Here is a 57,671-nt window from a genome sequence, read left to right as displayed (position 1 = left end):
AGTTTAAAAGCAATTAAATGAGAGGGGGAAGAGAAGTTTTTATAGGAGCATAAGTTCCTAATAAAGACTTTCTCATTTATATGGACAAGGAATTCAATTTAATTCAATATTTAACTACACAAAGGAGCAAAGGAGTTATAATTTGGCTTTGTAATATAGGTGCTGAAAAGTATTGGAGTAATATTAGCACAGGAGTTGTTGACAGAAGTGAGGATGTTATAGTAAATAGAATCGAAGAAATGAACCTTCTTATTTGTAGAGAACAGGATGTAATTATTTTAAGAAAAAGTCCGGATAAAGAATATTTGGATATGCTCAAAAAAATGGGATATTCAATACCAAGGATACTAACACCTAAGAATGCTGATTTACTAACTCCAATTTCAGAACTTGTACGGAATGATATAGAACTTATTGAAGAACTTAAGAATATAGCTTCTCAAACGGAGGACGTATTTTTTTCACCATATGCTGTAACATATATGGAGGAAAAGATAGCTGAAATGGCCGGATTGAAGATGCTTGGTGCCCGTTCACAAATTGGAGCAAAGGTTAATGATAAGATTTTTAACAGAAAAATATCTGAAGAACTAGGTTTTAAAGTATGCCAAGGTAAAGTGTGCTGTTCTATTGATGAAATTCGTGAAGAATACGAAAAATTAACAAATAGCCCGCCATATTTCAAAAAAGTTATCATAAAAGAGCCTAATGGAGCATCGGGCAAAGGTTTGTATGTAATATCTGATAAAGATAAGCTTGAATCCAATTTGCGTGTAATTGCACGTTTTGCACGGAAGAGAGCCGATGCTAAATGGCTTGTTGAAGGTTGGTACGACAAAAAAGCTGATTTGAATTATCAGATTTATATATCACCAAATGGAACAGTGGATGTATTTTCAATTAAACAACAGCTATTAAATGATACAGTATATATAGGTTCAAAAATACCGCCCGATTTAGATGAGGAGATTTTGAATTCTTACAAACAGTATGGTGAAAAAATAGGTAAATATCTATTTGGAATAGGATATACAGGGGTTGCTGGAATTGATTCAATTATTACCACCGACGATGTGATTATACCAATTATAGAGATAAATGGAAGGTTTACGCTGTCTACATATATTTCATTCCTTAATAATCAGATAAAGGATGTAAAAATATTATCAAGGTATTTTAGATTGATTTCCGAAAAACCTGTGAGCCATGTAGATTTAATTAAAGAAATAGATAAAAAAGGGATTTTGTTAGAACCAGGGGGAAGAGAAGGCGCTTTTGTATATACTTCGGGAACGTTACCTACAGTATTGCCAGAAGGCCAAGATAAGTATATTGGCAGGGTTTTTGCTTTTATTGCCTCTGATAGCTGGGACAGAATTGAAGAATATAGTTCAATATTAGATGATATTATTCAAAGTGTAACATAGATGAATACACTTTCTTTCCTAAATTTCAGGAGTTTATGAGATAACTCACATTTATCTCTAAGAACAGTGTTTATAAATTTAAAATGTATTAAGAATTAGTAGTGGCCATATGGGAGGGTTATATATGGATATAAGCAAGGACAAAATAGTAGAAATTTTTTCTAAAACAGTGGGTGCTGATATATCAGAATTTGCTGATTTAAAAGTTACAGATGACCTCAGAGACTGGGGGCTTGATTCTTTAAAAAGCATAGATGTTATTGTTGCTATAGAAGAGGAATATGATATTGCTATTGAAGACTATGATTTGTTGTTAGATAACTTTAATACAGTAGAAAAAATGATTAAGTTAATTGAAAAGTATGTGCAATAAGCAGTTTTGAGAGAAAAATTGTAAAATTTCTATTATAGATTACTTATAACAAGTTTACATACTGCAAAAGATACTTACTAATCAGATTAATAATGCGCTAGAATTTATTTGCTCAGTTGAAGTTGGCTATAATTGTATTGACTTCTTTATATATTGACTTCAACAAAGCAAATGTATAGCATTAATACATAAGGCATAGGATTTTTGGAGGAACAATGAGAAAGCAAAGGAATAGATATTTTACTTTAGTATTAGCCTTAAGTGTAATGCTGCTGCTGATATATTTTTTTGCGGTTTATTTTGCAAACGGAATTGATAAACAGAATAGTAGAGCAGATATATCTCAATCAAATACAAGCAATAGTTTAGAGACTAGTTTGCCAATAGGGAAAAGTACATTGCCAGATATTGAAGAACCAGCGAACGATAGTAGTTCATTTGATTCGAATAACTCTATTGCAGAGCAAGTAAAAAATTTGAGCTTAGATGAGAAGATTGGCCAATTAGTTATTGTTGGCGTTGATGGATATTTTAATAATGAAAATTCTAGGCAGCTAATAGAAAAGTATCATGTAGGAGGATTTATTTTTTTTAAAAGGAATATACAGAATTCTGATCAAATGTTATCTCTCTTGAATTCTTTAAAAGAAACTAATGCAGTAAATAAGCTTCCGTTATTTTTATCTATTGATGAAGAGGGCGGGCGCATTTCCAGAATGCCAGATGAATTTCTAAAACTTCCATCAAACCAGAAAATTGGAGAGCACGATAATGAATTCATTTCGTATCAGATTGGAACCATACTTGGAGAACAACTAAAAATGTATGGATTTAATATGGATTTTGCGCCAGTGCTTGATATTAACAGCAACCCTAAAAATCCTGTAATAGGTGACAGGTCATTTGGCAGCGAACCCAATATTGTCACTAAGCTTGGTATACAAACAATGATGGGGCTGCAAGAACAGAACATAATTTCGGTTGTTAAACATTTTCCTGGACATGGAGATACTTCAGAAGATTCGCACAAAAGCCTGCCTGTGGTAAATAGTGATTTAAATAGACTAAATAGCTTTGAATTAATTCCATTTAATGCTGCTATAGAAAACAATGCAGAGGTAATAATGGTTGCTCATATTCTGCTTCCAAAGATAGATGCTGAAAATCCGGCATCTTTATCAGAGACAATAATTACTGAACTTTTACGTAAAAACATGAATTTTAATGGTGTGGTTATAACCGATGATTTTACTATGGGAGCTATTGAAAAAAATTATGAAATAGGCAAAGCAGCAGTAAAGTCCATTCAAGCAGGCTGCGATATAGTTTTGGTTTGTCATGATTTTCACAAGCAGGAAACAGTTATTAAAGCTATAAAGGATGCCGTTTTAAATGGTCAAATATCAATAGAAAGAATTAATCAAAGTATAGAAAGAATAATTAGATTAAAGCATAAATATAGGATTTCTGATATGCCTGTTAAAACAGTTGACCCTCAAAGTATTAATAAAAAAATTATGCAAGTATTACAATGATGGTTTATAAATGCTGCATTAATGGACTATTCACCAATATGCTCTAGCCCTTGGGCAATAATAGTTACTACATGTGAGTCTGCTAGAGAATAAAACATTGTTTTACCTTCACGCCTATATTTTACCAGCTTAGCCTGCTTTAATACACGTAATTGATGGGAAATAGCTGATTGTCCCATATTAAGAAGCTGAGCAATGTCACAAACACACATTTCTGATTGAAACAAGACATATAGTATTTTTATTCTTGTGGAATCACCAAAAACCTTAAACAATTCCGCTAAGTCGTATAACTGAGTATCGTCAGGCATACGGCTTAATACTTGCTCTACTATGTCTTTGTGAATGCATAGAAAATCACATTTTTCAATTTCTTTCCCATCTTTCTTCATATATTATCTACATTCCTTTCGCTGTGCTAAATAGCACAAGAGTTATAGAATAATTAAACAACCTCTTTAAAATAACAACCAAGCATCCCATTTATCTAAGCTGTACTCGTGCGCTATGATAAGCCATAAGTAGTTTATTTGTGAACTTAAGTTCAAAATAAATTGGTTCAACTAGTTAAATTACCTAACTGTAATAATTGTCATTCATAATAATTACTATTCATAATAATGGTTATTTAATTAAATAGTATAATCAAATTATACATGAACAAATATTCACGTGTATAGTATACCCATAAAATTGTCTTTGTCAATAAATTACTTAATTTTCTTATTTAAACAGAGCAAATCGGTCTTTTTAAGCTAAATATATTATATTAATAAATTAGATAGGTTTCATATTATTACAATAAAATAACAAATTTACTATAAATAATAAAACAATTCCCAAATGAAATTTGGTTGCATATTATGCACTATAAAGGTGATTTTGGAGTGATTTTTGTGACCAAATTTAACGTTGGAGATATTGTAATTAGAAAGTCTTACGGTGGTGACCTTCTCTTTAAGGTAGTAAACATAAAATATGACTGTAATGGTTCTGACTGTTATGTGTTAAGAGGACTATCATCACGAATTGAAGCAGACTCAACTGCTGATGACTTAGTGAGGCAGGATTCTAGAGCTGCTTATTCAAAAGCATATGATGAACTTAGAATGGCTAAAATAGCAATTGAAGGTACTGTACCTGTATTTAGAAATTTTATAAGAAGAATAAGAAAAAGACCGGGAAAGATTTTGCATATTGACTCAGCTGAGGACTTTATGGTTCAATGTATGGATTTCTATAGGCAAAGTGGTATAAAATGCTATGGAAAATTAGTAAGTGAAAGCAAGCAACCTTCCTTTGTAAGACAATTTTTATATGCATATAGACCGGATATATTGGTTATTACTGGACATGACGGCTTGAAGAAAGGAGCAAAAAATATTTATCAATTAGATAGTTACGCTAACTCATCGTACTTTATTGAAGCTGTTAAAATAGCAAGAGCATATCAGCCTAATCCAGATAAGCTATGTATTTTTGCGGGGGCATGTCAATCTTATTATGAAGCAATAATGGACGCAGGTGCAAATTTTGCAAGTTCTCCGAAAAGGGTGCTCATAAACGCATTAGATCCTGCAATTGTTGCACAAAAAATATCTACAACTGATAGTTCAAGGATACTACCACCGAAATCTGTAATTTCTTTAACTATAACAGGAAGTAATGGAATAGGCGGTAGAGAGACAAGAGGTCAAATGAAGTAATACAAAGACATTCTTTAATGAATTTGTAAAAAAGTAACGAAAATACATTTTAAATGTGGTGTTCTAATTATAAGTAACACTGATCTATTTTTTGATGACAAGATGAGTATAACTCCGCTAATCAAACTTAAACAAAATTGATTGTATTATAAGTTATTATGACACACTGCTACTTATGATAAATAAAAAATGCTCGGCATACAGCCGAGCATTTTTAGGGGGTTAAAATGTATTTTGTGGGGTCAGTTATAGTTTTAACTTATTTGTTCTGGCTTATACATTTTTTATAAATAATAAAATTTTATTAAGTTATAGATATTCACGAAAACAAAAAAATGGATATTTAAATGAGGCTTATGAGCATAATAATATTGGTGCAGCAATTGCCAGATGGATCTATGTATGAATAGCTAGTTTATAGTAAATTTTATGTAATATATATTAATTTACAAGTACAAATTGTTTTGTTTACAGATCAATAATAAATTATTAATAATAAATTAATAATTGTTATATAATTTTAACACAATTTATAGGAAATAGTGGTATACTATAATAGTAAAGCCATTACGCTTTTTCATTTTGTTCCTCCTTTAAACATATTTAATTTGATTTTATTTTTGATTGAGCACCTAATTATCAGGAATTATTATATTTTATATACTGAGGTGCTTTTTTTCTGTCTAAAGGCAATTAGAATAAAAATGGAAGAATGGTTAAAAATAACATCGTAATTAGTATTGATATGCAATTTGTTTTAGGTTATAATGTGTAAGTACTTTAGATATTTAATGTTTTTTACGCCAATTTTTGGTCGTACTAGACGGGGAGGTAGCGGTGCCCTGTACCTGCAATCCGCTATAGCAGGGTTGAATTCCTGTTTTAGGTTTAAATATGTGGTGTTTGCCCTTTACAAGTGGCAATGAAAATTGGGTCTTGCGCAACAGAAATCTGTGAACCCCGTCAGGTCCGGAAGGAAGCAGCGGTAAGCGGTAATTTCTGTGTGCCGCTAGAATGCCTGGTTAGAGTTAACTATAAAGGTAACGGCTATATATTTATATCGACAATGGGTGTACGGCCATTAAAATATTAATATAATACAAGCCTGTTCATATGAACAGGCTTGTATTATATTAATATTTTAGGAATATGCAGATTATAGTTTAAGTGTAAGGTTGTAGGATAATTTAACTTAACAATTAGAGATTTAAATATCGGATTCTTATGATTACTCAATGGTTGAATTTTGAGAATATATAGATTGGACATTGATATCTGGAATTTTCCTATGAGAAGATTATATTTATTATGATTAAAATTTATTAGAATTAAAATTTATTATGGTTATAATTATTAAAAGGAAGGGATGGAGATATGTCTTATACCGCACTGTACAGAAAATGGAGACCTCTTGTATTTGAAGATGTAGTTGAGCAGGAGCATGTGGTAAAAACAATTAAAAATACTGTTATGTCAGGACGTATTGGACATGCATACCTTTTTTGCGGAACAAGGGGTACTGGAAAAACAACTATGGCAAAAATATTTGCTCGTGCAATAAATTGTTTGAACCCAAAGGATGGGAACCCTTGTAATGAATGTGAGATATGCAAAGGCATACTTAGCGATTCTATTTTGGACGTAGTTGAAATAGATGCTGCTTCAAATAATAGCGTTGATAATGTTAGAGAAATTAGGGATGAGGTTGTTTATGCACCATCACAGGCAAAATATAAAGTATACATAATAGATGAGGTTCATATGCTTTCATCTGGTGCCTTCAATGCTCTTCTAAAAACCTTAGAAGAACCACCGGAACATGTGAAATTTATATTGGCAACTACTGACCCACACAAACTTCCTGCTACAATATTATCTAGATGCCAAAGGTTTGACTTTAAAAAGATTACACCAAGCAGCATAGCTCAGAGAGTTAAAATGGTTGCTAATGCCACAGATATACAGATTGAAGAGGAAGCAGCATTATTGATAGCCAGATTAGCTGATGGGGCTTTAAGAGATGCTTTAAGTATATTAGATCAGTGCATTGCTGTTGGAGATAAAATAATAACCCATCAAAAGGTGCTTGATGCTGTAGGGATTGTAAGTGATGACTTTATTGCAGAAATAGTAGATAGCATAAAGGATAGAAATACCGAGGGCTTAGTTAATGGTGTAGAGAGGCTTTCTTCAAGTGGCCGAGATATTTTAAGGTTTGCATCTGATTTGGTAATGTACTTTAGAAATCTTCTAATGTGCAAACTGAGTAATAAACCTAACGACATACTGGATGTTAGTAAGCAGTATCTTGATAGAATGATGCTGCAAGCTGAGGCATTTTCAAAAGACCAGATAATAGGAATAATTAAGGAACTTTCTTCATTCGAACCACAGCTGAAGTATGCCTTAAATCAAAGGGTGTTCCTTGAAGTAATGTTAATTTCAATTAGCATCGGAAATTATGGTCAAAGTGCTGATAACAGCGACTTGGTGGACAGGATATCAGACTTGGAAAACAAAATAAGAAATGGTGCTTTTTTATCAAATAGCGTTAGTTCCGCAAATACAGAGCAGCAAAAAGGCTATGGAGGAAATTCTTTTGATACTGTGAAGCCAAATCAAAAAGGCAATTCAGCATTACATGCGGAAGGAACTAGCACTAAAAGTAAAAGCGCAGATTATTCTCAGTTAGAGGTTTGGGGAGAGGTACTTTTAGAATTGAAATCCAGAGGAAGAATGAGGCTTTTGACTTATCTTGCAGAAACAAAAGCAGTTGCTGCTGATGAATCAACTGTTATGGTGGTATTCCCGGAAAATGTGTGTTCGCTCAAAAGCTGTGTAACAAAACCAGAAGATATTCAAATTTTAGAAGAGCTACTTAGCGAAAAGCTATCACAACAGATTAGAGTGAAGGTTGTTGACGAAGAGACGCTGGAAAGTTTACTCCCATTTAAGGCTTCTACAAAGAAGGACACACAGAAAGATGAGTTGATAGAGTTTTCTGGCAGTAAGTTGAATGAACACCTTGATATAATAGACGAATAAGATATAATATTATAAGATACGTTTAGAGGTAAGAATCTCTTTGAACCTAATTTAATAAAATAGAAAATAGAATATAAAATATTTTTAGAATAATAGGAGGAAGAAAACATGGCAAGAGGTGGATTTCCAGGAGGCGGTTTTGGAGGAGGCTTCGGTGGTGGAAACCTAAATAATTTGATGAAGCAAGCTCAAAAGATGCAAAAGGATATGGAAAGAGCTCAACAGGAGTTGGAAAACAAAACTGTTGAGGTTTCTGTTGGAGGCGGAGCAGTAAATATTATTGCAACTGGCAAAAAGGAAATAAAGGAAATAACAATTAAACCTGAGGTTGTTGACCCAGATGATGTTGAAATGCTTCAGGATTTAATATTGAGCGCTGTAAATGAAGCCCTTAGAAAAGCTGATGAGTTAAAGGAATCAGAGATGGGGAAAATAACTGGCGGATTAGGTGGAATGTCAGGATTATTTTAAGTAGTAAAATAGATTCTAAAGAGTATTTTAAAAGCTTAGGGAAAGTTGAGTTATTAAAATGGATTATTATGCAGTTCCTATTGCAAAGCTGGTGGAGGAGTTTCAGAAACTACCCGGTATTGGTCATAAGTCAGCTCAAAGGCTGGCTTTCCATATTATTAATTTGCCTAACGAGAAGGTACAAGGGCTGGCAAATTCAATATTAGAAGCAAAGCAAAAAACAAAGTATTGTTCGGTATGCAGCAATCTTACGGATGTTGATCCCTGTTCTCTTTGCAGCAGTACCTCGAGGGATAAATCTTTAATCTGTGTTGTACAAGATGCCAGAGATGTAGTTGCAATGGAGCGCACTCGGGAATTCAAAGGCTTGTATCATGTTTTGCAAGGGGCTATTTCACCTATGCAGGGTATTGGCCCCGGTGATATACGTATAAAGGAATTATTAAAAAGGCTTGGAGACGGAGAGGTTAAAGAAGTCATTCTTGCAACAAACCCAAATGTTGAAGGTGAAGCCACTGCAATGTATATTTCCAAGCTAATAAAGCCACTAGGTATCAAAGCAACCAGAATTGCTCATGGTATTCCTGTAGGTGGTGATTTGGAATATGCAGATGAGGTTACACTGGCTAAAGCAATTGAGGGAAGACGGGAGATATAGGGATATACAGCGACTTGTATTACCAAAATAAACATATATCATTTTTCAAATTAAGCATTAAAGTTGTATCAAAGTACATGGTTTTAAGGAGGCGAAAGCCTTTCTTTCTACCATGTTTTTTATTGAAAAGATCTAATGGAAAACAATCATTTATAAGGCGAAAGCCTTTAAAGATCAATGGATGGAAAGACTAAATGGAAAAGAAAAATGGATAAGAAATACTATTAATCCTTGATTCATAATCCTTAATTCTGATAAAACTTTATTTACATTTCAGTAGGATTAATGCCTAAGATTTAAGAGAAAAGTGAATAGAATTGAGAATGGATGATAAAATGGATAGAAATATGGAGTGGCTTAATTAGGGGCTTGTGGGGAGAATTATGATAAATGTTTATTTGTATGCTGAAAAAGGTTTATTTGGGGAATACACGACTTTCTTACGATAATAAAGTTTTACCACATGCAAAAAAGTTTAGATAGCAGAAAAAAAGTTTAATCAGGAGCCAAAGGGAAATTGCAAAGTAAAAATTCATGGATATTTACTTATGAAATATGCAATTGAACTATGGCTTTTTGTTATATTACCTAGATGTCTCGCATAATGAACTTGTTAAAGAGTAATATGCTATTTTTTCTTTTCATTCTGTCTAACAAAATACAAGATGAAAACTATTGCACCAACTCTTGTAACCATTGTAACGGCTATCAAAAGCAATATATAAAATATCCATTTACCTATCTTAATTAAGAATTTCAATACCAACTGTAATCAAATAAAAACTCCACTTTTCATTTGGAATAAAATAATATTTGTATTATATCAAAATAATTTTTGACTATAAAGTACACGAATCAAAGAATAAGAAAGATTTGTTACTGATGTAAATTTATTCTATATTAGAATCATAGATTACATGGCAGTGCAGATGCTGAACCTGTTGGAATGACCCCAAATACATTTCCACCTTACATGCTCCCTTTTGATTAATAATTTCTTCTGAAGCAATTCTAATGGCAGACAAGATTTCTAACTTAAGTTGGCTATCGGAATCAGATAAATCAAATATTGTAGGTATGTGCTTTTTGGAAATTATTATAATATGAACCTCAGCATATGGCTTGGTGGCATGAAATGCTAAAACATTATCAGATTCATAGACTATTTTCAACATATCTCTTTCATAAGACATATTGGACACTAATTTACAGAAAGGACATTCTTGTTCATTCATTATCTAATTCCTCCATTTAATAAATATTTCAGTTATACAAAAAAATATGAACTCTATTTAGTTTCAGTTTTATAGTATCAATACTTTTACGTATAATCAAATAAAAATATAAACCTAAAAAGATACAAAAATTCGGTATACAGGTGTATTATAACAGATTTAAGATAAGCGGAATATTGGGAGTATATTTGAGTGATAAATTGCATGCAGCATAAGGATGATAATTGTCCTACACGCAGTTGATGATACCCTGATGAGTAATTCCGCTGGGATTTTATATTTAAGAGGATTCAAACGGCTAAGGATTTTATTACGATATAAGTTGTTGTTTTCAAACATAATTCACCTTATATATGAGTGGTTAATCAAATGAGTTTACTTAAATAAATAAGTTAAACTAAGACCATTATGTTTTGAATATTTAAAATAAGGGGAAAAGTACTATGATAAAGAGAGTTGACATTTTAAGTATTGATAAGAATCAAATTGTGAAGCTAAATGAAAAGGGCCCAGATGTATATAGCTTTTATGTTAATTTATCCGTAAATCCAAGTCCAGAATGGAAGAATTGTTTTAGAAATGAGTGGGAAAAACAACAGAATAACTTGATGATTCCTGAAGTGCTTTCAACTTCTGCAAGAATACAGATTTTGTTTAAGCTTGGAGAGAAACTTCAAACATATATAAATGAATTGATAATAGTGGTTGATAAATGCAATGATTTTGTTTGGCAATGTGACGTCGAAAAAGCAAAAAGGATAGCTGAAATGAAAAAAAAGGAAGCTGATAAACTTAAGAATATTGAAGACTTAAAAAAAGAATTACAGGCGGTTACACTTAATTAAAAGGATAAAAGAGATTTTTAGGATATAATCCAATTGGAAATATATTGACTGTATTATTGGTATATGATAATTTAAGAATATAGCAAATTTATTTGCAAAAGATTTAAACTGACAATATGAAAAAATAAAAACTGAAAAAATTAAAGTATATAGCCCCTAGAAAATTTAATAGAAATATTTAAGGGCTAGAACTTGAATAATAATTGCTTTTTAGAAAGGAAGGCTTTGATGTCGGTAAGTGTTGTAATGGTGATTTTCAACTAAATATAGTTGGAGAGAACATAATTAGTAAAATAAGTAAATGCTGTTTACTATTGACATAAGCAATTTTGACATGCAAAATTGTCTTATTTGTGTTCTCAAAAAGACATTACCTTACAAACTGCTTGAAAACCTTTCGGATTATATTGCTTAAATACCGGAACTATTAGTGTATGGCGCGGCATGTTTGATGTCGGGCTTTTTTGTTTAGCAAAAGGCAATTTTTATATCTGATAAACCCGCAGGAGCATTCTGCCTTTATAGGTAAGGGATGTCTTATCCTGCGGGTTTTTTGCGTTAGCTATGCATGTTTAGCAATACCTAGTAAGTAACCAATAGTTATACACTATAAAATTCAATAGGAGGTGAAAGTCCATGTTAAGTGTATATTTATTTACAGTAAGTAAGACATGGACGAAAATATGAAGAATATTAAGAGGATGTACGAAAATTTAGAATTTGATAAGGTACTTGAAATACTTGAGGAACAGGCTTTGTCAGATGAAACTAAAATTAGGATAAAAAAGCTAGAACCCTATCTTTCTGAAGCTGAAGTTTTGAGACATTTGTCTGAGACGACAGAGGCAAAGCTAATAATAGAGCATTATGGGAATCCGCCACTGTCAGCTATGAAGGATTTGAAGAAATCATTGTCTCTAATTGGAAAAGGAACGTTTCTTATGCCGGAGCAACTAGAAGGTATCGCACAGTTCCTTATAGCATGCAGAAGATTAAAGGCATACTTAAAAAATGCAGAAGGTTCTTTTGCAGCAGTAGCTCTATATGGGAACTCAATATATACTATGACAGAGGTTGAAGAAGAAATAAGTCAAGCAGTACGAGGGTCTCAACTAGATGACAAAGCTTCACCATTACTATCAAGTATAAGAAGGAGAATTGAAAACTCTGAAATGCAGATAAAGTCAAAATTAGACTCTCTTCTGAGAAACAATAAAAATTGGTTTTCCGAAGGCTTTGTAGCTGTTCGCAACGGACATTACACTTTGCCTGTTAAAAGAGAATATAAAAACAATATCTCAGGGACGGTAATTGATATTTCTCAAAGTGGAAGTACATGCTTTATTGAACCGTCAGCTGTAAGAAAGCTGCAGGAGGAGATGTCATTATTACACATTGAAGAGGAAAATGAGGTAAGGCGTATACTATTTGCATTAACAGCCCTTGTAGAAGAAAATTTGCCATTTATAAATATTAATATTGAAACTATGGAGAGTCTAGATTTTGTATTTGCTAAAGCTAAGCTAAGTTTAGCCATGAAAGCAGCTAGTATTCCAGTTTCATCCCAAAGAAAAATTAAGATAAAATCGGGAAGGCATCCTCTGCTAAAGGCTGATAAAGTTGTACCTCTTGACTTTTATATTGGAGGTGATATACAGGGGGTAGTTATTACTGGACCAAATACTGGAGGGAAAACAGTTGCACTTAAAACCATTGGACTATTGTCATTGATGGCACAAAGCGGGCTGCATGTACCAGCAGAAGATGGTTATTTTACAATGAATAATTATGTGCTTTGTGATATTGGAGATGGACAAAGTATTACAGAGAATTTGTCAACCTTTTCATCTCACATTACAAATATAATTGAGATACTGAAAGTAGCAAATGAAGAATCTTTAGTTTTATTAGATGAACTAGGCTCAGGTACAGATCCGGCAGAAGGAATGGGGTTGGCAATTGCTATATTAGAAGAACTTACTAATAAAAAATGCCTTTTTGTAACAACAACACATTACCCTGAGATAAAGGATTATGCGAAATCAGTGGATGGGTTGATTAATGCAAGAATGGCTTTTGACCGTCAGAATTTGATGCCGCTATACAAACTTGAAGTAGGGGAAGCAGGAGAAAGCTGTGCACTATATATAGCTAAACGATTGGGGTTGCCTCAAAGAATGATTGATAGAGCCAGTCTTGCTGCGTATGGTAATAAATCAAGAAAAGGCTGTAATAATACTTCAGGCTATTCTGAATCAGTACCCAATTTTGATATAGAGTACAGTTCAGCAGCTATACAAAAAATAAAGAAGCAGGAAACAAAGAAAGTTTCTGAAATGCCTCGCAGTATGAAATTTAATATTGGAGATAGTGTTATTGTCTATCCTCAGAAAACAATAGGCATTGTGTATAAAAAAGCTAATGAGAAGGGAGAGATTGGTGTACAGATTAAAAAACAGAAGTTATTAATTAACCACAAAAGACTGAAGCTGCATATACCTGCAAGGGAGCTATATCCTGAGGATTATGATTTTTCCATTATATTTGATACTGTTGCAAACAGAAAAGCAAGGCATAAAATGGAATCTAGACATAACCCCAATTTAGTTATTGAATCAAAAAGTAATGAATAGCGCAGACTAAAGGGGCTGTCGTGAAACAACATTTTCTGTATGCCGATGTCTTATTGAAATAAATAGTAGCAGCCGTGCTTGTTTTGCAATAGCCCCCTATATATAAATTATCTCAAATGCTTGAACTGTAATTGACTTTTATTGCAGACAAGTTGGTATTGTTGTAATATAATACTATTATTAATTCAAATTTTGCACCTTAGAAAGCACCTGTACACGGTGTTAGCAAATTTTCTGCTAAATGTGGTATGTATTTGAGAGATGACTGCTTGTTTTGTTAGAAGAGTTTGAATGAAATAATAATTTCAAAAATGCTTGATATTGAACTTTTTTAATCAAGTATATTAAACTGAAAGGTTTTAGTTGATAATACACAAAAGCACATATGGAGGCATTACTGTGAATGAACTAATTTACATTACAGGTCATAAGAACCCAGATACAGATTCTATTTGTTCTGCTATTGCATATGCAGAGTTAAAAAAGCGACATTCAATAAATGCAGTTCCAATTAGAATCGGAGATATAAATAAAGAAACTGAATTTGTTTTGAAATATTTTGGGGTTGAAGTGCCTGAGTATAAGGAAACAGTTAGGACTCAAGTATCGGACTTAAATATGGACATAATTAATCCTATATCAGAGGATATTTCGGTAAAAGCAGCTTGGAGTATAATGCAAAAGAACAACATAAAGGTATTGCCAGTAGCAGACATAAATGGGAAGCTATTAGGTATAATTACTTTGACGGATATTACCACCAGTTACTTAGATGCTATGGATAATAGAATTTTAGCTGCCAGTAATACTCCTTTAGGGAATATTATTGATACTCTCAATGCAAGACTTATTTGCGGTGATGAAGATAAGTTTAAAGCAAATGGAAAAGTGGTAGTAGCAGCTATGACAGCAAATGAAATGGAACCTTTTGTGGAGAAGGGCGACATTGTTATTCTAGGTAATAGAAAGGATAATCAGATAAAGGCTATTGAAATAGGAGTAAGCTGCATAATATTGACCTGCGGATGCCAGATAGACGATGATGTTGTTAAGCTTGCAAATGAAAATGAATGTATTGTTTTAGAAACAGCTTATGATACCCTGATGGCTGCTAGGTTTATAAACCAAAGCATACCTGTTAGCCATATAATGACTAAAAAACAGTTGGTTTGCTTCAATTTACACGATTTTACTGAGAACATTAAGGACACAATGTTAAAGACCAGATATCGAAGCTATCCTGTTGTTGATGATGATGGGGTTGTAAAAGGTTTTGTTTCAAGATATCATTTAATTTCTCAAAGAAAGAAAAAGGTTATTCTTTTAGATCACAACGAAAAATCACAGACAATAGATGGAATAGAACAAGCAGATATTTTGGAGATAATAGATCATCACAGAATAGGGGATATTCAGACTAACTATCCTATTTATTTCAAGAATGATGCTGTTGGAAGTACAGCCACATTAATAGCTAATATGTATTTTGAAAATGGTCTAAATCCATCAAAGAGTATTGCAGGTATTTTGTGCGCAGCCATTATTTCAGATACCTTGCATTTCAAGTCGCCAACAAGTACTTATGCTGACGAGTTAGCAGCAAATAAGCTTGCCAAAATAGCGGATATACATTTGGAGGAATTTGCAACAGCCTTATATAAAGCAAGTGCATCCTTAGAGGGAATGAGCCCTCAGACAATACTTGAGTATGATTTCAAGGACTTTGTATTTAACAAATATAAAATAGGTATAGGCCAAATAAATTCAAGTGATTCAGAAGCCTTTAAGAAGGTTAAGGACAGCCTTCTTGAACATATGAAGGTTGTGAAGGAAAACAAGGGTTATAGATTGGTACTCTTAATGGTAACGGATATTATTAACGAAGGTTCTGAAATATTGTTTGTTGGCGATGACGGGGCACTTATAGAAAAGGCTTTTAACATTAAGGGAAGTGAAGGGTGTGCATTCCTAAAGGGTGTTGTATCTAGAAAGAAACAGATTATACCAATACTATCAAGTATCATTCAAAGAGAAATGCTATAATTTCGGCTTGTTAAACAATTTTAGATTGAGAAGTAATTTTTGATAGCCCAATGCTTTATAATACAGATTATATTCCTGTTTTTCAGCTGAAATAATTACAGGTGTAGGAGAACTTATCAAATGGTTAAATACTTGCTTAAATAAGCTAGCTTGCTATAAAACAAACCATTGATAATTCTGCTACACCGATAGAATTCTATGTGAAAATATTCAAGTTTTAATGAACAGCTAAATATCCTATGATATCAGCCTATAAAGCTTTTCAGCATAGTTTTTTTAAACACTTTTTTAGATTATCAAGTATAATTCAAATTTTATTTGAAGATACCTCGAGCAGGAAGTTTAATACAATCCATAAGTTTCGTTTACATCAATAATAAACAGTATTCCATTACCAGGGTCATCAAGTTTTAGTTCTGACCTTATTGATGTAGTAATTGGCTCAACCTTACTGGTTTCTGCAACAATTAGCACAATTTCCCTTTCGGGTTCGATCTCCATAGAAAAAAGACGACTTGTCTCATGAATTCCAGAACCTCTTGAATTAATGATAGTTCCACCTCTAGAGCCTGCTTTTATAGCAGCATCAATAACAGACTCAGCCTTGCCTTTATCTACAATTACAAAAATAGCCTTATGCATGGTATTTTTAACACCTCTATTCTCCATATTGTTATAATAGCTGCAGTTTCTTGTTCCAAAAAGTCCACTAACAGGGACGCTAAATGCTATACCGTGATGGGGTTTATCAAAACGGAATTCTTTATCTAGCGCAATGAGAGCATTATTAGCTACTGTCTTTTCACCTATCATTAGTGCAATTTCTTTTTTTATATCGGATAAATCTAAAAGCTTTAACAAGTGATTTCTAGAAGTTCCTTTTCCTAAAAAAACTGTACCTCCGGAAACTCCTTTTTGTTTTGCGCTTTTAACGACTTTACTGCCCATACCGTCGTTTACTATCAAAAATAATAATTCAAGCTCATTAGATTTATTATCAGGAATGTTTTCCACTATTTTCAATACCTCCTTTTACAGACTTTACTTTGTAGATAAGTCCCAACGCTTGTAAAGCAATCAACGGAGTAAGTGCTACCATTGCTATTACACCAAATCCATCAACTAATACATTTGCTCCTTCGATTCTGTCAGCGGCACCTTGTGCAAATGCCAATATAAAGGTTGCTGTCATAGGTCCAGAAGCAACTCCCCCTGAGTCAAAAGCAATACCTACAAATAATTTTGGTGCAAAATATGTCAGTGCTATAGATATTATATAACCGGGAAGGAGATAATGCCATAGTTGAATTTCAGGAATTATTATTCTTATCATTGAAAGTGCTACTGCAAAGCCAACGCCAATTGAAAGTGCAATCAATACAAGCTTTTTATTAACATAGCCGCTGGTTACTTCTTCAATCTGATTTGTTAAAACGTGGACAGCAGGTTCTGCCAATATAGTTAATAAACCTAATATAAAGCCAACAATAATAACAATTGACTTGTTTTCAAAGGAAGCCAGCTTATAACCTATGATACTGCCAACATCCATAAAACCAGCATTTACACCTACTAAAAACAGCACTAATCCAATAAAAGTATACACAAGTCCCTTTAGAATCTTCATAAATGCTTTTTTACTTAATTTAAAGGATAATTTTTGAAAAATTAAAAATAATATAAGCATAGGAAGGAGTGCTATAAATATCTCTTTTGATGTAGAAGGTATTTCTTTAATGAAATTTGCTATAATTGAGTCTGATTCAGGCAGTTTAAAATCAAGAGTTCCAGTCATTTTATCTGTTTTTGACAGAATATTCATTATCATAACTGCTATTATAGCACCGGTAGATGTAATAGCAACCAAACCAAAACTATCTTTTTCTGAAGCCTTACTATCTTTTTTCAAAGCTGAGGTACCAATTGCTAATGCCAAAATAAAGGGAACTGTTAAAGCTCCAGTGGTTGCGCCAGATGCGTCAAAAGAAATTGCCAAAAATTCTGGGGAAGTAAATAGTGCTAAAACAAGTATTATTAAATATAAAATGGTTAACATTTTATATAAAGGGAAATTATACACTATTCTAACTAATCCTAATGCAAGTAAAAGAGCGATTCCGATAGAAACAACTACTACGATGCTGAGTTTAGATATTAAACCTGATGTCACAAAATCTACTTGTTCTGCTAGAATGTGTAAATCGGGCTCAGCAATAGAAATTAAAAATCCAAGGAATATTCCTGTAACAACTACAATCCAAACTTTGTTGGTTTTGGTAAGATTTGAACCCATTAGGTTACCAATAGGAGTAATGCCTATATCTACACCGAATAAAAATATAGATAAGCCTAAAACTATTAAAAATGCTCCCAAAATAAATCTAATTAGAATTGGGGTTTCAAGGGGTGTTGCAATGAAATGCAGTATTAAAACAATGACTGTGATTGGAAGTACTGATGACAGAACTTCTTTTACCTTTTCAACTAATACATTCAAATACGATCCACTTCCTTTCTCCTTATTAATGATTATATATTAAGTAGTACAAAGCTTTGACAATTTCAAGAAAGTTTAACTAAATACAATTATTGTATGTGTTTTCGCTTGCTAGAATATAGGAGCAATTTTATATTTTTAAGATTATTCAAAATAGCCTCAGCCCTTTATAAATGAGGATAAAGGCAAATCAATTGTCCTTAGTTCTAAAAATGTAAATATGTGTAGTTGTAAAATGTGCAAGCTCAGCTGCTAGATATTTTGTCGATTAAAGCGGATGTTTGAGTTCAAACTAGTATTAATTTATTATTACCTAAGGTTAAAATAATAATTTTTTCACATAAACTGGATTAAGACAAAACTTTTACTTTAATGGTGTTGATTGCGCTTGCTGAGCAAAAAGTCTATAAAATTGCTTACCTCGTCTATTTCCTTCTCATTAAGGAATTGTATTTTATAAAGCTTTAGAGGTAACCCTGAAACGTTTTCTGCATCATCGGTATAGCCTGCAGTTCTCATTAGTTCTTCAAAATTTATATTAAGAGCATGGGATATAGCTTTTAAAACAAAGGGTGATGGTTTTTTTCGCTCTCCGCTTTCCAGTCTGGATATTTCTGTATGGCTTAAATTAGCTATTTTTGCTAACTTTCTAATGGAAAGGTTTTTGAATGCTCTTTGTTCAGAAATATATTTTCCTAAAGTATTCATAGGACATCCCCTTCGATATCTATTATATCTTATTTGTTTTTATATTATCACAAAGTGGAACCATTAGGCAACAAATTTTAAAAAATGGTGACAATGAGTTGTATTATTGTGTTTGCTATATCCTTTATTGACATAGAAAAGACGTTTTAGTATAGTAAAAAAGGTTAAACTATAATAAACAAAGCTATAATTTAATAATATAGCTTATTTGGAGGTACATTATTTGATAACTAGGATTGTTTTACTTATTGTTTTGGTTCTGTTGAATGCATTTTTTTCAGGGGCTGAAATTGCTTTAATTTCGCTAAATGATAAGCTTATTAAAAAGCAAGCTGAGGAAGGTGACAAAAAAGCAAAGCAGCTATACACATTTTTAAGTGAACCTGGGAAATTTTTGTCTACAATTCAAATTGGAATTACTCTTGCTGGTTTTCTTGCAAGTGCTTTTGCTACAGAGAGCTTTGCAGATGATTTGGTAGCATTAGTAATGAAATTAAATTTACCAATAGATGAATCTATAATTAGAAGCATAAGCATGGTAATCATTACAATAATACTTTCGTACTTTACGTTAGTTTTTGGAGAACTTATACCCAAAAGAGTTGCAATGCAAAAGGCAGATTTCTTTTCAAAAATTGCAGTTGGTCCATTGATGGCAATTTCTAAGGTAACTAGTCCTTTTGTAAAATTTCTTACTGCCTCAACAAACTTTTTTATTAAATTATTAGGTGGAAATCCTTCTGCTGAAGATGATGAAAGAATTACTGAAGAGGAAATAAGAATGATGATGGAGGTAGGAGAGGAAAAGGGTGTTATCCAAGATACAGAGAAAGAGATGATAGACAATGTATTTGAGTTTGATGATAAGCGTGTATCAGAGATAATGACTCCGAGGCCTGATATAATTAGTATTCCGGCCAATGCTCAATTGGATTATATTACAAAAGTAATTGATGAAGAAAAATATACCAGAATACCAGTTTATAAAGAAAATATTGATAACATTATAGGAATACTTCATGTTAAAGACTTAATCCAATTTATACAGAAGGACAAGAAGGAGTTTTGCTTAGAAAAAATAATCCGTACTCCATATTTTGTTCCTGAAACCAAAAAGACTGATGATTTGTTTACAGAACTTAAGAAACACAAGGTGCAAATGGCTGTTGTAATAGATGAATATGGCAGTACTGCCGGAATTGTAACAATGGAGGATTTAGTTGAAGAAATTGTGGGCAATATTTTTGATGAATATGATATTGAGGAAAAGGATTTTGAATATGAGTATCTAGATAATAATACCTACATTTTTGATGGCTCAATAAGCCTTGATAAGGTTGAAGAAGTACTTGATGAGGACTTACCTGACGACAATTTTGACACCTTAAGCGGTTTTATTATGGATTTATTGGGGAGGATACCAAAAAAAGATGAATATCCTACTGTAGAAACTGAGAATATTGTATTTAAGGTGCTAAAGCTTGAAGGTAAACGAATAGTAAAGGTAAAGGCAGCCAAGAAATTAAATAACTAATAAATATTAGCACAATGGAGTATCGGCGAAGCCTTATTATAGCAGTTTAGTTGTCCAATAGATCGTCCGTACCCCCTAGTGTGAAATAAACTCTGTAAATATAAGCTTCATTTATAATTGAAAGAACCAGATGGTGCTAACTGATATGTTACTTTTAGTAGATGATAGAAAAATCAAAAACTGTCAACTATGAAGAAAGTATATAAATCTGCGCTATTTGGTTCTTTTTGACTATGTAAAATTAAATTATTTAATCAATGTATTATAAAAATTAATAATCTAATTAAAAATTTTTATTATTTTTTAAAAAAATAGGTTGACAATTATTAACTTTAGGCATAATATAAGTATATAAGTTAAAAATATTAATTATCAACTTAAAAAAATTAAAATCTAAATAAAATTATTAAAGAAACTTAATAAAGAAAATTAATAAAGAAACTTATTGAATTGAAATATTTATTATAAGAAAAAATGAACTAAAGCTGAATTGGTGACCCTAGATGGTGATACACTACCAATAAAGGAAGTTTAAATTAAGGAAGTTTAAATTAAGGAAGTTTAAATTAAGGAAGTTTAAATTAAAGAAATTTAAATTAAAGAAATTTAAATTAAAGAAATTTAATTGAGAAAAATTAAATCAAGAAATTTCAAATGAAGAAGACTAAAAATAAGAAAACTAAAATCAAGAAAACTAAAATCAAGAAAACTCAAATGAGGAAGATTCTAATTAAGAAGAGATTCTAAATTAAGAAAATTCGAATTGAGCTTAAGAACTGAGTGTAGTGATTTTTCTTGAACAGAGGTTCTTCAAAAATTCTTATCAAAATATTGTGCCCAAAGTGGGCGTAGGAGGTTATTATGGCAAGAGAAGCAATGGGCAAATGTCCGGTTTGTGGAGGAGAAACAGAGGTATCAAAAATTACATGTAATAGTTGTGATACAGTAATTGAAGGACACTTTTCTCTTTGCAAATTCTGTAAACTTACAAATGAGCAAAAGGTATTTTTGGATATTTTCATTAAATGTAGAGGAAATATTAAAGAGGTTGAAAAAGAACTTGGTATTTCATACCCAACAGTAAAGAACAAGCTGGAGGATGTTGCATCAGCACTTGGACACAAGGGAGAGCCTGAGGCATATGTTCCTGGCAAGAACAAGGAAATTCTTGATAGGCTCAATGCAGGAGAAATTACTGTTGAAGAAGCAGTTGAGCTAATGAAGTAAGAATGATTTCTATTATGGATATTTTTTGGGAGGAATAATGATGGTTATTAGTGAAGAAAGATTATTAATATTAAAAATGCTTGAAGAAAAGAAGATAACAAGTGAAGAAGCGGCAAAATTATTAGCTGCATTAGATCAAGAACCAAAACAAGAGTCGTCTGAGAATTACAAGAGAAATTATAACCAAAGGCAAAACGGATTTATGGATGAGGCTGCTAAGGTTAGAGAAAGAGTAAACAATTGGAAAAAAGAATTTAAAAACAATTATAGTCAAGCTGATTTTGACAATATGATTGATGATTTTGCAAATAAGGCTGAAAAAATAGGTAAGAACGTTGCAGCAACAACATTTGGAATAGTTGATAAGATTATTGATTATGTTGGAAGCTTTGTAGATACAAATTCCTTCAATATTTTCGGGAATTTGCAAACCGTTCAAAAGAATTTTGAAGTTATTCCTGCACAAAGCGCTACCTTTGATATTTCGGCAATTAATGGACCTGTCACCATTAAGAAACACCTTGACCCTAGCGTGAAGGTTATCGCTAGAATAAAAAGTACAGCTCCAAACGGAGAAGGTATAGTTTCGTTTGTTGATGACCCCAGTGCAATAGCGCTTAAATTGAACAGTACTGCAATGAATGTCAGTGTTTCATATGAGATTTTTATACCTGATCTTAGGTTTAAATCAATTAAAATAGAAAATTCAAATGGCAAGATTTATATTGAGGATTCACTTTCTGAAGAAATTACAGCAACTACAAAAAATGCTCATATTGAACTTATGGGAGTTAACAGCGACAAAATAGCTGTAAACACCAAGAATGGCAGGGTTCAGATGAACTACATTATTGGGAACAAAATAGATATAAATACTACTAATGCGGTTATAGATATAAAGCATATAAAAGTGCAGGATATTAGTGCGGTAACTATAAATGGAAGAATTGTGATAGAAAATGCACAAAATATTGATGAAAATACAGACATGAATATGTTCTTAAAGACTTCAAATGGTGGCATCAAGATTAATATGAATGACTTAGACGGCAGAATGTACAAAGTAAAAGCACATGCAAGTAATGGTTCTATTAATTTACTTATACCTGAGATAGTGTATCATAATGTAAACCGCAGAGGTGAAGCAGGAAGCTTCGTTGAAGCTGAAAGCAAGGATTTTGAAAGAGGACTCAACAAGGTTATAATTACCGGTGAGACTATGAATGGACAAATTGAAATAGTTAAGTAATTCCACTCTGGGATTCAGAATAGCATTCCCCCCCTTCTGAATCTCAGACCTCCTGATATAATTAAGTTTACTAATAGATTAATATTTATAAAATCCATAATTTTAATTTTAGATAGAATTATTTCCATAAATTTATTAAGATAATAGAGTGTGTAGGCTAACCGCTTTCATGCTCTATTTTAATTCTATATATTATATGGGCGTGTTAAATTATACCATTTATACGGTTTCTGAACACGTCCAGTTTTTAAATAATTTTTGATTTTATAATTGAGCCCGCGCTATTGACAGCACTACTTTTGCATTCAAACTCAAAACACGTTTGCTATGGAAGCTATAGGAATATTTCATTGGAGTCATGCAGATAAGTATCTTTCGTTATAGGTTGTATTATAATAATTCCTGTTATACGAATAAATGGAAAATAGGGCAAACGATATTTTGACTGCTGTTTTTTTATTACAATTGCACAGTAAATATGTTCATGATATAATACTTAATTGCGTATAAGATATTATTTTTTTACTTAAATATAAAGTAAATTACCAGCGGCTAAAAATTTTGGTTTGAGGAAAACCGCTGCGTTGTGCTCATAATTGTTTTATTTAATAAATTGTGAAAATAAGTTGTTTTTAATTAGTTTTATGCAATTAATGTGAGTATAAGAGAGTAATCTTGAATTTGGAGGATGTTATGTTTGATAAACTGCAGGTGGCAGAGGACAGATATGAGGAAATAAGCCATAAGCTTAGTGACCCGGATGTTATTAATAATCAAGATGAATATAAAAAATTAATGAAGGAATTTGCTGACTTAGAGGAAATTGTACAAAAATTTAGAGAGTACAAAAAGATTACTAGCGATATTGAAGAGGCTAGAGCTCTTCTTAATGAAAATCTTGAGAAGGATTTTCATGAGATGGTACAGCTTGAATTCCAAGAAGCACAAGAGAAGCTTGAGGTTATTAAGAAACAGTTAAAAATAATGCTGCTTCCAAAAGACCCTAATGATGATAAAAACGTTATTGTTGAAATAAGAGGAGGCGCTGGCGGTGAAGAAGCTGCATTATTTGCAGGCGTTCTTTTCAGAACGTTGACAAGATATGCAGAGAGACAGAATTGGAAGACTGAGATATTAGATGAAAATCCGACCGAACTGGGTGGTTTCAAGGAAGTAATTTTTTCTATCGAGGGTAAGGGCGCATATAGCAGACTGAAGTTTGAAAGTGGAGTACACAGAGTACAAAGAGTTCCAACAACTGAGTCAAGCGGACGTATTCACACATCTACAATTACTGTGGCGGTATTACCTGAGGTTGAGGATGTTGATATTGACATAAATCCTAACGATTTGAGAATTGATACTTTCAGAGCGAGTGGTGCTGGTGGACAGCATATAAATAAGACTAGTTCGGCTATTAGAATAACACATATACCAAGCGGACTTGTTGTTACTTGTCAAGATCAGCGTTCTCAGCATAAGAACAAGGATAAGGCAATGAAGGTTCTCAGATCTAAGTTATATGATATTGCTCAGCAGCAACAAACAACTGAATATGCTCAGGACAGAAAAAATCAGGTTGGCAGTGGTGATAGAAGTGAAAGAATCAGAACTTACAATTATCCGCAGGGTAGAGTAACTGATCACAGAATAAATCTTACACTTTACAAGCTGGATCAGGTGTTAGACGGAGACCTTGATGAATTAATTGATGCACTTATAACTACTGAGCAAACTGAAAAATTAGGCAGCGGCAGTGATGATGAAGATTAAGAGTAACATTAAGATAAAGATTAAAATATAGGAATTTAATTATAGGATAAAACAAGTATTTTAAAATTTAAAGAATTAATAATAATCCAAAGGGGCTAGGAATAGTATTTTTATAGGACTTACTATAAAAGAGGGCTTTCCATTGGAATATATATTGAAAATAGCAATAGTTGGCTTGATATCAGGCATTACCGGTACAGGTATTGGTGGATTGATAGCCTTTTTTGTGGATAAAAATATTAGTCATAGATTGTTAAGTACTATCCTTGAATTTTCAGCAGGACTTATGACAGCCGTTGTTTGCTTTGAACTAATACCAGAGGCTATAAAAATAGCAGGATTGAACTTAACAATGTTAGGTGTTATTTTAGGACTATTGGTAATTATATTAATAGATGATTTAATTAAGCAATTGAGTATAGTTAAAAATACTAGAGGAAACTCAAATTTACTTCGGGCAGGGATTTTGGTTTCAATAGGATTAGCCCTTCACAATTTACCTGAAGGTTTTGCAGTGGGCTCTGGTTTTGAGGCATCCTTATCCCTTGGAATTACACTTACAATAGTAATAGCCATACATGATATTCCAGAGGGAATAGCTATGGCATTGCCTATGAAAATAGGGGGCTTCTCTGCTTTGAAAGCGTTCCTGATAACTATATTATCAGGTGTACCTATGGGATTGGGAGCGTTAATAGGAGCCGCTTTAGGTCATATATCACAGCAATTTATTGCGATATGTTTGGGATTTGCAGGCGGGGCTATGTTATATGTTATATTTGCAGAGTTAATACCTGAATCTAAAAGAATATATTTGGGCAGAATGTCATCAATGGGCAATATATTAGGAATTGTATGTGGTATAATAGTGACAATGTTAAATTAATTAACTTGCGTAATAAGTGTACTTAATACAAGTCATTAATTAAAAATTAATATCCATTTCTATAGGTTAGTTAAGCAAAGTTACTAGCACTAACATAGTTGATTTTATTAACATATAAGCTGCATTTAGTATTTTTAATGTTTGACAAGCAGCTTGGAGGAAGCAAATTTTATATAAATTAAGCTATCTTAAGTCAAATATTTAACACTATTCGTTCAGTTGGAAACAAGCTATATGTAAACATGGTGTGACACATAGAAACCTTGGGTTTGATTTTATAGTGTGATGATTTTGCAAAATTAAAATTAATGAGTGAGATACAAATATAAATTGTTGAAAGTGTATGTGGTGGTAAATATAGATTAAAGCTGATATTAATTGACTTTTAGCTTGACGATACCAGACGATTCGGGGGCAAAAATAATATATGGTTACAAAGATTATTGAAATTGATTCAGAACATATTGATAAAAATAAATTAAATATCGCGGCCGAAGCAATTAAAGAAGGGAAAATAGTTGCATTTCCTACTGAAACGGTATATGGGCTTGGTGCAAATGCTTTGAACTCAGCTGCTGTTGAACGAATATTTGAAGCAAAGGGGAGACCTTCAGATAACCCTCTTATAGTGCATATTGCTGATAAAGAGGAGGTTTATGAACTTACTGAAAGTATTTCCGAAAAAGCAGTTGCTTTGATGGACAAGCTTTGGCCGGGTCCGCTGACATTGGTATTTAGAAAAAGTTCAATAATACCTTCTATAATAACAGCAGGACTTAACACCGTAGCTATTCGTATGCCTGAGCATCCTGTTGCGCGTGAACTCATTAGATTATCTGGAATTCCTGTAGCAGCTCCAAGTGCAAATGTATCCGGAAAGCCTAGCACGACAACTGCACAGCATGTTTTACAGGACTTAGATGGGAAAATAGAAATGATTGTTGATGCTGGCAGTTCACGAGTTGGGCTAGAGTCGACAGTTCTTGATATGACAGTTGAACCTCCTATGCTTTTGAGACCTGGTGGAGTAACTCCTGAGCAAATAGAGGAAATTATTGGACATATAGAAATTGATAAGACCATTTTGGAAAGGCTAAATATAGATAATGTACCTAAGTGTCCTGGTATGAAATATAAGCATTATTCTCCTAAGGCTCATGTGACTCTTATTAGAAGCAGGAATATGGACAATCAAGTGAAAAAAATACTTGATTTAGCAAAAAATAAAAGGCAAGAGGGCAAAAAGGTTGGTGTTTGTGCTACTGACCAAACAATAAACAGATACGGGGGATATGAAGTTTTATCTATGGGTAATAGAGACAAGCCTGAAACTATTGCAGCAAATTTATTTTCTATTTTGCGTGAATTTGATGACATGGGGATTGAAGTTATTTTAGCTGAAACAGTAGACGAGGATGGCGTAGGGCTGGCTATAATGAATAGAATGATAAAGGCTGCTGGCTATGACATTATTCAAGCTGACTAAAGATAGTAAGTGTTTCAGTTCAAGGAATTACTGATGAACATCTGCAAAGGTTGAGTTTGGAGGGCTATATGAATAACGATAAAAAAGATATAAATGTTATATTTGTATGTACTGGCAATACATGTAGAAGTTGTATGGCTGAGGGGATTTTTAGGGCTGTAGCAAGTGAAGAAGAAGGGAAAGTAAATTTTAAAGCTATATCAAGGGGAATATATGCTTTTGATGGAGATTCTGCTTCAGAGCATTCGATAAATGCCCTTAAGAATTTGTGGGATATTGATATTTCCCTTCATAAGGCAAAAATGCTAAGTCCTCAGGATGTTTTACAGGGTGACCTTTTGTTAACAATGACAAGAGCACATAGAGACATTATAAAGACAAAATTTCCAGATATGAGCAGTAAAATATTTACTTTGAAGGAATACGTATATCCAAATATTGAAAAAGACAGTTATTCCATTGACATAAGTGACCCTTATGGATTGCAGTATTCAATATATGAGAACTGTGCAAAAGAAATATATGAATGTGTAAAAGCGGTGATAAAAAAATTAGCTTAAAAATTTTATGTGTTATATTTTTTTGACATGTGATAGTTTATACTATAAAATAAATAAAGATGTATGAATCAGAATTTGAGGACGTAATTTGCTGGTTTTGCCTTAAATTGATTATGCAAAAATGTGCAGTTATGGTTTGAAGACAGTATATTTAATTATTTTTGGAGGAATTATGATTGCAATAGGTAGTGACCACGCAGGGTATTTATTAAAAGCAGACATAATAAAGTTTCTAGAAGAAAAAGGACTTCAGGTTAAGGACTTTGGTACAAATTCCTGTAATTCTGTTGACTATCCGGACTTTGGACAAGCAGTAGCTGAGGCAGTGAGCAGTAAAGAATGTGAAAAGGGTATTTTAATATGTGGTACAGGAATAGGTATATCCATTTCTGCTAACAAGGTTCCGGGAATAAGAGCTGCTCTGTGTACAGACAGCTATATGGCAAGAATGAGCAGACAGCATAATGATGCAAACATATTGGCAATAGGTGAAAGGGTTGTAGGCCCAGGGGTTGCTTTTGATATCATTGAAACCTTTCTGAACACTGAGTTTTTAGGTGGAAGGCACGGAAATAGGGTAAATAAGATTTCAAATATTGAAAAAAAATATAATATTTCAAAGTGAGGAATTTAAAATGGAAAACGTATTTATATTTGATCACCCATTGATTCAGCACAAAATATCACTATTAAGGGATAAAAACACTGATACAAAGGAATTTAGGGAACTTGTTTCTGAAATAGCAATGCTTATGGGCTATGAAGTTACAAGAAACATGCCATTAAAAGAAGTTGAAATTGAGACTCCTGTAGGAATTGCAAAAACAAAAGTAATATCCGGCAAGAAGCTTGGCATTGTACCCATATTGAGAGCTGGTTTAGGAATGGTTGATGGTATGCTGAATTTGTTGCCTATGGCAAAGGTAGGGCATATAGGTCTATATAGAGATCCTGAAACACTACAACCTGTTGAATACTATTGCAAACTTCCTGTAGATGTTGAGGAGAGAGAGATAGTTGTTCTTGACCCTATGCTTGCTACAGGTGGATCAGCATCAGCTGCTATTCAGTTTATTAAAAACAGAGGCGTAAAAAACATTAAATTAATGTGCCTAATAGCAGCAAAATCTGGTATTGAAAGAATACGCGCAGATCATCCTGATGTATCTATATATTGTGCAGCAGTAGATGAGAAGTTAAATGATCATGCATACATTATTCCAGGACTTGGTGATGCGGGCGACAGATTATTTGGAACCAAATAAAAACTCAAAATAAAATGTTCCTACAAATAGCTGAGTTTTTAGTTGAGTTTATGTGACCACAAGTGATTTTGTGGTTATAAGGTATATTGGAATGCAGCTGTCAAATGGAGTATAACCTTTTAGAGCAGCTTTTGAAGATTTGAGAAATTTTATTAGAATTTTGATGATAACATTAAAGATTTTTATAACAAAATTTACAAGTGCCTTTTGATAGCGTGATTATATGGTGCGATTTATAATCAAGCTATCAAAAATGTAGATTGGGTTTATGCCGTTAAACTAATTAGCTTTGATAGGCGATTTGTTGATAAAAAACAACTGAATTAAGTGTAGGGGGATTTATGAGGCCATCTTGGGATGAGTATTTTATGCAGATTGTTGAACTGATAAAGACTAGATCTACTTGCCTTAGAAGACAAGTGGGAGCTGTTATTGTTAAGGACAAGAGAATTCTTGCAACAGGGTATAATGGTGCCCCTGTAGGATGCAAACATTGCTCGGAAATAGGCTGCTTAAGGGAAAAACTAAACGTACCATCAGGACAGAGACATGAACTTTGCAGAGCTATACATGCTGAGCAAAATGCAATTGTACAGGCTGCATATAGCGGAACAAGTGTAAATGGTGCTACTCTTTATGTAACTAATCAGCCATGTGTACTTTGTGCTAAACTGGCTATTAATGCAGGCATAACTAGAATAGTATTTAGCGGAGAATACCCTGACGAGTTGTCAATGACGCTACTAAACGAAGCTGGGATAGAAGTAGTTAATTATAAATAGCCACTGGTAGTTGCGTAAGACTTCAAAAAGTCTTATTTAGGCGTAGTGATTTTTATGACAAAAATACTTGAAAATCTGATATGTGCGCTATTATAGCCAATGCAGTCTCATTTATTATTTTGCTAAGGTTAGGTACTTGACTAGTGTGGCTGAAAACCATTTGATAATTATACTTTTATTTTAAAACTTAATTATCCAGAGGGAGTATGCTACCTCCCTCTATTTTGATGTTTAGACAATTTGTAGTATATATGAATTATAATGTTTCAAGAACAAGAGGGTGTATAAATTAAATGACCAGTGTATATGAGTATTTTATTTCTTTTATTCTTGCATTCATTGTCGCATTCTCGGCAACGCCTATAGCTAAAAGTCTCGCTTTTAAAGTAGGAGCTGTAGATATTCCAAAGGATAACCGAAGAATGCACAAGCAGCCCATTGCCAGATTAGGTGGTTTGGCAATAATTACTGGATTTTTTATTTCATTGCTTTTCTGTATTATAAGTTCAAATCTTTTTCATATGGGTACCTCAATTAATTTTGACCAAAGATTTGTTGGGATGGTAATTGGAAGTATAATAATTATTGTTATGGGTGTTATTGATGATATAAAGGCACTTAGTGCGAAGCTGAAATTCCCAATACAGATTATTGCGGCAGTAATAGTAGCAGTAACTGGTACGAGAATTGAATTTATCACAAACCCTTTTTCAATTGTAGGACGTTCTGAATTACAGCCATGGAGTTCATTTCTTATAACTATAATATGGATAGTAGGTATTACAAATGCAATAAACTTCATTGATGGGTTAGATGGATTGGCAGCAGGAGTGTCTTCGATAGCATTGATGTCCCTTTTCTTTGTGTCTGTTATAAGAACCGATTCTGATATAAGTACTGCAGTATTAGCTGCTATGTTGGCTGGAGCTACATTAGGCTTTTTGCCATATAATTTTAATCCCGCAAAAATATTTATGGGTGATACAGGTGCTACATTTCTGGGATTTATACTTGGAACAATTTCGATACAGGGAACATACAAGCAATATACAGCAATAGCTGTAGCGGTTCCTTTACTTGTCCTTGCATTACCTTTGTTTGATACGGCTTTTGCCATATTGCGAAGAATTGCCAGCGGTAAGTCACCTATGGCTGCTGATAGAGGTCATTTGCACCATCGACTTATTGATGTAGGACTTACACAGAAGCAGTCGGTTGCGGTTATATATGTGGCCAGTGCGGCATTGGGACTATGTGCGGTTGTACTTGATTATAAGGGACCAATTAGTGCAATAATATTAGTAGTAGCAGTTGCAGTATTTGTAATATGCGGTTCTATGTATATGACAGAGATGAATGCTAATAAAAACAAAGAGTGCCATAGCTTGCATAATCCTTGCAGAATGGCTTTAATTGGAGGTAGAAAGTTGGAGAGGCTTAAGGTAATGACAATATTCGGAACCAGACCGGATGCGGTAAAAATGGCTCCACTCGTAAAAGAACTTGAAAAGTGCGAAATTATTGATTCCATTGTTTGCGTTACAGGTCAGCATAGGGAAATGCTTGATCAGGTACTTAATATATTTGAAATTACACCGAAACATGACTTAAACATAATGCAGAGCAGACAAACATTGACAGGAATCACTACAAGAGCACTAGAAGGATTAGATGAAGTATTAGAGAAGGAGAAGCCGGATATAGTGCTTGTTCATGGAGACACAACAACTTGCTTTGTTAGTAGTCTTGCAGCTTTTTACAAGCAAATTGCAATTGGACATGTAGAAGCTGGTTTAAGAACATTTGATAAATATTCGCCTTATCCTGAGGAGATGAATAGAAAGCTTACTGGTTCAATGGCAGATATTCATTTTGCACCTACTGAAACAAATAAAGCAAATCTGATAAGAGAAGGAATTGACGAGAATGCTATATATGTAACAGGTAATACTGTAAATGATGCATTAAAGACAACAGTGAAGGATAACTATATATTTGATTGCGAAGACCTTAGAGGTATTGATTTCAATAATAAGAGAGTTATAGCTGTCACTGCTCATAGAAGAGAAAATTTAGGTGAACCATTACGTAATATATGCCGTGCATTGGCTACATTAGTTAACAATTATGAGGATGTAGAAATAGTTTATGCAGTACATCTAAATCCAGTTGTTCAGGAAACAGCGCGAGAAATTTTAGGTGATAAAGAAAGGGTTCATTTGATACCGCCATTAGACGTACAGGATATGCACAATTTAATGGCAAGGTCATATATGATAATGACTGATTCTGGAGGAATTCAGGAAGAGGCTCCTACCCTTGGTAAACCTGTGCTTGTGCTTAGAAAAGAAACTGAAAGACCTGAGGCAGTTAAGGCTGGAACAGTAAGGCTTGCAGGAACTGTGGAGCACGAAATTGTTGAACATGCTTCAAAGCTGTTAGATGATAAGGAAGACTATGAAAGAATGGCAAAGTCGGTAAATCCATACGGTGATGGACATGCTTCTGAAAGAATAGTACATGCATTATTGTTCCATTTTGGAATAACTGATGTGAAACCAGAGGAATTTAGTGTATAAGTTTAGTGTATAAATGAAAGTTGAGTAAAATAAATTCAGCCTTGTATCCATACTATTTTATAATAGTGTTAGATACAAGGCTGATATATTTTGGTTTATTTTAATTAGGATTAATTGCTATCTTACAAAGTTTTTATTTATCAGTTTCGTTTACAGTTATGTTGGCGTCTGAACCAGCTTCTCCTGAACTGAAGGAGTCTCTTAAAATAACTATATCAACTCTTCTGTTCTTTGCTCTGTTTGCATCAGAATCATTTGGCGCTATAGGCATAGTATCAGCATATGCAACAGGCGATACAAGATTAGGCTTAAGACCTACTTCATTTACCAACAATTTTAGGACATTTATTGCTCTACTACTTGATAACTCCCAGTTAGAAGGGAATTTTGCACTGCTAATAGGTACATCATCCGTATGCCCTTCAATACGGATATGCTTATCTGGCATTTTACTTAAGATTGTTTTACCTATAGCAAGTATTTTTTCTTTGGCTTCTTTTTCAAGTTCTGCGCTACCAGATTTAAAAGCAAAGGTTGCGTCAATAGACATTTTTATACCTCTCTCTGTCATTTGAACGCTAACATCGCCTTCCATTCCTCCGGTTCTGATTATACCAGATATTGCATCTTCTGCAGCTTCATACTGACTATCTTCCATAGTTGAAGGTATTACAGGTGATGGCATTGTCGCAGGAAAGTTGATAAGAGAGTTTCCTGATGCACCACCAGCTATTGTAGATGGTGGTGAACCATTGCCAAAAGCTGCACCAAGAGATTGGGAAAGCTGTTGAAACTTCTGAGTATCTACCTGACTATAAGCAAAGAGTATAATAAAAAGTATTAGTAATAGATTCATCAAGTCGGCGTATGTTAAAAGATAACGTTCAGAGTTATCTTTTATTACTTTATTTTTTGCCATGTCTATGCTTCAACTCCTTCTTCAGCTGTAGCTTCGCCCTTCTTCTTTCCTCCATGTAATTTTTCCATTAGATTTAAGTTTAGTTTTTCTTTAATAATTCTTGGATTTTCACCAGCTTGTATTGATAAAAGACCTTCTATAATTATTTCATTAATCATAGTCTCACGTTCAGCTTTTACTTTTATTTTATTACCAAATGGTAGCCATAAAAGGTTAGCAGTTGAAATACCGTAAAATGTTGCAACGAAAGCAGCTGCTATTTTTGGACCAAGACCTAATGGGTCACTAAGATCTCTCAGAATGTTTAACATACCCATAACTGTACCGCAAACACCCATTGCAGGCCATGTACCACCCATTGATTCACAAATCTTTGCCGCTGACTCATAAATTTCTTCTTGAAGAGAGGTTTCTCTGGCTAGGATGTCTTTGATAACTTCTGTTTCGATACCATCAACAACTAATGCCAGTCCTTTTCGTATTAAATCATTGTTATTAGTTTGTGCATCCTGTTCTAAGCTAAGCAAACCATCTTTTCTGGCTTTTTCAGAAAGGTCTGCTAGTTCATTTATTATATCTATTTCGTTGTATTCTTTTTGAGTAAATATCATACTAATTGTTGAAATTAACTTTTTCCACTCTGACAAAGGAAAGGCCAAAAGAGTTGCACCAAAGCCTCCACCGAATACAATGAAAAAAGCTGCTGGGTTCCATAAGTTTTTGAGCATAGAAAAGTCAAAATGAGCTTCTTCCAAATAGCCTAATATAACTCCTCCAAAGCCGACAATCAAACCAATAATACTTGTAATATCCATAAGTAACCACTCCTGAAAGTATAATTTCTTTTGTACAAAAAAATAATAATAGCGATACAAAAAGCTTCATAAGCATTAAATAGCATTAAATATTTTATCGACAAATGCTGTTTTGGTTTAGCAATATTCGCAATTTATCAAAAAGATTAATGTCGAATATTAGAATTTGCTTTCGCTAAAAATAATAATAAATATTGCTTTAGTAAATTCTGTGTGCTATCATTAAAAATAATTTAATGGTATCCACTTTATGCCAGCTTAACATGCATATAAAATGACCTAAATAGATATCGTAATATTAAACTGAAAACTTAACTACTTTTTGAGAAGAAAAGAGCAATAAATTTGACTATGAGTAATATTTTGAAGTTTTTTATTAAAAGAGTGTGCATTTTGTACATCTTAATAATTATAGTATTTTTTTTTAGTAAATATCAAAAAATACCTATGATAATTGCTTTGACATTAGGCTCATTTTTTTCACTATTAAGATTTTGGTTACTTGAGTCGATGATAAAATATCTGAGTAAAAATTCAAACAAAACATTCGCAATTGTAATAAGCCTTATGTTTTATGTGTTTGGCTTGATTATAATTGGGATAATTGTTGTGTTATCTTTAAATTTTGGTATTTATACATTTATTGCGGCATTGATAGGTTCCCTTTCAATAGTAATTGTAACTATTATTAATGCTATAACTGAGGCGTTAGGCATTACAAAAAATCAATTTGGAGAGAAGGTGATATAGTGGGGGAAAAACTTACTCATGCAATGGAGTCCCATACAGCTTTTGAAATCAAATTATTTGGCTTTACAATTCCTGTTTCAGATCTTGTAGTGACTATGTGGATTATAATGGCAGTCATGATTATACTTGCTATTTTTCTTACTCGAAATCTTTCATTAGTTCCAAATAAGAAACAGAACATTGCAGAGATCATAGTAGAATTTATTAATAATTTGGTAAAGGATGCAATTGGGCCGCACCACTGGAAGGCGTTTGCGCCATATATTGGTACTGTGTTGCTTTTTTTGGTATTAGCAAATACAGTCTCTATATTCAATATAATACCAGGTGGAGAGGAAGGTTTTAAGCTTAGACCTCCCGCTAGAAATATTAACGTTGCTATATGTTTGGCAATAATGTCAATTTGTGTTGTGATTTATGCTGGAATAAGATATAAGGGACCAGGTGGCTGGCTAAAGAGCTTTGTTAAGCCAACACCAGTAATGTTACCTTTTAATATTCTTGACTATGTAATAAAACCAACCTCATTGGCATTACGTTTATTTGGTAATATATTGGGTGCCTTTATAGTAATGGAACTCATTTATATGGCATTGCCAATATTTGCACCTGCAGTAATCAGTTTATATTTCGATTTGTTTGATGGAATTCTTCAAGCATATGTATTTTCATTTTTAACTTCTATATACATTTCAGAGGCATTAGAATAAGGGGGTGAAATCATGACAGGAACAAGTATAATAGCAATAGCAGCTGCTATTGCAGCATTTACAGGTATTGGTGCCGGAGTAGGTATTAGCTTGGCAACAGGTAAAGCTGTTGAGGCAATAGCTAGACAGCCAGAGGCAGCAGGTTCAATTAGAACATCTCTTCTTCTAGGTGCAGCGCTTGCTGAAGCAACAGCTATCTATGGTTTGGTTGTAGCATTGGTATTGGTTTTCTTAAAAATGGGTTAATTAATATTAAAATTAATTCTAATATGTTTTTGAGAAAATTCTGTATGTTTTGTAGTGCTTAGACATATCTGTGAAAGATATATTTATATCTTTCACAGATATGTAGTAGTAACCAGTACGATGATAATAAAGCCTTTAATATCAATTTGGCTTATTATATATATATTGATTAAGGTTAGAGGTAGATAAAATACAGGTAACAAAGGGGTTGTGAGAATATGCTAGAACCAGATGGTTATACATTTATATTTGTTGCTATAAACTTAATTATATTATTTTTGTTTATGAAAAAATTCCTTTTTAAACCTATTACAAACCTTATGGAAGAAAGAAAAAATTCCATAGAACAGGGCTTAAAGGACGCAGAAAACGCAAAAATGGAAGCGGCTGAAGCGCGTAAAAAATACGATGAACAAATTAAGAACATAAAAATAGATGGTGACAAGTTACTAAATGAAATTAAGGCAAAGGCAGCTCGTGAGTATGATGAAATTATTGCCAATGCAAAAAAGGAAGCGCTTACAATAGTTCAAAAGGGTCATGAAGAGGTTGAACGCGAAAGAGAAGAAATGCTGAAACAGACAAAGCAGCAGATTGCAGTTCTTGCAATTGCAGCAGCGTCAAAGTTAGTTCAGTCAAATATGGATAGTGATACAAATAAGTCAATGGTGGATAAATTTATAGATGAGGCAGGTGCTATTTAATGCCACTTGTTGAAAAAAGATATGCTCAGGCAATAATGGAATTATCACATAGTGATATTGAGGTTATTCGGCAGGAACTTGAAGAATTTGTTGCGATTTATAAATCAGACAAGGATTTTAGCAGCTTTCTGATTAATCCAACCATTAAAGCCGATAAGAAGCAAACTGTTATTAAAAATGTTTTTACTGATAAGCTTAGTAAAAATACCATAAATTTTATTTTACTACTTATTTCTAAAAAACGTATAAAGAACATACCAGAAATTTATGAGCAGCTTTTACGCTTGATAAATGAAAAAAGTAATGTTTTGGATATGAAGATTATTACAGCAGAGCCTTTAGATGAACAACAACTATTTAGAATTAAGGAAAAGTTTAGAAACAAATACAATGCAGTAGCCGTTAAGTCAGAAGAAATAGTAGATGCTTCAATTATTGGTGGTGTTAAGGTGATAATTGGAGATAAAGTTTATGATGGAAGTATAAAAGGCAGAATAGAATCATTAACTGAGTTGGTTAGTATATAATAACCAGCAGACAGAGTATGGGGTGAGAAACATGAGTCTTAGACCAGATGAAATTAGTTCAATTATTAAACAGCAGATAGAGAATTATGATGCTGTAATTAAAACTGATGATGTAGGATATGTTCTTCAGGCAGGAGATGGAATAGCAACTATTTATGGGCTTCAATCATGTATGTCTGGAGAACTTTTGCAGTTTGAAAATAATGTGTACGGTATGGCTCAAAATCTTGATGAGGATAGCGTAGGCTGCGTTATTTTAGGTGATGACAGACAGATTAGAGAAGGAACAACTGTAAAGAGAACAGGTAAGACAGTTCAAATACCAGTTGGAAATGAAATGATCGGAAGAGTTGTTAATCCATTGGGTAAGCCAATAGATGGCAAGGGTGAAATTATCACTGATTCTTATCGTCCTGTAGAATTTCTTGCACCGGGTGTTGTTGACAGAAAAAGTGTAAATACACCTTTGCAGACAGGTATAATGGCAATTGATGCACTTATTCCTATAGGAAGAGGACAAAGAGAACTAATAATAGGAGACAGGCAAACAGGTAAAACTGCAATAGCAGTAGATACTATAATTAATCAAAAAGGAAAAGACGTTATTTGTATCTATGTAGCTATCGGTCAAAAAGCATCTACTATTACAGGTATAGTAGATAAGCTAGAAAAGTATGGAGCTATGGAATACTCAATTGTCGTGTCTTCAACAGCCAGTGATATGGCTTCAATACAGTATCTTGCTCCTTATGCAGGCTGTGCTATTGCAGAGGAATTCATGTACAAATATCACAAAGATGTATTAATTATTTATGATGATTTATCAAAGCATGCAGTTGCTTATAGAGCTATGTCCTTGCTTCTCAAGAGACCTCCTGGACGTGAAGCATATCCGGGTGACGTTTTCTATTTGCACTCTAGACTACTAGAGAGAGCAGCAAAAATTAGTGACGAGTTAGGTGGAGGTTCAATTACTGCACTACCAATAATTGAGACCTTAGCAGGAGACGTTTCTGCATATATTCCTACAAATGTAATATCAATTACTGATGGTCAGATTTATTTGGAAACTGAGTTGTTTTTCGCAGGACAAAGACCAGCTGTTAATGTTGGACTATCCGTTTCAAGAGTTGGAGGTTCAGCGCAGATAAAGGCTATGAAGAAGATTGCTGGTCCACTTAGAATTAATTTGGCACAATACAGAGAATTAGAAGCCTTTGCACAGTTCGGTTCTGATTTGGATAAACAGACAAGAGACAAGCTGTCTCAAGGTGCAAGACTGTTTGAAACTTTGAAGCAGCCTCAGTATTCACCATTACCTGTAGAAGAACAGGTAGTAATTCTCTATAGTGCAACAAATAAATATCTGATGGATTTACCAGTTAATAAGGTTAGTAAGTTTAATAAAGAGTTAGTTGAATATGTTAAAGATAAATACCCTAAAATACTTACTGACATAGCAAAGACAGGAAATATTGACGATGAAAATGTTAAATTATTAAAAACAGCTGTAGAGGAATTTAAAGGGCAATTTGTATAAGTTTTTTATTAAGAACTGATAAGACCAGCTTCTCTACGATAGTATACGATAGTAAACGTACTATGTATAGAGTTATTGACTTTTCAGTATAAAGTATTTAATTAACAAACTAGAAGTATTTTGATATAAATTAATGTCGTTACTGTGCGACGGAAAAGGCGGGTTATCGTATGGCAAATAATATGCGTGAGATTAAATCGCATATAAAAAGTATAAACCAGATGCGACAAATTACAAAAGCCATGAAGCTGATATCAACGTCAAAGCTTAAAAAGGCAAGAGCGCAGCTAGAACTTACCCTTCCTTACTTTAATAAGGTTAAAGAAACTATCGCAGACATTCTAGAGCATAGCGGAGATGTTGAAAGTAAGTATTTTGCCTTGAAAGAGAAAAAAGAAGGTAATAAGAAGGCATATATTATCTTGACAGGTGATAAGGGTCTTGCAGGCGGCTATAATAGTAATATTATTAAGCTTGCAGAAAAAACTATTGGTAAAGACAAAGATAATGCAGTCCTTTTAGTTGCTGGTATTTCAGGCAGAGCTTATTTTGTTAGAAAGAATTATAATGTCCATACAGAGTTTGATTATGCAGTGCAAAATCCTACGGTATATAGAGCTAGAGAAATAACAGATATTATACTCGATATGTATAATAAACAAGAAGTGGATGAGGTTGATATAATATATACTGAGATGGTATCAGCTATTACGCTTCAACCTAAGATGTTAAAATTATTACCTATTGAAATAGGGGCCTTACGTGAGGATATTAAGGACATTGAAATCAAAATAGATGAAAAGGCGAAGTATGAACCTTCACCATCTGCAGTTTTAGATGTTTTGATTCCTAAATATATTAAAGGAATTATGTATGGTGTTTTTGTTCAGGCATTTACAAGTGAACAAAATGCCCGTATGACTGCAATGGATAATGCAACAAAAAATGCAGATGAAATGCTTCAAAAGTTAAATTTAAATTATAATAGGGCAAGACAGGCTGCAATTACTCAGGAAATATCTGAAATTGTAGGCGGCGCATCGGCGCTAAAATAGGTACAGTTTGTATAGTTATTTTAAGCCATATGTTTTGTTTATATATTTAAGCTTATGTAGAAAAAGGTTTTTCACTTTGCTATTTTAATTGCGTGCTGTGTCACGTAGATGGGAGGTAAATATGGCAGGAAGTACTGGAAAAATTGTGACAGTTATAGGACCTGTTCTAGACATTAGATTTGAAGATGGAGAATTACCAAATATATATAATGCTATTAAAATACCTATGAATCAAGAAACTATAACTGCAGAAGTAATGCAGCATCTTGGAAATAATACTGTTAGATGTGTTGCTATGTCTTCTACTGATGGTTTGGTAAGAGGAATGGATGCTTTTGATACTGGAGATGCAATAAAAGTTCCAGTTGGTAAAGAAGTTTTAGGTAGAGTTTTTAATGTATTAGGTGAGCCAGTTGATAAAGGAGCACCTGTTGAGACGGCTGAATATCTTCCAATACATAGGCCTGCGCCTTCGTTTGAAGAACAGAAGCCTTCAACAGAAATTCTTGAAACTGGAATAAAGGTTGTTGACTTACTTGCTCCATATGCAAAAGGTGGAAAGATTGGATTGTTTGGTGGAGCTGGGGTTGGTAAAACCGTATTAATAATGGAATTAATCAGAAATGTAGCCAATGAACACGGAGGATATTCTGTATTTACAGGTGTTGGTGAAAGAACCAGAGAAGGTAATGACTTATGGAATGAAATGACTGAGTCAGGCGTTATTTCAAAAACTGCCATGGTATTTGGTCAGATGAATGAGCCGCCTGGAGCAAGAATGAGAGTTGGACTAACAGGGCTTACTATGGCAGAATACTTTAGAGATACAATGGGGCAGGACGTGCTTTTATTCATAGATAATATTTTTAGATTTATTCAGGCTGGTTCAGAGGTTTCTGCGCTATTAGGAAGAATTCCTTCTGCTGTTGGATATCAGCCTACACTTGCTACAGATGTTGGAGCACTTCAAGAGAGAATAGCGTCAACCAAAAAGGGCTCTATTACATCAGTACAGGCAGTCTATGTACCTGCTGATGACTTGACAGACCCAGCACCAGCTACTACCTTTGCACATTTGGATGCCACTACTGTTTTGAGCAGAGATATAGTTGCTATGGGTATTTATCCTGCAGTTGACCCACTAGAATCAACATCAAGATTACTTGACCCTAAAGTTATAGGAGATGAGCATTATAATGTTGCAAGAAGAGTTCAAGAGGTCTTGCAGAGAAATAAAGAACTTCAAGATATTATCGCTATTTTAGGTATGGATGAGTTGCCAGAGGAAGATAAATTAATTGTATTTAGAGCTAGAAAAATACAAAGATATTTATCTCAGCCATTCTTTGTAGCAGAACAATTTACAGGATATAAAGGAAAATATGTACCGCTTAAGGAAACAATACGTGGCTTTAAGGAAATATTAGATGGCAAAATGGATGATATTCCTGAATCAGCCTTCTATATGAAGGGTACTATTGAAGAGGTGTATGAAGCAGCAAAAGAGATAGCGGAGTAAGTGTTTTGTATTAGGCGATAACTTCGTTTAATAAAAGACTCCATTGTTTTGAAGCCACTTTACAGCTCATGGAGGTAATAAAGATATGCCCACATTTTTTTTAGAAGTATTAACACCTGAAAGAAAGTTTTACTCTGCTGAAGCAGAGGAAGTAATATTTAGAACTGTTGATGGAGAGATGGGAGTTCTTGCAAAACATGCGCCTACAGTTGTAGCGGTAGATATAGGACCTATCAAAATCAAAGCAGATGGCAAATGGATAGTAGCTCTTGTTACAGAGGGCTTTGCTGAAATTATGCCTGATAGGGTAGTTATATTAACTGATACTGCTGAGTATCCAGAAGAAATAGATTTGAATAGGGCAAAGGCAGCTAAAGCACGTGCCGAGGAGAAGTTGCAGAAGCACCTTAGCCAAATGGAGTATGCACGATCAAAGGCAGCGCTAGCAAGAGCTATGGCTCGGTTAAAAATTACAAATCAAAAATAATAAGACCAATAGTTATTAAAGAGACTTTTGCTAATTAACTCAATTAATATATTAATGTACTTAAAGATGTACAATATATAATGTTTGGGTTTATTTGCAAGGGTCTTTTTGTATGTCTGCATATCAAACTTTAGGCTTTGAGAGGTCTATCATAGTATTTCTTATAATTTCGTAATGTTAAGTGGTATTAATTATAGTTTTCCCCTCCTTTCTAATTCAATCTTGATGAGGAATTCAAATTTTATATGTAGCAAAAAACAGAAAAATAAAAAAATATATAAAAAAATAAGTAAATAAAGGATTAGCAAGTAAAAATATGTAAATGGATATAAAAATGGACTTCTTTTATAATAATAAATATAGAGTAGGGGTATCTGCACTTGGTCATGCGCTTTTTTTTATAAAAAAGATCAAATGTTGACCTTATTCTGGGCAATGCTGGTATTAAAGGTTATAAGTATTAACCAGATTACTCAAACAAATAATTGGGGGGAATTATTATGGAAGGTAATTCAAGAAGACGTGCTAGTCTTAAAAAAGCATTTGTGTTCCTATTAGTAATGTGTATTATGCTATCGCAAATGTCCTTTGCGTTTGCATATCAACCTGACAAGGGTGACGGTACTTTTACAAATCCAGTAATGTATGCGGATTATCCTGACCCAAGTATGATAAGGGTTGGCAATTATTTTTATTTAGCAACTTCAACATTTGTTAATTCACCTGGTCTTGTTATTTGTAGATCAGAAGATATGGTTAACTGGGAAATTGTTGGGCATTGTATAGATAGGTTGTCTGACCAATATAACATGGACAATGGCAACACTAAATATGCTTCTGGATGTTTTGCTCCATCAATAGCTTATAAAGACGGTACATTTTATGTAGTTGTTAATATGAATGATGGAACAGGAGCTCGTATTTATTATTCAAAGGATGTAAGCGGTACATGGAAATATTATAATTTAGGCGCTAGCTATTTCGATCCATGTATATTTATAGATACTGACGGAACACCATATCTTGCATATGGCGGAGCTTGGGAGAATCAGATCAGAATGATACAGCTGAAACCTGATTTAAGCGGTACTGTTGGATCGTCAAGAACTATTCTTTCATATAATAATGTTGAAGGCTCGCATTTAGTTAAAGTAGACGGAACATATTATTTATTTAATGCTGTTCCAGCAAGAAGTTTAGTATGCTCCCGTTCCAAAAACTTATGGGGACCTTATGGAGAAACTACTACTTTGTGTACAGCAGGAAAAGGTGGACACCAAGGTGGTATAGTTGATTTACCTGATGGTACTTATTGGGGATATCTTCATCAGGATGACGGTGCAGTTGGCCGTATGACAAGAATTTGCCCAATTACCTGGAAAAATGGCTGGCCTATGTTTGGCAGAGAAGGATATTTAGGACAAGTTGAAAACACCTATAGAAAGCCTATTCAAAATAAAGAAATCAAAGTGCCTCAAGCATCTGATGAGTTCAATGGAGGTTCATTAGGAATTCAATGGATGTGGAACCACAATCCTGATAACACAAAATGGTCATTGACTGGCTCAAGTCTTAGATTAGAAGCTACAACTGCATCTGATTTCTGGAAGGCAAGAAATAGCTTAACTCAAAAAGGACAAGGACCAATAAGTACTGGTACTATCAAGATAGATTGCAGTAATATGAAACCTAGTGATATTGGGGGATTAGGTATGCTGGGTGACCCAAGAGGATATATTGCTGTAACAGGAAGTCCAAGGAAAATAATAATGACTGAGGAAGAAGTAATTAAAGGTACAGTTACAAATATAACATCAGATATTTTGTATTTTAGAATTCAAATGGACTTTAATACTAAAAAAGCTACATTCTACTGGAAGGATGATACTAGAAATTGGCAGCAGCTTGGAACCGCTATAACAATGGGATTTGATTGGCAATATGGTACTTTCCAAGGAGAGCAATATGCTATTATGAATTTCAGTCCTACTGCAAGCACTGGATATATGGATGTTGACTGGTTCAGATTAAATGATGAGCCAGGCCCTAATGCTCCAGAGCCAGATCCTATATCAGCTTTTTCAAAGATTGAAGCAGAAAACTTTTATACACAGTATGGAACTCAGACTGAAGATAATCCTGATGATGATGGACGTAATATTGGTTACATAGAAAACGGTGATTACCTCGTGTTTAAAAATGTTGATTTTGGAAATGGAGCAACAGGTTTCCAAGCTAGAGCAGGAAGTGCAAGCGAAGGTGGAAATATAGAACTTCGTTTGGACAGTCTCAACGGAACACTAATAGGCACTTGTCCTGTTCCAGGTACTGGAGGATGGAAGACTTGGACTGAAGTGAGCTGCAGTGTCAGCAAAGTAACTGGAAAACATGATTTATATGTGAAGTTTACAGGAAATAGCGGATATTTAATGAATTTAGATTGGTTTAAGTTTACTGCAGACAACATTCCTACAGGCAAATTAGGTGATTTAAATGATGATGGATCAATAGATTCATTAGATTTAGTGCTGATTAAAAAGCATCTTCTGGGGGATACAATTGAAAATACTAGCTTGGCTGATTTAGATGCCAGCGGAACAGTTGACGCAATTGATTTTGCTTTGATGAAGCAGTATTTGCTAGGAATTATAACTACTTTTCCTGGTGAAAAATAGAAAGTAAATATATTGAAACAGAAAAATAAAAAGTATATGGTTATTTTGACTTAAAATATTAAAACTATCCGCATATATTTAGTAGATATAAGAGAATATTTCTGTATCATAAAATATTCTCTGTAAATTCTAAGAAAGCATCTGTGATTAGAAAATAACCAAAGTACTAAGTATTATTTAAATTTGATATTTAATAATAGGTCAACAAAAAAACAAAATAAAAATTTGAAATTGGAGGTACGATAATGTTTAATAAGAAAAGAGGAATAAGAATAGTAAGTGCTGTATTAGTTGCTTTTAGCCTTTTGAGTACTATCAGTATTCCTGCTGATGCTGCTATGGCAACTGGCAAAGCTAAATATGTAGGTAATATATGGTACAGCGGTACTGAACCTTCTAAATTCGGAGAATACTGGAATCAGTTAACTCCTGAAAATGCCAGCAAGTGGGAACAATGTGAACCACAGCAGGGTCAATACAACTTTGGCCAAGCTAAAGCAATGTATAACTATTGTAAAGCAAATAAAATTCCTTTCAAATTCCATACTATGATTTGGGGTTCACAGTATCCTAGGTGGTTAGGAAACCTTTCAGACTCAGCTAAAAAAACAGCAATTGAGAACTGGTATAAAGCAGTTGCACAGAACTTCCCAGAAATAGATGAAATGGATGTTGTAAATGAAGCAATGAAAGGACATGCACCTTTCCCATATAAGAATGCTATCGGTGGTGACAATGGTCTTTATGGAACTGGTTACGACTGGATAGTATGGTCATTTGAACAAGCTCGTAAATACTTCCCAAATACAAAACTTTTCATTAATGATTATAACGTTTTGTGTCCAGACGGATGGAGTTGTATTAACGAATACATTACAGTAATAAATATATTAAAGCAAAGAAACTTAATTGATGGTATTGGATGTCAGTCTCACGGTCTTGAAACTCAGAATGTTGCTGATGTAAAGAGAAAATTGGATAGACTTGCAGCTACAGGAATACCAATATACATTTCTGAATTAGATTTAAATATTGCTGATGACAATCAACAGTTAAATAAAATGAAAGAACTTTTCCCTGTTATGTATGAACACCCAGGTGTTAAAGGTATTACATATTGGGGTTATTTACAGGGACATACTTGGATTGCAAACTCTCACTTAATACGCAGCAATGGAACTGAAAGACCAGCTCTTACTTGGTTAAAAGAGTATATTAAAAATGCAAATGTTGGTGACGTAGAACCAGAAGTAATAAACCCAAGAAGCGCATTTGAAAAGATCGAAGCAGAAAGTTATAACAGTCAATATGGAGTTGAGATTGAAGATAATCCTAATGACAGTGGTAAGAATCTCGGATATATCCAAAATGGAGATTACGTTGTTTATAAAAAGATTGATTTTGGCAGCGGTGCTACTAGTTTCCAAGCAAGAGCAGGTAGTGCGTCAGCTGGTGGAAATATAGAAATTCGTCTAGATAGCACAACAGGAAAATTAATAGGAACTTGTGTTGTTGAAGGTACTGGCGGATGGAAAACTTGGACTGATGTAACATGCAGTGTTAGTGGAGTTTCAGGAGAGCATGATTTATATCTAGTATTTACTGGAACAAGCGATTATTTATTGAATTTGGACTGGTTTAAGTTTAGCAATACTCCTGCACAAGTAGTAAAATACGGTGACCTTGATGGCAGCGGTACTGTAGATGCAATTGACTTCTCATTAATGAAACAGTATTTACTTGGATCAATAACTACATTCCCTGCTGAAAGTGGTTTAAAAGCAGCAGATGTAGATGGAAGCGGCAGCATAGATGCACTTGACTTTGTACAAATCAAAGAATACCTTCTTGGATTAAGAACAAAATTCCAAGCTGAAATGTAATGTAGTTTTTAAAAGGGGTATTATAAAACTATTTTGTAATACCCCTTTTAAAACACAATATGACAATAAAATTTAGTTGACCTATTATTAAGAATTATAAAATCGTTAACTTTTGTAATTAATTTTTTGGGGCTAAAGCGAAAGTTAATAAAATAGGAGGATTTATGAAAAATATATGCAAGATTTTTGGCTTAACCTTAATTTGCTTTATGTTTTTCTCGCTTATATGCTATGCAGATAACCCTATTGTACAGACAAACTATACTGCTGACCCTGCTCCAATGGTTTATGGAGACACTTGTTATTTATACACATCCCATGACGAAGACAAAATAATAAACAACTTTTTTACCATGAATGATTGGAAATGTTATTCATCAAAAGACATGGTTAATTGGACTGATCACGGAACAGTATTGGCTTATACTGATTTCAGCTGGGCAAAAGGTGATGCATGGGCTGGTCAGTGTATTCCTAGAAATGGTAAGTTCTATTTTTATGTTCCATTGACTGCAAAGAGTGGTGGTACAGCAATAGGAGTGGCTGTTTCAGATAGTCCAACAGGACCATTTAAGGATGCTATTGGGAAACCATTAATTGCACCTGGTTATGGTAATATTGACCCAACAGTTTTTATAGATGATGATGGACAAGCTTATCTATATTGGGGAAATCCTGACCTTAAGTATGTAAAGTTAAATGCAGATATGGTTTCTTACTCAGGAAGCATAGTAACAGTACCTTTGACTGTAGCTAGTTTCGGAGCTAGAAGCAAGACAGACAGAGCAACATCATATGAGGAAGGTCCATGGTTTTACAAGCGCGGTAATTTATACTATATGGTATTTGCAGGTGGTCCTATATCTGAGCATATAGCTTATTCTACAAGTACTAGTCCTACAGGCCCTTGGACTTATAGAGGCAAAATTATGCCTACTCAAGGTAGTAGCTTTACTAATCATGCGGGAGTTGTTGATTTTAAAGGAAATTCATATTTCTTTTATCATAACGGCGCTCTACCCGATGGTGGAGGATATCACCGCTCGGTATGTGTTGAGAAATTCGCCTATAATGCAGATGGTACATTCCCAACTATAAACATGACTTCAACTGGTGTACCAGCAGTCTCAAACCTCAATCCATATATTAAAACTGAGGCTGAAACAATTTGCTGGGAGTCAGGTGTAGAGACAGAAAAATGTAGTGAAGGCGGAATGAATGTATGCAATATAGAAAATGGCGACTACATTAAGGTAAAGAGTGTGAATTTCGGTACTACTGGTGCTACATCTTTTGAGGCAAGAGTAGCTTCAGCAACTAGTGGAGGAAACATAGAACTTCGCCTTGACAGTCCAACAGGAAAGCTAGTGGGAACTCTTGCTGTTAAGGGTACTGGAGGCTGGCAGACTTGGACTACCAATACTTGTACAGTAAATGGTGCAACTGGAGTGCATGACTTGTATCTGAAGTTTACAGGTGGAAGCGGATTCTTATTTAATGTTAACTGGTGGAAGTTTGTTACTGTACCAGCAACTCCTGTATCAGCCTTTTCAAAGATTGAAGCTGAGAGTTACAGCGATCAATTTGGAATCCAAAATGTGTCTTGTAACGAAGGTACAGAGGCTGTGGGCTATACCGAAAACGGAGACTATGTTGTTTATAATAATATTGACTTTGAAAACGGTGGTGTAACAAGCTTTACTGCAAGAGTATCAAGTGCAGTTAATGAAGGAAAAATTGAAATCAGACTTGATAGTTTGACTGGTTCATTATTAGGTACTTGTCTAGTAACACCAACTGGAGATTGGCAGACCTTTAAGGATGTATCATGCAATGTAAGTGAGGTTAGTGGAAAGCATGATATTTATTTAAAATTTATTGGTGGAGATGGTTATTTAATAAACCTTAACTGGTTCCAATTCAACAAAGAGGAGAAGCCTTCAGTACTTGTGGGAGATCTCAATGGAGATGAAAGCATTGATGCAACAGACTATGCTTTATTGAAAATGTACCTCCTTGGTGCAATTGATAAATTTCCTGTAGAGGACGGTATTAAGGCAGCTGATTTGAATGTTGACGGTGAAATAGATGCACTAGATTTTGCTACATTTAAGAAGTACTTGCTGGGTGACATTTTGGAATTACCTTACAAGCCCTAAAAGAATGAAGCATAGGTTCCTTCTTTAAAACGAATTGTTCAGTAGTTTCTGCAAATGGTTTAGATGCGTAATCATTTGTTTATAATATCATTCCTACTTTTAATCTTACTAAGTATTTTAATTAATCGATATACCGATTAATAATCAAGCCTAAGGTTATTAGAAAAGGACAAATACTCATTTGACGAGTTTATTATTTGACACCTATAGGGGAATTCATATTGTCTGAGGGAATGAATGTATCTGAAATAATTGAGATAAGGAGGTGGAAAATGATTAAAAGGGTTTTAAGTTGTTTTTTAATTGTTTCTATGGTTGCATTTATTATATCAATAGCGCCGTTAAATACAGTTGAGGCTGCTGATGCTAACATTATCGTGGATGGTAATAATATTAAATCTAGCAATGTCAATGGCTTAACCTTCAAGGGATTTGGAGTTTTGAGCGGAAACAGTTCAAGTGCGTTGTTAATGGATTATAAGGCGGAACACCCTGAGAAGTATGTAGAACTTTTACAGATACTTTTTGGTGGAGAAAATCCAATTATGACCCATGTGAAAATTGAGATGGGTAACGATCGCAACAACTCCACTGGACCTGATCCAGCAACTATGCGTTGGGAAACTGAAGCGGCCAACGTCAAGCGCCATCAAGGCTTCCAGCTAGCTGCTGATGCAAAAAAAGTGAACCCAAATCTAAAAGTTAGTATCCTCCGCTGGAATGCGCCTGGCTGGGTGAACTCTAACGATAAGGTTTACACTTGGTATAAAAATACCGTTCTAGCTGCATACCGCCAATACGGCTATATGGTTGATTACATAAATCCAGGAGTAAACGAACAAGCACCAAATTTGACATGGACTAAACAATTTGCTAATCGAATAAAAACAGATAGCACAGGTTTTAATAGCGCTGAAGAACAAGCTTTGTTTAACAGCATCAAAGTAGTAATTTCTGATGAAGTTTCAGTTGGTTCCTTCGGCGGTGATATGGTAAGTGATGCAACACTTCGGGATGCTGTGTCGGTGGCTGCATACCACTACAATACTGATGACAACAGTGCGGGTGATTTCAAACGTCTTGCAGAGCAATTTGACAAAGAGGTTTGGAACAGTGAAGCACAGGCGACATTTAGCAATACTTCCTTCCGTCCTAACAACAATATGAAGGATCCTTCAGTGGAAGGCACGGGAATAGGTGGAATTAACGGTCCATTGGAAATGGGAAACACCGTTATTAAGGGATTTGTAAATTCCCGCAGGACACATTTCATCTATCAACCTGCAATCGGTTCTTTCTATGAAGGAGGGCAGTATTCCTTTAAAGAACTGATTAGTGCACGTGACCCTTGGTCAGGTTGGATTCATTATGATGGAGGACTTGTTATTCTGAGGCATTTCAGTTGGTTTGCAAAATCAGGCTGGGAGAACAAGAGCAACACTCAAGGAATCTGGAGAGCGGTGCCTCAAGCTAGTTACACTGGTGCTGTAGGTACAAACCCCGTTAATGGACGTAATGGTACACCAAGCTATATGACATTAGCTGCACCAGATAGAAGCAATTTTTCAACCATTTTTATTAACGATAGCGAGTATACGAAAAGCTACACTATAAAGACAGTAAATATGGCATATACAGGTAATCCAGCCTTAGAAGTATGGGAAACCAGAGCGGCCGATAAGGGAAAAGCTTTTAACAGCAATTACATGAAATATCTAGGTGAGTTATCTGCAAATAGCAGTGGAGTTTATACTATAAGTGTGAAACCTTACTCTATTGTAACAGTTACCACTTTGGATAATAATGAGAAAGCTGAGTACAATACACCGTTACCAGTAGAGGGAGAACGCACTGTACTTGATACAGATGAGACTGGTTCAGGACATAATACAGAGGATAATATACTATATGCTGATGATTTTGATTATTCTGACATGACCTATCCTGTGATTGGAGAGGGTGGACAAATTACGGGAACCCAAAGTTATATTGATGCTCGAGGGGGATCAAAAAGTGTAATTCCACGCTATACAAGTGATAGGAACGGAGCATTTGAAGCATATCTTCCAGATGGATCAAATAACTATGTTCTGCGGCAGCAGGTGGATCAATCAATAATGGGGCTTGGAGGCACTTGGAATAATGGCAGTCCTCTTACAGCTATTGGAGATAACAGATGGCTGAACTACAAAGCTAGTGTTGACGTATCATTTGAACATAACAGTACAGAGGGTGGTAATAATTATGCTGCTATTGGTGCTCGTCAGCAAGGAGGCAGTAACTCTCATTACTCAAATGGTACACCTTATATTTTGAAATTCTGGTTCGATGGTGGTTGGTCTTTCCATGTTAATGGTACTTCTGTAGCAAGTGGAAACGTTGTGAGTGGTACAGGTGGAGTGAAAATCAATAATTTTAACACAGCATATAATGCTTGGCATAATATTGCTTTAAAGGTTGTAGAAAATAAAATAACGGCCTACATAGATGGCACTACTATTTACACCTACACTGATTTAAACCCAAAGTTGTCTGGACGTGTAGACATGTTAAGCGGTTATTATTATACTCGTTTTGATAACTTGAAAGTTGAAAAGATTGAGGGATACGCTCCGTACTATGTCGAGATGCTTGACAATCTTGAAATGCACGATCTGTCTGCTAATCCAGTTGCCAAACTCATATACAGCGGTCCATGGAGCCATGAAAACGGAAAATCTATGTACAATTACCAACGTACCCTCTCTACAAGCAAGGGAGCAGGTGCTGTGCTTCAATACACATTTAAAGGTACTGGATTGGATATCCTAGGCCCCAACAATGGATCAGCGAAGCTTGAGGTGACAGTGGATGGAAAGGTTGTTAATACTTCAGCTAGTACGATGGCATCAGCAGAATTATATCAAACGTTTACACTTCGTGGCCTTAATTATGGTGACCATACAGTTTCGATAAAGGTTTTAAGTGGTACTTTGGTCGTAGATGCTGTTGCAGTTGTTTCTAAGTTGGCTGAGCCCGTAAAACGGTCTGCTTTTTCACAGATTGAGGCAGAAAACTATAATGGTCAGCTTGGAATTCAAAATGTAACATGTGACGAAGGAACAGAAGCTGTAGGATACATCGAAAACGGAGATTATGTGGTTTATAGTAATATTGATTTTGAAACTGGTGCTAAAAGTTTCCTAGCAAGAGTATCAAGTGCTACTAATGGAGGAAATATAGAACTCAGGCTCGACAGCATCACAGGTCCTATAGTAGGTACTTGTAAGGTTCCTGCAACTGGGGGGTGGCAGGCTTTTGTTGATGTAATGTGCGATGTTACTGGAGTAAGCGGAAGCCATGACCTGTATCTGAAATTTACAGGAGATAGCGGATACTTACTAAACTTAAACTGGTTCAAGTTCATTAAAAAAGCTACTGCTATTGTCGGAGATCTAAATGGGGATAAGAGTATTGATGCAACAGATTATGCTTTGATGAAAATGTATCTTCTAGGCGCAATCGACGATTTCCCAGTTGAAGATGACATTAAGGCAGCAGATTTGAATTCTGATGGAGTAATTGATGCACTTGATTTTGCTACATTTAAACAATATCTTCTAGGTGTTATTTCGGAGTTACCTCATTCTAAATAAAATATTAATCTATAAACATTTGCAATATATGTGGCATTACTAAGCTAATGATAACAACTAAATATATTTAATTATACATAATTAATTTTGTATATAGATAAAGAGTTTTTATTGAAGTGTAAATGAACTCTGCTTGTTTGAGAATTAACATTGGTATCTCATAAACTTATGTTTGTGAATATATATTAGTCGCAATAAGGAAATTATACTTACCTCATTTATTTCCTTACCAAGTCAATTACGGTTTCTAAGCTTTGACTTTTTGTCAAATTATGCTTTGAAAACTGTTTGGATTTGCATAGCCTCAAAACCAAATTATCGGCCGATAGGCATATCGGTTATCGGCCGATAGTAATTGACTTAGATTATAGGTAGTTACATGAATAATATTAATACTTATTTGCGTTAAAGGTCTTCTAAAATATTAATACAAATGGAAAGAAAATGAGATAAAAACTCTTATAAAATAGGCTATTAAAGTGTTATTAAATTTTATTAAATTGTTATTAAATTGATTTTCCAGTTACTTAGAAGCATTTTACTGGAAAGTTGATTTTAATAAAAAATATAAAAAATTGGGGGGAAAAGTATGAAAAAAATATTATCGCTGGCAGCTGGTTTGCTTGTCGGTGCGGTATTTACCGCATTTTCGATTTCTAACGTAGGGGCTTTGGATAATGGCCTTGCAAAAACTCCACCTATGGGATGGAATAGCTGGAATGTTTTCCACGGGAATATTAATGAAACCCAGATTAAACAGATTGCTGATGCAATGGTAAGCTCTGGAATGAAGGATGCAGGATATATTTATTTGAATCTGGATGATAACTGGATGGCAAATCCAGCACGTGATGCTAATGGAAACCTAAGGGCTGATCCTAATCGTTTCCCAAGTGGTATAAAGGCTTTAGCAGATTATGTACATGCTAAGGGACTTAAGCTTGGTATATATGGAGATAGAGGAACCATGACATGTATGAATATTCCTCAAAGTGGAAGTAGAGGCTATGAGGAGAGAGATGCTAAAACCTTTGCTTCATGGGGAGTTGACTATTTAAAATACGATAATTGTAATGTGCCAAATGGAAGTGACCAAAAAGGTGATTACCAGAAGATGCAAAGAGCACTTGCAAATAGCGGAAGAGATATAGTGTTCAGTATCTGCGCATGGGGGTATGCAAGCTGGATGCCTGAAACTGGTAACTTGTGGCGTACTACAGGTGATATCACTGATAAATGGGATAATGGAAACGATTGGTTCAGAGGTATTATAAATTGTATTGATGAGAATGCAAGATATGCAAGTTCTGCAAAACCTGGAGCTTGGAATGACCCTGATATGCTTGAAATCGGTAATGGTGGTTGTACAACTGAGGAATACCGTACACAGATGAGTATGTGGTGTATGATGGCATCACCTCTTATTGCTGGAAATGACTTAAGGACTATGAACCAAACAACAAGAGACATTTTGACAAACAAGGAAGTAATAGCTGTAAACCAAGACCCTGCTGGAATACAAGGATACAAGGTAAAATCTACAAATGGACTTGACGTTTGGGTTAAACCTCTAGGAATTGAAGGTACTACAAAAGCTGTTGCATTATTAAACAGAAATTCAACAACACAAAATATAACAGTTAATTTCTCAGATATAGGTATGCAAGGCAAAGTTTCAGTACGTGATTTATGGGCTAAAGCTGATAAAGGTGAATTCAGTGGTTCATATACAGCAGCTGTACCTCCACATGGTACTGTTATGCTCAAGGTATCAAGTGAGCCTATATTTGTAGAACCAAGAAGCGCATTTGAAAAAATTGAAGCAGAAAGCTTTGATGTACAATATGGAATTGAAGTAGAAGAGAATCCTGATGGAACTGGAAAGAATCTCGGATATATTCAGAATGGAGATTATGTAATTTATAGAAAAATTGATTTTGGCAGCGGTGCTGTTGATTTCCAAGCAAGAGCAGGTAGTGCGTCAACTGGTGGAAATATAGAAATTCGTTTGGATAGTCCGACTGGAACAAGAATAGGAGTTTGTGCTGTTCCAGGTACTGGCGGATGGAAAACTTGGACTGATGTAACATGCAGTGTAAGTGGAGTTACTGGAGAGCATGACTTATACCTAGTATTTACTGGAGGAAGCGATTATTTATTTAATTTGGACTGGTTCAAGTTTGGCAAGGCAGCTACAGCTATCGTTGGAGATCTTAATGGAGATAATGAAATTGATGCAACAGACTATGCTATGATGAAAATGTATCTTTTAGGTTCAATTGATAAGTTCCCAGTTGAGGACAGTTTAACAGCAGGAGATTTGAATGGTGACAAAGTAATTGATGCACTTGATTTTGCAGTATTCAAGAGATACCTATTAGGGGATATTACGAAATTACCTTATTTGCCTTAATGACAGTCGGTTTAAAAATTCGTTAAAGTTATTATAGCCATAACAAAACGTAAACTTTATTATGAAAGCTTACGCTTTAATGGTGGCAAAATTATGGAAGGAAGGTGTGCAATAGTGTTCAATAACATAAAAAAATCAATTAGTGCAGTAACTGCTGGATTAATTGCTTTGTCGATGATACTTACAACACCAGTATTTGAAGTTTCAGCAGCAAGTGATGTTGTAGTTAATTTATCGGCTAAAAAGCAAGAAATGCGCGGTTTTGGGGGAATGGTTCACACAGGCTGGCAATCAGATTTGACAGCAGCTCAAAGAGAAACAGCTTTTGGAACTGGAGACGGACAATTAGGTTTTACTATTTTAAGACTGCATGTAGACGAAAACAGTAACAATTGGTCCAAAGGATTAGAATCTGCAAAAAGTGCAATTAAACATGGAGGTATAGTTTTTGCTTCCCCATGGAATCCTCCAACTTCTATGCAGGAGAAGTTCACTCGTAATGGTGTTGCAAACCAAACAAGACTTAAATACGATCAATATGCTAATTATGCAAAGCATCTTGATAATTATGCTAAATTTATGAAAGACAACGGTGCTCCTCTATATGCTATTTCAGTTCAAAATGAACCTGATTACGCACATGAGTGGTGCTGGTGGACTCCACAAGAAATGCTTAACTTTATGAAAAATTATGCTGGCTCAATTACTAATGCTAGGGTAATGGCACCTGAATCCTTTCAATATCTGAAAAACATGTCAGACCCAATATTGAATGATGCTACGGCTCTTGCCAATATGGACATTCTTGGTGCTCACTTTTATGGTACTAGTGTTAACAATATGCCTTATCCTCTTTTCCAGCAAAAAGGAGCGGGAAAAGAACTTTGGATGACTGAAGTATACGTTCCAAACAGTGATGCTAATTCAGCAGACCGCTTCCCAGAAGCATTAGATGTTGCTATGAATATGCATAACGCTATTGTAGAGGGTAACTTCCAGGCATATGTTTGGTGGTACATTCGTAGGTCATATGGTCCTATGAAAGAAGACGGTACTATGAGTAAGCGTGGTGCTATGATGGCTCAATATTCAAGATATGTTCGTCCTGGATATGTTAGAGTTGATGCAACAAAGAATCCAAATACAAATGTTTATGTAAGTGCCTATACAGGTGACAACAAGGTTGTTATTGTTGCAATAAATAAAGGTACTTCTGCAGTAAGCCAGAAATTTAATTTACAAAATGGTTCAGCAAGCAGTATGGATACATATATAACTGATGGAAGCAGAAACGTTGCAAAAGGCTCAAAGATTGCAGTGTCAAACGGCTCATTTACAGCTCAGCTTCCTGCACAGAGTGTAACAACTTTTGTAGGAAGTACAGTTCCAGTTGTAATAGAACCAATAAGTGCTTTCAATAGAATAGAAGCAGAGAATTATACTGATCAATACGGAGTTGAAATTGAGGACAATCCTGATGGAACTGGTAAGAACATCGGGTATATCCAAAATGGAGACTATACAGTTTACCAAAAAGTTGATTTCGGCAGTGGTGCTGCAAGTTTTGAAGCAAGTGCAGGAAGCAATTCAAATGGCGGAAATATAGAAATTCGTTTGGATGGTTTGAATGGAACATTAATAGGAACTTGTGCCGTTCCAAATACAGGTGGATGGAAATCATGGACTAATGTATCTTGCAATGTTAGCGGAGTTACTGGACAGCATGACGTATACTTGAAATTTACCGGAGAGAGCGATTATTTGTTAAATTTGGACTGGTTTAAATTTAATGCTAAGGAAATTCCTCAAGGTAAATTAGGTGATGTTAATGGTGATAATTCCATAGATTCATTAGACTTGATGCTAATAAAGAAGCATCTGCTTGGTGAAGCAATTGAAAATACTGCATTGGCTGATTTAGACGGTAGCGGTGCTGTAGATGCAATTGATTTTGCACTAATGAAACAGTATTTATTGGGTATAATAACTGCTTTCCCTGGGAAGGCATAAATAAAGTCTGATGTATAACCAGTAGAGAATGGGATTTCAGAGTTGGAAAACTGTTTTTTGATAAAATAAAAATCAAGAACAACAGAAGTAAATAAAAAAGTTTCTCTGGAATCCCATTGTATTTCTCAACTAACAATGTTATCTAGCAATAAAGATAAATTTTTCAATTTAAAAAATTCTAAAAATATTAAGGAGGAAAAAGCATGAAAAGATTACTAAAAAAATGCTGTTCAATTATCTTAGGATTGGCTTTAATGACTTCAACTTTTGGTTCTGTAGCTTCAGCAGCAGCTAATCCAAATCCATCATGGAGTGTGGATGAAAGAGTCATTTTCCACGGGCAATGTTTGCCATATGATTATTATGCAGCTAAAGACCCAACAATAGTTAGATACAATGGTCAGTGGCTCATATATTATACTGGTGCAAATCAAAGTGGTGGATGGCAGATGTGTTTTACATCCGCGAGCACAATTGAAGGACTGAAAACTGCAAAGCGTACATATTTGAGTAAAATTGGTGAAGCATATTTCTGCGCACCAGAATTATTCTACTTTGAACCTCAAAACTTATGGTATCTTGTTTACCAAGATGGAACTCATGGAGCAGCATATTCAACATCCACAAATCCAGCTGACCCTAATTCATGGCAAGGACCTAAATCCTTTGGAATATCAGGTAACATGGGATGGGATTATTACATAATCTGTGATGATCAGTATGCTTATATGTATAACACACCAAGTGATGGTTCAGGAAATCTTTATGTAAGAAAAACAACTCTTGCGAATTTCCCAAAGGGTTGGAGTGCTCCAACTGTATCAATTAGAAACACTTTTGAAGGTGCAGAAGTTTATAAATGTCTTGCTGACGGACAATACTATTTGCTGATTGAAGATATGAAAGATGGCAGATATTATGAACTTTGGACATCATCAAGTGCAGGTGGACCATGGACACAGGTTGCTGAAAAATGGGCTTGGAGAGGTAATCTCACAAAATACAATGCAGACAAGTGGACTACTAATGTATCACATGGTGAGCTTGTTCGTGCTGGATATAATCAAAAACTAGAAATAAATGATATTAATAAAGTAGATTTCCTTA

Annotated in this window: 44 protein-coding genes, 1 other RNA gene and 1 pseudogene (1 of these 46 only partly in view); 39 read left to right on the top strand and 7 right to left on the bottom strand. The window is 34.3% G+C overall.

Annotation, left to right across the window (positions count from 1 at the left end; genetic code table 11):
• The first annotated feature begins 80 nt into the window (after positions 1-80).
• From EHE19_RS17915 to nagZ, 3 genes are all read left to right on the top strand, one after another.
• Entirely contained in the window at positions 81-1,427 is a 1,347-nt protein-coding gene (locus EHE19_RS17915; RefSeq protein WP_137697460.1) for an ATP-grasp domain-containing protein, read from the top strand.
• A gap of 124 nt (positions 1,428-1,551) precedes the next feature.
• Positions 1,552-1,800: an acyl carrier protein gene (locus tag EHE19_RS17910; RefSeq protein WP_171003558.1), complete on the top strand. Its 249-nt coding sequence runs from the start codon at positions 1,552-1,554 to the stop codon at positions 1,798-1,800.
• A gap of 215 nt (positions 1,801-2,015) precedes the next feature.
• Positions 2,016-3,335, top strand: coding sequence for a beta-N-acetylhexosaminidase (gene nagZ / locus EHE19_RS17905; protein ID WP_137697458.1), 1,320 nt, complete (start codon positions 2,016-2,018; stop codon positions 3,333-3,335).
• Between the two features lie 26 nt (positions 3,336-3,361).
• On the opposite strand, the gene EHE19_RS17900 is transcribed toward nagZ, so the two are convergent.
• Positions 3,362-3,727, bottom strand: a complete 366-nt coding sequence (locus tag EHE19_RS17900; RefSeq protein WP_137697457.1) for an ArsR/SmtB family transcription factor — start codon at positions 3,725-3,727, stop codon at positions 3,362-3,364.
• A gap of 504 nt (positions 3,728-4,231) precedes the next feature.
• On the opposite strand from EHE19_RS17900, the gene EHE19_RS17895 reads away from it, so the two are divergent.
• The 5 genes from EHE19_RS17895 to recR all read left to right on the top strand — a co-directional run bounded on the left by EHE19_RS17895 (position 4,232) and on the right by recR (position 9,215).
• Entirely contained in the window at positions 4,232-5,041 is an 810-nt protein-coding gene (locus tag EHE19_RS17895) for a sporulation peptidase YabG (RefSeq protein WP_137697456.1), read from the top strand.
• Between the two features lie 814 nt (positions 5,042-5,855).
• An RNA gene (gene ffs, locus EHE19_RS17890) (signal recognition particle sRNA large type) lies at positions 5,856-6,119 on the top strand.
• 296 nt (positions 6,120-6,415) lie between these two features.
• Positions 6,416-8,086 (top strand): DNA polymerase III subunit gamma/tau, encoded by a 1,671-nt coding sequence (gene dnaX / locus EHE19_RS17885; protein ID WP_137697455.1) that lies wholly within the window; start codon positions 6,416-6,418, stop codon positions 8,084-8,086.
• Positions 8,087-8,194: 108 nt separating this feature from the next.
• Complete coding sequence (locus EHE19_RS17880) at positions 8,195-8,557, top strand: YbaB/EbfC family nucleoid-associated protein (protein ID WP_137697454.1); 363 nt, start codon at positions 8,195-8,197, stop codon at positions 8,555-8,557.
• A gap of 58 nt (positions 8,558-8,615) precedes the next feature.
• Positions 8,616-9,215, top strand: coding sequence for a recombination mediator RecR (recR, locus tag EHE19_RS17875; RefSeq protein ID WP_137697453.1), 600 nt, complete (start codon positions 8,616-8,618; stop codon positions 9,213-9,215).
• An 890-nt stretch (positions 9,216-10,105) separates the two neighbouring features.
• Here the strand turns inward: recR and EHE19_RS17870 are convergent.
• Positions 10,106-10,450: an HIT family protein gene (locus tag EHE19_RS17870; RefSeq protein ID WP_137697452.1), complete on the bottom strand. Its 345-nt coding sequence runs from the start codon at positions 10,448-10,450 to the stop codon at positions 10,106-10,108.
• Positions 10,451-10,893: 443 nt separating this feature from the next.
• Here EHE19_RS17870 and EHE19_RS17865 point away from each other — a divergent pair, with 443 nt between their 5' ends.
• From EHE19_RS17865 to EHE19_RS17855, 3 genes are all read left to right on the top strand, one after another.
• Positions 10,894-11,295 (top strand): hypothetical protein, encoded by a 402-nt coding sequence (locus tag EHE19_RS17865; protein ID WP_137697451.1) that lies wholly within the window; start codon positions 10,894-10,896, stop codon positions 11,293-11,295.
• A 683-nt stretch (positions 11,296-11,978) separates the two neighbouring features.
• The gene (locus tag EHE19_RS17860; RefSeq protein ID WP_244648281.1) at positions 11,979-13,928 is read left to right on the top strand and encodes an endonuclease MutS2; all 1,950 of its coding nucleotides are present in this window, start codon (positions 11,979-11,981) and stop codon (positions 13,926-13,928) included.
• A 399-nt stretch (positions 13,929-14,327) separates the two neighbouring features.
• Positions 14,328-15,971, top strand: coding sequence for a putative manganese-dependent inorganic diphosphatase (locus EHE19_RS17855; RefSeq protein WP_137697450.1), 1,644 nt, complete (start codon positions 14,328-14,330; stop codon positions 15,969-15,971).
• A gap of 342 nt (positions 15,972-16,313) precedes the next feature.
• Here EHE19_RS17855 and EHE19_RS17850 read toward each other — a convergent pair whose 3' ends face one another.
• The 3 genes from EHE19_RS17850 to EHE19_RS17840 form a co-directional block, all read right to left on the bottom strand.
• Positions 16,314-16,985, bottom strand: a complete 672-nt coding sequence (locus EHE19_RS17850) for a P-II family nitrogen regulator (RefSeq protein WP_342343330.1) — start codon at positions 16,983-16,985, stop codon at positions 16,314-16,316.
• On the bottom strand, positions 16,969-18,468 hold the full coding sequence (locus EHE19_RS17845) for a DUF1538 domain-containing protein (protein WP_137697449.1): 1,500 nt from the start codon (positions 18,466-18,468) through the stop codon (positions 16,969-16,971). The genes EHE19_RS17850 and EHE19_RS17845 overlap by 17 nt, the downstream gene beginning before the upstream one ends.
• 369 nt (positions 18,469-18,837) lie before the next feature.
• Positions 18,838-19,176, bottom strand: a complete 339-nt coding sequence (locus tag EHE19_RS17840; RefSeq protein WP_137697448.1) for a helix-turn-helix domain-containing protein — start codon at positions 19,174-19,176, stop codon at positions 18,838-18,840.
• A 223-nt stretch (positions 19,177-19,399) separates the two neighbouring features.
• Here EHE19_RS17840 and EHE19_RS17835 point away from each other — a divergent pair, with 223 nt between their 5' ends.
• The 12 genes and pseudogenes from EHE19_RS17835 (at position 19,400) to wecB (ending at position 32,517) form a co-directional block, all read left to right on the top strand.
• Positions 19,400-20,710: a hemolysin family protein gene (locus EHE19_RS17835; RefSeq protein ID WP_137697447.1), complete on the top strand. Its 1,311-nt coding sequence runs from the start codon at positions 19,400-19,402 to the stop codon at positions 20,708-20,710.
• 861 nt (positions 20,711-21,571) lie between these two features.
• Positions 21,572-21,937, top strand: a complete 366-nt coding sequence (locus tag EHE19_RS17830) for a DUF2089 domain-containing protein (protein ID WP_137697446.1) — start codon at positions 21,572-21,574, stop codon at positions 21,935-21,937.
• Between the two features lie 37 nt (positions 21,938-21,974).
• Entirely contained in the window at positions 21,975-23,186 is a 1,212-nt protein-coding gene (locus EHE19_RS17825) for an SHOCT-like domain-containing protein (protein WP_244648280.1), read from the top strand.
• Between the two features lie 693 nt (positions 23,187-23,879).
• Positions 23,880-24,959 carry a peptide chain release factor 1 gene (gene prfA / locus EHE19_RS17820; RefSeq protein ID WP_137697445.1) on the top strand — a complete coding sequence of 360 codons (1,080 nt, stop codon included), beginning with the start codon at positions 23,880-23,882 and terminating at the stop codon, positions 24,957-24,959.
• 142 nt (positions 24,960-25,101) lie between these two features.
• A complete protein-coding gene (locus EHE19_RS17815) occupies positions 25,102-25,845 on the top strand; it encodes a ZIP family metal transporter (protein WP_137697444.1) in 744 nt (247 codons plus the stop codon).
• 427 nt (positions 25,846-26,272) lie between these two features.
• Positions 26,273-27,331 (top strand): L-threonylcarbamoyladenylate synthase, encoded by a 1,059-nt coding sequence (locus tag EHE19_RS17810; protein ID WP_137697443.1) that lies wholly within the window; start codon positions 26,273-26,275, stop codon positions 27,329-27,331.
• A gap of 68 nt (positions 27,332-27,399) precedes the next feature.
• A complete protein-coding gene (locus EHE19_RS17805) occupies positions 27,400-27,891 on the top strand; it encodes a low molecular weight protein arginine phosphatase (RefSeq protein ID WP_137697442.1) in 492 nt (163 codons plus the stop codon).
• Between the two features lie 169 nt (positions 27,892-28,060).
• On the top strand, positions 28,061-28,516 hold the full coding sequence (rpiB, locus tag EHE19_RS17800; RefSeq protein WP_342343351.1) for a ribose 5-phosphate isomerase B: 456 nt from the start codon (positions 28,061-28,063) through the stop codon (positions 28,514-28,516).
• 10 nt (positions 28,517-28,526) lie between these two features.
• Positions 28,527-29,156, top strand: a complete 630-nt coding sequence (gene upp / locus EHE19_RS17795; RefSeq protein WP_137697440.1) for a uracil phosphoribosyltransferase — start codon at positions 28,527-28,529, stop codon at positions 29,154-29,156.
• A 341-nt stretch (positions 29,157-29,497) separates the two neighbouring features.
• Complete coding sequence (locus EHE19_RS17790; RefSeq protein WP_137697439.1) at positions 29,498-29,938, top strand: deoxycytidylate deaminase; 441 nt, start codon at positions 29,498-29,500, stop codon at positions 29,936-29,938.
• A gap of 293 nt (positions 29,939-30,231) precedes the next feature.
• Positions 30,232-30,960, top strand: a pseudogene (locus EHE19_RS20080) (glycosyltransferase family 4 protein); the annotation flags it as partial.
• 405 nt (positions 30,961-31,365) lie between these two features.
• Positions 31,366-32,517: a non-hydrolyzing UDP-N-acetylglucosamine 2-epimerase gene (gene wecB / locus EHE19_RS19885; protein ID WP_280513978.1), complete on the top strand. Its 1,152-nt coding sequence runs from the start codon at positions 31,366-31,368 to the stop codon at positions 32,515-32,517.
• Between the two features lie 133 nt (positions 32,518-32,650).
• On the opposite strand, the gene EHE19_RS17780 is transcribed toward wecB, so the two are convergent.
• Positions 32,651-33,436: an OmpA/MotB family protein gene (locus EHE19_RS17780; protein WP_137697437.1), complete on the bottom strand. Its 786-nt coding sequence runs from the start codon at positions 33,434-33,436 to the stop codon at positions 32,651-32,653.
• 2 nt (positions 33,437-33,438) lie between these two features.
• The gene (locus EHE19_RS17775) at positions 33,439-34,251 is read right to left on the bottom strand and encodes a motility protein A (RefSeq protein WP_137697436.1); all 813 of its coding nucleotides are present in this window, start codon (positions 34,249-34,251) and stop codon (positions 33,439-33,441) included.
• Between the two features lie 609 nt (positions 34,252-34,860).
• Here EHE19_RS17775 and EHE19_RS19880 point away from each other — a divergent pair.
• The 16 genes from EHE19_RS19880 to EHE19_RS17695 all read left to right on the top strand — a co-directional run.
• Positions 34,861-35,001, top strand: coding sequence for a hypothetical protein (locus EHE19_RS19880; RefSeq protein WP_244648279.1), 141 nt, complete (start codon positions 34,861-34,863; stop codon positions 34,999-35,001).
• Positions 35,001-35,711, top strand: a complete 711-nt coding sequence (locus tag EHE19_RS17765) for a F0F1 ATP synthase subunit A (protein ID WP_137697435.1) — start codon at positions 35,001-35,003, stop codon at positions 35,709-35,711. Before EHE19_RS19880 ends, EHE19_RS17765 begins: the two co-directional genes overlap by 1 nt.
• 12 nt (positions 35,712-35,723) lie before the next feature.
• On the top strand, positions 35,724-35,957 hold the full coding sequence (atpE, locus tag EHE19_RS17760; RefSeq protein ID WP_137697434.1) for an ATP synthase F0 subunit C: 234 nt from the start codon (positions 35,724-35,726) through the stop codon (positions 35,955-35,957).
• Positions 35,958-36,175: 218 nt separating this feature from the next.
• Positions 36,176-36,661 carry a F0F1 ATP synthase subunit B gene (gene atpF, locus EHE19_RS17755; RefSeq protein WP_137697433.1) on the top strand — a complete coding sequence of 162 codons (486 nt, stop codon included), beginning with the start codon at positions 36,176-36,178 and terminating at the stop codon, positions 36,659-36,661.
• The gene (locus tag EHE19_RS17750) at positions 36,661-37,188 is read left to right on the top strand and encodes a F0F1 ATP synthase subunit delta (RefSeq protein ID WP_137697432.1); all 528 of its coding nucleotides are present in this window, start codon (positions 36,661-36,663) and stop codon (positions 37,186-37,188) included. Before atpF ends, EHE19_RS17750 begins: the two co-directional genes overlap by 1 nt.
• A gap of 31 nt (positions 37,189-37,219) precedes the next feature.
• Positions 37,220-38,728 (top strand): F0F1 ATP synthase subunit alpha, encoded by a 1,509-nt coding sequence (gene atpA / locus EHE19_RS17745; RefSeq protein WP_171003556.1) that lies wholly within the window; start codon positions 37,220-37,222, stop codon positions 38,726-38,728.
• Positions 38,729-38,898: 170 nt separating this feature from the next.
• Positions 38,899-39,783, top strand: a complete 885-nt coding sequence (gene atpG / locus EHE19_RS17740; RefSeq protein ID WP_137697430.1) for an ATP synthase F1 subunit gamma — start codon at positions 38,899-38,901, stop codon at positions 39,781-39,783.
• A gap of 121 nt (positions 39,784-39,904) precedes the next feature.
• A complete protein-coding gene (gene atpD / locus EHE19_RS17735; protein WP_137697429.1) occupies positions 39,905-41,302 on the top strand; it encodes a F0F1 ATP synthase subunit beta in 1,398 nt (465 codons plus the stop codon).
• An 85-nt stretch (positions 41,303-41,387) separates the two neighbouring features.
• Positions 41,388-41,789, top strand: a complete 402-nt coding sequence (locus tag EHE19_RS17730; RefSeq protein ID WP_137697428.1) for a F0F1 ATP synthase subunit epsilon — start codon at positions 41,388-41,390, stop codon at positions 41,787-41,789.
• A 500-nt stretch (positions 41,790-42,289) separates the two neighbouring features.
• Positions 42,290-44,464: a family 43 glycosylhydrolase gene (locus EHE19_RS17725; protein ID WP_137697427.1), complete on the top strand. Its 2,175-nt coding sequence runs from the start codon at positions 42,290-42,292 to the stop codon at positions 44,462-44,464.
• Between the two features lie 245 nt (positions 44,465-44,709).
• A complete protein-coding gene (locus tag EHE19_RS17720) occupies positions 44,710-46,347 on the top strand; it encodes an endo-1,4-beta-xylanase (protein ID WP_137697426.1) in 1,638 nt (545 codons plus the stop codon).
• A 164-nt stretch (positions 46,348-46,511) separates the two neighbouring features.
• A complete protein-coding gene (locus EHE19_RS17715; RefSeq protein WP_137697425.1) occupies positions 46,512-48,506 on the top strand; it encodes a carbohydrate-binding protein in 1,995 nt (664 codons plus the stop codon).
• A gap of 272 nt (positions 48,507-48,778) precedes the next feature.
• Positions 48,779-52,141 (top strand): carbohydrate-binding protein, encoded by a 3,363-nt coding sequence (locus EHE19_RS17710; protein ID WP_137697424.1) that lies wholly within the window; start codon positions 48,779-48,781, stop codon positions 52,139-52,141.
• A gap of 589 nt (positions 52,142-52,730) precedes the next feature.
• Complete coding sequence (locus tag EHE19_RS17705) at positions 52,731-54,554, top strand: carbohydrate-binding protein (protein ID WP_137697423.1); 1,824 nt, start codon at positions 52,731-52,733, stop codon at positions 54,552-54,554.
• Between the two features lie 93 nt (positions 54,555-54,647).
• Positions 54,648-56,564, top strand: a complete 1,917-nt coding sequence (gene xynC, locus EHE19_RS17700) for a glucuronoarabinoxylan endo-1,4-beta-xylanase XynC (protein ID WP_171003555.1) — start codon at positions 54,648-54,650, stop codon at positions 56,562-56,564.
• A gap of 203 nt (positions 56,565-56,767) precedes the next feature.
• Positions 56,768-57,671: the 5' portion of a non-reducing end alpha-L-arabinofuranosidase family hydrolase gene (locus EHE19_RS17695; RefSeq protein ID WP_137697422.1), read on the top strand. Its footprint extends 731 nt past the window's final position; the window shows 904 of its 1,635 coding nt (coding positions 1-904); its start codon is at positions 56,768-56,770; its stop codon lies beyond the right edge, outside the window.

The organism is Ruminiclostridium herbifermentans, from assembly GCF_005473905.2.
In the GTDB taxonomy this organism is placed as follows: domain Bacteria; phylum Bacillota; class Clostridia; order Acetivibrionales; family DSM-1351; genus Ruminiclostridium; species Ruminiclostridium herbifermentans.
This window is presented reverse-complemented; position numbering and strand designations above follow the sequence as displayed.

Bases quoted from the DNA above. Each gene is read 5' to 3' on its own strand.
- EHE19_RS17900 (WP_137697457.1), bottom strand. From the start codon at position 3,727: ATGAAGAAAGATGGGAAAGAAATTGAAAAATGTGATTTTCTATGCATT.
- EHE19_RS17830 (WP_137697446.1), top strand. From the start codon at position 21,572: ATGGCAAGAGAAGCAATGGGCAAATGTCCGGTTTGTGGAGGAGAAACA.
- EHE19_RS17840 (WP_137697448.1), bottom strand. From the start codon at position 19,176: ATGAATACTTTAGGAAAATATATTTCTGAACAAAGAGCATTCAAAAAC.
- EHE19_RS17730 (WP_137697428.1), top strand. From the start codon at position 41,388: ATGCCCACATTTTTTTTAGAAGTATTAACACCTGAAAGAAAGTTTTAC.
- EHE19_RS17775 (WP_137697436.1), bottom strand. From the start codon at position 34,251: ATGGATATTACAAGTATTATTGGTTTGATTGTCGGCTTTGGAGGAGTT.
- EHE19_RS17810 (WP_137697443.1), top strand. From the start codon at position 26,273: ATGGTTACAAAGATTATTGAAATTGATTCAGAACATATTGATAAAAAT.
- atpG (WP_137697430.1), top strand. From the start codon at position 38,899: ATGGCAAATAATATGCGTGAGATTAAATCGCATATAAAAAGTATAAAC.
- EHE19_RS17710 (WP_137697424.1), top strand. From the start codon at position 48,779: ATGATTAAAAGGGTTTTAAGTTGTTTTTTAATTGTTTCTATGGTTGCA.
- EHE19_RS17725 (WP_137697427.1), top strand. From the start codon at position 42,290: ATGGAAGGTAATTCAAGAAGACGTGCTAGTCTTAAAAAAGCATTTGTG.
- prfA (WP_137697445.1), top strand. From the start codon at position 23,880: ATGTTTGATAAACTGCAGGTGGCAGAGGACAGATATGAGGAAATAAGC.
- atpA (WP_171003556.1), top strand. From the start codon at position 37,220: ATGAGTCTTAGACCAGATGAAATTAGTTCAATTATTAAACAGCAGATA.
- EHE19_RS17750 (WP_137697432.1), top strand. From the start codon at position 36,661: ATGCCACTTGTTGAAAAAAGATATGCTCAGGCAATAATGGAATTATCA.
- xynC (WP_171003555.1), top strand. From the start codon at position 54,648: ATGGAAGGAAGGTGTGCAATAGTGTTCAATAACATAAAAAAATCAATT.
- EHE19_RS17865 (WP_137697451.1), top strand. From the start codon at position 10,894: ATGATAAAGAGAGTTGACATTTTAAGTATTGATAAGAATCAAATTGTG.
- dnaX (WP_137697455.1), top strand. From the start codon at position 6,416: ATGTCTTATACCGCACTGTACAGAAAATGGAGACCTCTTGTATTTGAA.
- atpF (WP_137697433.1), top strand. From the start codon at position 36,176: ATGCTAGAACCAGATGGTTATACATTTATATTTGTTGCTATAAACTTA.
- nagZ (WP_137697458.1), top strand. From the start codon at position 2,016: ATGAGAAAGCAAAGGAATAGATATTTTACTTTAGTATTAGCCTTAAGT.
- EHE19_RS17880 (WP_137697454.1), top strand. From the start codon at position 8,195: ATGGCAAGAGGTGGATTTCCAGGAGGCGGTTTTGGAGGAGGCTTCGGT.
- EHE19_RS17790 (WP_137697439.1), top strand. From the start codon at position 29,498: ATGAGGCCATCTTGGGATGAGTATTTTATGCAGATTGTTGAACTGATA.
- EHE19_RS17805 (WP_137697442.1), top strand. From the start codon at position 27,400: ATGAATAACGATAAAAAAGATATAAATGTTATATTTGTATGTACTGGC.
- EHE19_RS17860 (WP_244648281.1), top strand. From the start codon at position 11,979: ATGAAGAATATTAAGAGGATGTACGAAAATTTAGAATTTGATAAGGTA.
- EHE19_RS17720 (WP_137697426.1), top strand. From the start codon at position 44,710: ATGTTTAATAAGAAAAGAGGAATAAGAATAGTAAGTGCTGTATTAGTT.
- atpD (WP_137697429.1), top strand. From the start codon at position 39,905: ATGGCAGGAAGTACTGGAAAAATTGTGACAGTTATAGGACCTGTTCTA.
- EHE19_RS17825 (WP_244648280.1), top strand. From the start codon at position 21,975: ATGATGGTTATTAGTGAAGAAAGATTATTAATATTAAAAATGCTTGAA.
- EHE19_RS17910 (WP_171003558.1), top strand. From the start codon at position 1,552: ATGGATATAAGCAAGGACAAAATAGTAGAAATTTTTTCTAAAACAGTG.
- EHE19_RS17915 (WP_137697460.1), top strand. From the start codon at position 81: ATGGACAAGGAATTCAATTTAATTCAATATTTAACTACACAAAGGAGC.
- EHE19_RS17705 (WP_137697423.1), top strand. From the start codon at position 52,731: ATGAAAAAAATATTATCGCTGGCAGCTGGTTTGCTTGTCGGTGCGGTA.
- recR (WP_137697453.1), top strand. From the start codon at position 8,616: ATGGATTATTATGCAGTTCCTATTGCAAAGCTGGTGGAGGAGTTTCAG.
- EHE19_RS17870 (WP_137697452.1), bottom strand. From the start codon at position 10,450: ATGAATGAACAAGAATGTCCTTTCTGTAAATTAGTGTCCAATATGTCT.
- EHE19_RS17780 (WP_137697437.1), bottom strand. From the start codon at position 33,436: ATGGCAAAAAATAAAGTAATAAAAGATAACTCTGAACGTTATCTTTTA.
- atpE (WP_137697434.1), top strand. From the start codon at position 35,724: ATGACAGGAACAAGTATAATAGCAATAGCAGCTGCTATTGCAGCATTT.
- EHE19_RS17715 (WP_137697425.1), top strand. From the start codon at position 46,512: ATGAAAAATATATGCAAGATTTTTGGCTTAACCTTAATTTGCTTTATG.
- upp (WP_137697440.1), top strand. From the start codon at position 28,527: ATGGAAAACGTATTTATATTTGATCACCCATTGATTCAGCACAAAATA.